Here is a 57,671-nt window from a genome sequence, read left to right as displayed (position 1 = left end):
GAGCCACTCGAGGTCGGAGTCGTCGAGGGCGGTGTGCTGGCGGACCAGTTCGTTCATGGAGGGCACGTGTGCGAGCGTACCTGGCGGTATGTGAGTGGCCTAAAAACACCCGCGGGCCGCGGCGCCTGAGAGGGACCCTCAGCCCTCTCGGCACCGCAGCCCGGAGCAATATCGGCCGCGGGGTGTGCGGTCCCGGTCGGCCGAAGGATGAGGAGCCGGAGCAGTCAGGGCAGAGAGCACCGGTTCCTCGGTCCGCCTTCCTGTGCGGGGAAGACGGAAGTTTGTGTTTTCAGTTCTCTTAACGCATTGTGGACTAGACCACTCTGTGTGTCCATGCGTTCGAGGCTGTTTGTTGTTGTCAGTTCTCCGAGGGTGTCCGAAGTGCCTCGACCCCCGCTGGAGAACTGATCGGACGCCCTAGCATCCACCACGCAGCCTAACCCGTGTGGGTTCATGTGCGGGGCCAGTTGGCCATGGCAATTTCCGCGAGCGCCACCGGTTCCTGTCGGCTCGCCCGCCTCAGCGGGTCTCCGTGACCTTCGCCAGGGCGCGTGGGGCGTCCGGGTCCTGGCCGCGGGCGATCGTGACCTCGTAGGCGAGGAGCTGCAGCGGGATGATCTCCAGGACGGGCTGGAGTTCCTCGGCGAGGCCCCGGGTGGGCAGGACGAAACCGGCCGAGGCCTGCTCTACCTGGTCGGCGGGGCCGATGACGACCAGGTCGGCGCCCCGGCCGCGCAGTCGGTCGAGGACGGGCTGGAGGGCCTGGCCGCCCTTGCCGTCGGTGACGACCGCGATGACCGGGGACACGTTGTCGACCATGGCGAGGGGGCCGTGCAGCAGGTCCGCGCCGGAGTAGGAGAGGGCGGGGATGTAGCTGGTCTCCATCAGCTTGAGGGCGGCCTCCTTGGCGGTGGGATAGCCGTAGCCGCGCGAGGTGATCACCATGCGCTCGGCGAAGCGGTAGCGGGCGGCGAGGGCGCGGACCTCGTCCTGCCGGGCGAGGAGTCGCTCGGCGAGATCCGGCAGCGACTTGGCGGGGGCGCCGTCGCCGCCGCGCAGGCCCTCGACGAAGAGGTAGAGCGCCAGGAGCGAGGCGGTGTAGGTCTTGGTCGCGGGGAGGGCCTTCTCCGGTCCGGCCATGATGTCGACGTGGTACTCGGAGACGGCGGCCAGCGGTGAGTCGGGGTTGTTGGTCACGGCGAGGGTGATCGCGCCGGCCTCGCGGGCGGCCCTGGTCGAGGCGACGAGGTCCGGGGAGCCGCCGGACTGGCTCACGGTGATCACCAGGACGTCGGTGAGGTCGGGGCGGGCGCCGTAGGCGGTGGTGGTCGACATCGAGGTCAGACCGCAGGGCAGGCCGAGGCGGATCTCCAGCAGGTACTTGGCGTAGAGCGCGGCGCTGTCGGAGGTGCCGCGGGCGGCAAGCAGGACGAACCGGGGCTTGCGGGCGGCGATCTCCTGCGCGACCTGCCGGATGCCGGGGGCGCCCTCCTCCAGGATCCGGCGCAGTACGGCCGGCTGCTCGGCCATCTCGCGGGCCATGATCCGGCCGGGGAGTTCACTCTGCGGGGCCGATGTCGTGGCGGTCATGCGGGGTCCTCCCGGGTGGGCCGTGCGTCGTGTCGTACGCCGGTGGGCTGGTCGGCTGCCTCTATTCCACTCCCCCGGGCGCGGGGGCGCCTGCGCGGGGTGCGGCCCCGCTCCTCGGCACCTCCTCCACACCCGGTCCTGGCCGTCCCGTACGGGCCGCCCGGGACGGGCCGCCTGACCTGGGCAGGGCAGGCCCGTTCTGTTAAATTGGTCTAAACCACACAGTCCACTTAGCGCACACAGCCCTTTCAGATCGGCAGGCCCAGCGTGGAAGTTGTCATCGTTCCGGACGCCAAGTCGGGCGGCGAGCTCATCGCCGAGGCCATGGCACGGCTGCTGCGGCGCAAGCCGGACGCGCTGCTCGGTGTGGCCACCGGCTCGACGCCGCTGCCGATCTACCAGGCGCTGACGGCGCAGGTGCGGGCCGGTGCGGTGGACGCCTCGCGGGCCCGGATCGCGCAGCTCGACGAGTATGTGGGGCTGCCGGCCGAGCATCCGGAGTCGTACCGGTCGGTGCTGCGGCGCGAGGTGCTGGAGCCGCTGGGCATAGGGATGGACGCGTTCATGGGGCCGGACGGTACGGCCGAGGACGTGCAGGGGGCCTGCGAGGCGTACGACGCGGCGCTGGCGGAGGCCGGGGGCGTGGACCTCCAGTTGCTGGGGATCGGGACCGACGGGCACATCGGGTTCAACGAGCCGTGTTCCTCGCTGGCCTCGCGGACGCGGATCAAGACGCTGACCGAGCAGACCCGGGTGGACAACGCGCGGTTCTTCGACGGGGACATCGCCCAGGTGCCGCATCACGTCATCACCCAGGGGATCGGGACGATCCTGGAGGCCCGGCACCTGGTGCTGCTCGCCACGGGTGAGGGCAAGGCGGACGCGGTGGCGGCGACCGTGGAGGGGCCGGTGGCCGCGGTGTGTCCCGCGTCGGCGTTGCAGTTGCATCCGCATGCGACGGTCGTCGTCGACGAGGGAGCCGCCTCGAAGCTGAAGCTGGCGGAATACTTCCGGCACACCTTCGCCAACAAGCCGGAGTGGCAGGGGATCTGAGAGCGCGGTACGCGACAGGCGCCGGTTCCCCCGGAGGGGACCGGCGCCTGTCGTGTCGTATCCGCTACTCCCCCGCGATGACCTCCGCCGCCGCCCGGCCGCAGACCCTCGCCGCGCCGTGCGTCGCGATGTGCAGGGTGCCGCGCGGTGGGGCCTGGGGGACGCCCATCTCGACCACGATCGTGTCGGGACGGCTGCGCAGGACGCTGTCCAGGGCCGCCGTCATCCAGGGGTGCCGGTGCTCGTCGCGGACCACGGCGACGATACGGCGGGGGCCCGCCGCGGCGAGGGCGGCCATGCCGGCGCCCTCCTCGACGAAGCTGCCGGTCTCCGTGCCGGGCAGGAGGCGGGACAGTTCCGCGGCCACGCCCCACGGGGTCTCGTCGCCCACCGCGAAGTTGGCGACCGGGGTGAGGGCGGCGACATAGGGCGCCTCGGTGAGCGGGGTGAAGTCGCCGGCCCCTGTCAGCCGCACCGCCCGGCGGGCCGCTCGCAGGCCCACCTCCGGGTCCGCCGCCGCCTCCGGGTCGGCCACCGCCGCGGCCGCCGTCCAGCGGGCCAGGGAGCGTACGCGGTCCGCCGCGTCCGCGAGGCGCTCCTCGGGGAGTTCGCCCGAGCGGACCGCCGAGACCAGCGCGTCGCGCAGGCGTCGTACCGTCTCGTCGTCGGCGAGGCCGCCGCCCACGCAGATCGCGTCGGCGCCGGCGGCGATCGCGAGGACGCTGCCGCGCTCGATGCCGTAGGTGCCGGCGATGGCCTGCATCTCCATGCCGTCGGTGACGATCAGGCCTTCGTAGCCGAGTTCGCCGCGCAGGAGGTCGGTCAGCACCTTGTGGGACAACGTCGCCGGGCGGTCGGGGTCCAGGGCCGGGACCAGGATGTGGGCGCTCATCACCGCGCGGGTGCCGGCGGCGATCGCGGCGCGGAACGGGGACAGTTCGCGTTCCAGGAGGACCGCGGCGTCCGCGTCGATGCGGGGCAGGGCGTGGTGGGAGTCGACGGCCGTGTCGCCGTGGCCCGGGAAGTGCTTGGTGCAGGCGGCGACCCCGGCCGACTGGAGGCCGGTGACGTAGGCCGCGGTGTGCCGGGCGACCAGGTCCGCGGAGGCGCCGAAGGAGCGGACGCCGATCACGGGGTTCGAGGGGTTGGAGTTCACGTCGGCGGACGGGGCCCAGTTGAGGTTGACCCCGCAGGCGGCGAGGCGGCGGCCCAGTTCGGAGGCGACCTCGCGCGTGAGGTCCACGTCGTCCACCGCGCCCAGCGCGTGGTTGCCCGGGAAGGAGGAGCCGGTGCGCACCTCCAGTCGGGTCACGTCACCGCCCTCCTCGTCGATGGCGACCAGGACGTCGTCGCGTTCGGCGCGCAACTGGGCCGTGAGGGCGGCCAGTTGGTCCGGGGTGGCGATGTTGCGGCCGAACAGGCCGACCGAGGCGAGCCCCTCCCCCAGGCGGCGCAGCAGCCAGTCGGGGGCGGTGGTGCCGGTGAAGCCGGGCTGGAGGACGGTCAGGGCGTCACGGGTCAGCGTGTCGGTGCTGCCGCTGGTGAAAGTCGTCATCGGGTGGCGTTATCCCTTCACCGCGCCCGCGGTCAGGCCCGCGGCCATCTTGCGCTGGACGAGCAGGAACAGGACGACGATCGGCACGGCCATCAGGGTGGAGCCGGCCATCATCGGGGCGTATTCGGTGCCGTGCTTGGTGGTGAAGTTGCCCAGCCACACGGTCGCGGTCTGGTTCTCCTGGCTGAGCAGCATGAGGGCGTAGAGGTACTCGTTCCAGGCCTGGATGAAGCCGTAGACCGAGGTGGCGACCATGCCGGGGGCGAGGAGGGGGAAGACCACGCGGATGAAGGCGGTGGTGCGGGAGCAGCCGTCCACCATCGCCGCCTCCTCCAGCTCCTTCGGGATGTTGACGATGAAGCCGCGCAGCGTCCACACCGTGAAGGGGAGGATGAAGGTCAGGTAGGTGAGGACCAGGCCGGACAGCTTGTCGTACTGGCCAAGGTCGTTGAGGAGCAGGAAGACCGGGATGATCATCGCGACCAGCGGGACCATCTGGACCGCCAGGATGCCGACGATCACGATCTTCCGGCCGCGGAAGGCGAACCGGGAGATGGCGAGCGCGGCCAGCAGACCGATGACGACGCCGATCGCCACCACCGAGAGGGACACGATCAGGCTGCGGCCGACCGGGCCCCAGAAGTCGGCGATGTTCAGCGCCCGGTCGAAGTTCGAGAACGTGATGCCGGTGGGCAGCAGGCTCGGGTCCGGGTCGATGGCGTCCTTGGCCGGCTTGAACGCCGTGTTGAGCATCCAGTAGACGGGGAAGCCGGCGGTGACGAACACCAGGAGTCCGAGGAGGTTCCAGCCGAGCTTGGACCTGCCCCGCCCCTGCGCGGTCGCCGTACTCATGGCACTCATTCGACTTCCCCGATCTTCAGCATCTGGCGCATGTAGACCGCGACCACGCCGAGCAGGAGCAGCACGGTGAGCAGGGCGATCGCCGAGCCCTGGGCGTAGTCGTTGACCACGAAGGCACGGTCGTAGGAGTACGTGGTGAGGAGCTGGAACTCGGCCTCGGGATGCCCGTTGCGCATCACGAAGACCTGCGGGAAGACGCCCATGTCCCAGATGACCGACAGGGTCGTGAGCATCACGATGATCGGCTTGAGGATGGGGAGGGTGACGAACCGGAAGACGCCCCAGGCGCCCGCGCCGTCGAGGCGGGCCGCCTCCTCCAGCTCGGCCGGGACCTGGGTGAGTCCGGCGCTGAGGGTGATGACGACGAAGGGGACGGCTCCCCAGACCACCAGGAGCATGATCACGGCCAGGCCCTGCGGTCCGCTGGCGAACCAGTTGTGGCCGACCATCTCGACCCCGGGGAGCTTGCTGAGCAGCGCGTTGAGGATGCCGTAGTCCGCGTCGAACAGCCACTTGAAGACGGTCGTGGCGACGATGATCGGCATGCCCCAGCTGGCCACCAGCGCGATGTTGACGAGGGTCTTCACCCAGCCGGAGACCCGCTGGAGCAGCAGCGCGATCAGCATGCCGGCGACCATCGTGAAGATGACGCAGCCGGCCGCGAAGACGATCGTGCGGACGACGACCGCCCAGAACTCGCTGTCGCCCAGCACCTTGGTGAAGTTGTCGAACCCGACCGACTCGGCCGGCTGGAAGCCCCACAGCTGGGACTGCCCGAACTTCTGGAAGGACAGCGTGACCAGGCGGACCAGCGGATAGCCGAGGACGAGCGCCAGGATCAGCAGGCAGGGGGCGAGCAGCAGCCAGGGCGTCCCGGCGCCCGAACCCCGGCCTCTGGATGGCTTCTTCGCCACGGCCGGCGCCGGCGGTGGCGACTGCCGCGTCGGCGGCACTTTGGCAGTGGTCGTGTCTGCGGCACTCATCCGCGCGCTCCTCAGCGGTCCCTCAGGTCGTACGAGAAGCAGGGCCCCGTCACGCTCGACGGGGCCCCGCCGGTGGTCACTTGGTGTTGATGACCTCGTCGATCGCGGCGTCCGCTTCCTTCGCGGCGTCCTCGACCGACTTCTTGCCGGTGCCGATGGACTGGAGCATGGTCTGGAGGACCTGGGCCTTCTCGACCTGGCCCCAGCCCGGCGCCATGGGCACGAACCAGTTGGACTCGGCCGCGGTGGCCGGGACCGCCGTCGCCGGGTCGTTCTTCAGGGTGGCGAGGTCGGTCTTGTTGTTGGGCAGGTTGCCCTTGGCCATCAGGCCCTTCTGGCCGGTGGAGCCGGTGAAGGCGTTGATCCACTCGGCGGCGACGGCCTGCGCGTCGGACTTGGTCGGGACGGCGAGGTCGGAGCCGCCGAGGAAGACCGGGAGGTTCTTGCCGGACGGGCCGGGCATCACGAAGTTCTCGACGTGGTTCGCGAGCTTGCCGGTCTTGTCGTTCTCCTTGGCCGCGGCGGTCGCGCCCTCCCAGGCGGGGGCGAAGATCATGCCGGACTTGCCCTGGCCGTAGACGATGTAGCGGTCGGACTCGTCCTTGGTCTTGTCGCCGTGCATGTACTTGTCGACGACGTTCTGGAACGCCTTGAGGCCCTTGATGGACTCGGGCGAGGAGAGGTTGGCCTTCCACTGGCCGCCGGACTCGACGGCGATGGAGCCGCCGGCGTCGTAGACGAAGGACATGGCCGCGTACCAGTCACGGGTGGGCTGGTACCAGGCGCTGAACTTGTCGCCCTCCTTCTTCTGGACCTTGTCCAGGGCGGAGGTGAGCTCGGCGTAGGTCTTCGGGGCGGACTTGACGCCGACCGAGGCGAAGAGGTCCTTGCGCCAGTTGGCGACGCGGCCACCGGCGTAGTAGGGGACGCCGTAGGTCTTGCCGTCGTAGGTCACCGAGGCCTTGAGGCCGTCGAGCCAGGCGCCGGAGTTGTCGAACTTGGCCGCGTCGACGGGGGCGAAGGCACCCTTGACCATGTAGCCGAGCATCTCGGTGTTGCCCATCTCGACCACGTCGGGGGCCTTGTCGGTGGCGAGGACCGCGTCGAGCTTGGCGTTCTTGTCCGGCCAGCCGTAGTACTCGTGCTTGATCTTGATGCCGGGGTGCTTCTTGGTCACCGCCGCGTCGGCGGCCTTGACCAGCTCGGGCCAGTTGTTCTGCGCGTCCACGGTGAGCCAGACGGTCAGTTCCTTGGCGTCGGCGCCGCTGTTGTCCGAGCTTCCGCTGTCACTGTCGCCACACGCCGCGATGGAGACCATCATGCCCGCGATACCGATCGCGGCTATCAGCTTGCGCTTCACGCCACCCTCCTCAGGGATGCCCACACCCCCCACCCATGGAGCTGGGATCTGGACCAATGGTGTAGACCAGTACCGGGAGCTTGGCCCAGACCACGGGACCTGTCAAGGGTGGTCGAATACGCCCTGACCAGCCGTTATGCGACCTACATATGCAGGAACCTTTAAGTAAGAAGGCAGCGAAAAGGCCGCCGCCGGAGTACTCTCGTCCGCTAGACCACTTACCTCTGTGGACTAGACCAAAAGAGGCGGCGACGGTATACAGAAGGGATCACGAGGTGACCCGCATCCGGAGCCGGGAAGGCAGACCATGAGCACCGACGTCAGCAGTGCTGAGAACGAGGGCGGGGCGGGCGTCCGTACCGCGCGCGTGCCCAAGTACTACCGTCTGAAGAAGCACCTGCTCGACATGACGGAGACCCAGTCGCCCGGCACCCCGGTACCACCCGAGCGCACGCTCGCCGCCGAGTTCGACACCTCGCGCACCACCGTCCGCCAGGCCCTCCAGGAGCTCGTCGTCGAGGGCCGCCTGGAGCGCATCCAGGGCAAGGGCACCTTCGTCGCCAAGCCGAAGGTCTCCCAGGCGCTCCAACTCACCTCGTACACCGAGGACATGCGGGCCCAGGGCCTCGAACCCACCTCGCAGCTCCTGGACATCGGCTACATCACCGCCGATGACCGCCTCGCCGAGCTCCTCGACATCACCGCCGGCGGCCGGGTGCTGCGCATCGAGCGGCTGCGCATGGCGAACGCCGAGCCGATGGCCATCGAGACGACCCACCTGAGCGCCAAGCGCTTCCCTGCCCTCCGGCGCAGTCTCGTGAAGTACACGTCCCTCTACACGGCGTTGGCCGAGGTCTACGACGTCCATCTCGCCGAGGCCGAGGAGACCATCGAGACCTCGCTGGCCACCCCGCGCGAGGCCGGCCTCCTCGGCACCGACGTGGGCCTGCCCATGCTGATGCTGTCCCGGCACTCCTTCGACAAGAAGGGCGAGCCGGTGGAGTGGGTGCGATCGGTGTACCGCGGGGACCGGTACAAGTTCGTGGCACGCCTGAAAAGGCCGGTTGACTAGGAGCGCCCGAAGGGGCGCGGGGAACTGCGCGACCAGCCACGACGAGGCCGCAGCCGCACGACGGCCCCACGGTCCCCCCAGCGGAGCGTTACCGCTCGCGGTGTAGCGCAACCGGCGCTCCTGCTCTACGGTCCTCCCGTCTCCGTATGGACGGGAGGACCGCGCTGTGCGTACCGCGAACGTCCGAACCATCGCCATCTGGACCCTTGTCGCATTGATCGGCGCCACCGGCTGGGCCGTGCTCGCGCTCTCCCGCGGTGAGGACGTCTCCGCCGCCTGGATGGTCGCGGCGGCCCTCGGCACCTACGCCATCGCGTACCGCTTCTACGCGAAGTTCATCGCGTACAAGGTCCTCAAGGTCGACGGGACCCGGGCCACCCCCGCCGAACGCCTCGACAACGGCATCGACTTCCACCCCACCGACCGCCGCGTCCTGCTCGGCCACCACTTCGCCGCGATCGCCGGCGCCGGACCGCTCGTCGGACCCGTACTGGCCGCGCAGATGGGCTATCTGCCGGGCACGATCTGGATCATCGCGGGCGTCGTCTTCGCGGGCGCCGTCCAGGACATGGTGGTGCTGTTCTTCTCGACCCGGCGCGACGGGCGCTCCCTCGGCCAGATGGCGCGCGAGGAGATCGGCCCGTTCGGCGGCGCGGCGGCGCTCATCGCCGCGTTCGCCATCATGATCATCCTGCTCGGGGTGCTGGCCCTGGTCATCGTCAACGCCCTCGCGCAGTCGCCCTGGGGCACCTTCTCCATCGCGATGACCATCCCGATCGCCCTGCTGATGGGCTTCTACCTGCGCGTCCTGCGCCCCGGCCGGGTCGCCGAGGTCTCGCTCATCGGCGTGGCGCTGCTGCTGTTCGCGCTGATCGCGGGGCGCTGGGTCGCCGAGTCCTCCTGGGCCGACACCTTCACCCTCGCGCCCTCGACACTGGTCGTCTGGCTGGTGGCGTACGGCTTCATCGCCTCGATCCTGCCGGTGTGGATGCTGCTCGCGCCGCGCGACTACCTCTCCACCTTCATGAAGATCGGCACGATCTTCCTGCTCGCGCTCGGCGTGGTCGTCGCGCTGCCGACGCTGAAGATGGACCCGGTGACGGACTTCGCCTCACGCGGCAACGGCCCGGTCTTCGCGGGCTCGCTCTTCCCCTTCGTCTTCATCACCATCGCCTGCGGCGCGCTGTCCGGCTTCCACTCGCTCATCTCGAGCGGTACGACGCCGAAGATGATCCAGAAGGAGACGCAGGTCCGCATGATCGGCTACGGCTCCATGCTGATGGAGTCGTCCGTCGCCGTGATGGCGCTGGTCGCGGCGAGCATCATCGACCCGGGCCTGTACTTCGCGATGAACGCGCCCTCCGGGGCGATCGGCACCACCGTGCAGGAGGCCTCGCGGGTGGTGACCGGGTGGGGCTACGCCATCTCCCCCGACGACCTCGCGCGGGCTGCCGAACGGGTCGAGGAGTCCTCCCTGCTGTCCAGGACCGGTGGTGCGCCGACCCTGGCCATCGGGGTCTCGGAGATCTTCTCCAAGGTCACCGGCGGGAGCCTCAGGGCCTTCTGGTATCACTTCGCGATCATGTTCGAGGCGCTGTTCATCCTGACCGCGCTCGACGCCGGCACGCGCGTGGGCCGGTTCATGCTCCAGGACATGCTGGGCAACGTCATCAAGCCCTTCAGGAACATCAGCTGGAAGCCCGGCCTGGTCATCACCAGCGCGATCGTGTGCGGACTGTGGGGGTACTTCCTCTGGGTCGGCGTCCACGAACCGCTCGGCGGGATCAACCAGCTCTTCCCGATCTTCGGCATCTCCAACCAGCTCCTCGCGGCCGTCGCCCTCGCCGTCTGCACCACCCTGCTGGTGAAGTCCGGACGCCTCAAGTGGGCCTGGATCACCGGGATCCCGCTCGCCTGGGACGCCACGGTCACCCTGACCGCGAGCTGGCAGAAGGTGTTCTCCAGCGACCCCAAGGTCGGCTTCTTCAAGCAGCGCCAGGTCTTCCAGGACGCCATCGACCGGGGCGAGGTGCTGCCGCCCGCCAAGAGCATGGACGACATGCGCACCGTGGTCACCAACTCCACCGTGGACGGCGTCCTCACCGCCGTCCTCGCCCTGCTGATCGTGGTGGTCATCGCCGACGCCCTGCGGGTCTGCGTCCGGCACGTACGCCGCCCCGCGCTCTCCTCGCTCAGCGAGTCGCCGTACGTCGAATCGAGGATCGTCGCCCCGGCCGGGCTGATCCCGACCCGGCAGGAGAAGGAGGAGGCACGCCATGAGGTCGGCACTTCGGCGGGCCCTTAGGGGCGTGCGCTGGTACGTCCGCGAGCTGACCGACGAGTCGGCGTACGACCGCTATGTCGCGCACGTCCGCCGGGACCACCCACAGGCGGACGTGCCGACCCGGCGGGCGTTCGAACGGATGCGGACGGACCGCCAGGAGGCGGACCCGCGCCAGGGGTTCCGCTGCTGCTGACACCGATGTCGGACTCGATGCCGGACCCGATGCCGGACCTTCACCGAATCGACATACCGATATGCGGACGAGGTCTTCCACTCCTGTCACACCGTGACCTAGATTGCCTGCGCGTTACACGGTGATCAGTGAGGGGATCGGAGCCGCCGTATGTCATCAGAATCGCCCGAGGCCAGACCACCGGTGGTGACACCGGTCCGGGTGGTCATCGCCCTGTGCCTCTTCGCGCCCTTCGTGGCGATGCTGTGGGTGGGCTCCTATGCGAAGGTCGACCCGACCCTCGCGGGCATCCCGTTCTTCTACTGGTACCAGATGCTCTGGGTGCTCGTCTCCACGGCACTGACGATGATCGCGTACAAGCTGTGGCAGCGTGACCAGCGCGCCCGCAAGGGGGGTGGCGCGAAGTGAAGAACGACGTGAACGGCGTGGCACTCGCCGTCTTCATCTTCTTCTTCCTGGCCGTCACGGTCATGGGCTTCCTGGCCTCGCGCTGGCGCAAGGCCGAGAACGAGCACACCCTGGACGAATGGGGCCTGGGCGGCCGCTCGTTCGGCACCTGGATCACCTGGTTCCTGCTCGGCGGCGACCTCTACACGGCGTACACCTTCGTCGCCGTCCCCGCGGCGATCTACGCGGCGGGCGCGGCCGGCTTCTTCGCGGTGCCGTACACGATCCTCGTCTACCCGCTGATCTTCACCTTCCTGCCCCGCCTCTGGTCGGTCTCGCACAAGCACGGCTATGTGACGACCTCCGACTTCGTGCGCGGCCGCTGGGGCTCCAAGGGCCTGTCGCTCGCGGTCGCCGTCACCGGCATCCTGGCGACGATGCCGTACATCGCCCTCCAACTCGTCGGCATCCAGGCGGTGCTGGACGTGATGGGCGTCGGCGGTGGCGAGAACACCAACTGGTTCGTCAAGGACCTTCCGCTGCTGATCGCGTTCGGCGTGCTGGCGGCGTACACCTACTCCTCGGGGCTGCGCGCCCCGGCGATGATCGCGTTCGTGAAGGACACGCTGATCTACATCGTCATCGCGGTGGCGATCATCTACATCCCGATCAAGCTGGGCGGCTTCGACGAGATCTTCGGCGCGGCGAACGAGAAGTACACCGCCGCCAAGGCGGGCGGCCTGGTGCCGCCCGAGGCGGGCCAGTGGACGTACGCCACGCTGGCGTTGGGCTCGGCGCTCGCGCTGTTCATGTACCCGCACTCGATCACCGCGACGCTCTCCTCCCGCAGCCGTGAGGTGATCCGCCGCAACACCACGATCCTGCCGCTGTACTCGCTGATGCTGGGCCTGCTCGCGCTGCTCGGGTTCATGGCGATCGCGGCCGGAACCACGGTCACCAACCCCCAGTTGGCGATCCCGCAGCTCTTCGAGGACATGTTCCCGGACTGGTTCGCGGGCGTGGCCTTCGCGGCGATCGGCATCGGCGCGCTGGTGCCGGCGGCCATCATGTCCATCGCGGCCGCGAACCTCTTCACCCGCAACATCTACAAGGACTTCATCAAGCCGGACGCGACGCCCCAGCAGGAGACCAAGATCTCCAAGCTGGTCTCGCTGCTGGTGAAGGTGGGCGCGCTGGTCTTCGTCCTCACCATGGACAAGACGGTCGCCATCAACTTCCAGCTCCTGGGCGGCATCTGGATCCTCCAGACCTTCCCGGCCCTGGTCGGCGGCCTGTTCACCCGCTGGTTCCACCGCTGGGCACTGCTCGGCGGCTGGGCGGTCGGCATGCTCTACGGCACGCTCGCCGCGTACGGTGTGGCCTCCCCGACCCAGAAGCACTTCGGCGGCTCGTCGAAGGAGATCCCGGGCATCGGCGAGATCGGCTACATCGGCCTGACGGCCTTCGTCCTCAACGTCGTCGTCACGGTGGTCCTCACGTTCGTCCTGCGGGCGGCCAAGGCCCCCGAGGGCGTCGACGAGACCAAGCCCGAGGACTACACGGCGGACGCGGGCGACCCGGGCGTCGAGGTGGAGCTGCCGCCGGCGACGGCGGGCACTTCGCACTGAGGGTTGCGGTGACCAACGGGCCGTCGGGAAATCCGGCGGCCCGTCGTCGTGCCGGTCGGGCACACTCGCCCTCATGGACATCGAGATCCGGGCGGCGGACCCGACCGAATACGCCACCATCGGCGAGATCACGGCCCAGGCCTACCTCCTGGACGACCTCCTCGCCTTCGGCGAGAGCGACTGGTACCTCGGCGAGTTGAGGGACGTGGCCAAGCGCGCGGCCGCGGCCGAGGTCCTCGTGGCACTCCTCGGCGGCGAGCCCGTCGGCACCGTCACCTACGTCGGCTCGGCCGGCGGTCTCATGACCAACCTCGCCCGCCCCGGCGAGGCCGAGATCCGCATGCTCGCCGTCGCCCGGGCGGCCCGCGGCAGAGGCGCCGGGGAGGCCCTCGTACGCGCCTGCCTCGACCGCGCCAGGGCCACCGAGGACTGCACCGGCGTGGTGCTGTCGACCCAGCCGGTCATGCACGCCGCCCACCGCATCTACGAGCGCCTCGGCTTCGTCCGCGCCCCCGAGCGCGACTGGCGGCCGATCGAGGGCGACGACTTCACTCTCGTCACCTATGAGTTGACGTTCTGACACGCTCCGAAGTCACCTCGACACTACATCTGGGGGTGCCACCCGAACCCGGCACAAGATGTATGCTCATGCTCGCTGTCGCCGCAGGGGAATCCGGTGCGAATCCGGAACTGTCCCGCAACGGTGTACTCATGCGCGCATAGACGTATTTGTCCGCGCACGTGAGAGTCAGTCCGAGGACCTGTCGACAGTGTGCCCAGGCCGCCGTGGCCCGGGTGCCATGACGTCCGGGCCTCGTGGAGTGGGCCGGTGGACGCGACGCCCCGTGCGCTCGTGCTGCCCCCTGCCCTCCGCAAGGCCCCGTGCCGAGCGAGGGAGAGCCCCACGTGACCATCGCGCCAGCCGACCCGGCTTCAGTGACCCAGCTGGAGACCGACGGTCCCGGAACCGCGCTGCTGCGGACCCTGACCGAGCTGACCGCCGACCTCCCCGACGCCGACCCCGGACGGGTCGCCGCCGCCGCGCTGCGCGGCCGGTCCGCACGGGCCGACGAGTCGGAGCTGCGCGAACTGGCGACCGAGGCGGCCGCCGGTCTGATCTCCGAGGACCCGGCCTACTCCCGGCTGGCCGCCAGGCTGCTGACCATCAGCATCGCCGCCGAGGCCGCCTCCCAGGGCGTCACGACGTTCACCGAGTCGGTCGCGGTCGGCCACCGCGAGGGCCTGGTCGCCGACCGCACGGCGGAGTTCGTACGCGTGCACGCGGCCCGCCTCGACGCGCTGATCGACCCGGCCGGCGACGACCGCTTCGGCTACTTCGGCCTGCGCACCCTGCACAGCCGCTATCTGCTCCGGCACCCGATCACCCGCCAGGTCATCGAGACACCCCAGCACTTCATGCTGCGCGTGGCGTCCGGCCTCGCCGAGGACGACACCAGCCGTTCGGTGGACGAAGTCGCCGCGCTCTACGGGCTCATGAGCCGCCTCGACTACCTCCCGTCCTCCCCCACCCTCTTCAACTCCGGCACCCGGCACCCCCAGATGTCGTCCTGCTACCTCCTCGACTCCCCGCTCGACGAGCTGGACTCCATCTACGACCGCTACCACCAGGTGGCACGGCTGTCGAAGCACGCCGGTGGCATCGGACTGTCGTACAGCAGGATTCGTTCTCGCGGCTCCCTCATCCGCGGCACCAACGGGCACTCCAACGGCATCGTCCCGTTCCTGAAGACCCTCGACGCCTCGGTGGCCGCCGTGAACCAGGGCGGCCGGCGCAAGGGCGCGGCCGCGGTCTACCTGGAGACCTGGCACTCCGACATCGAGGAGTTCCTGGAGCTGCGGGACAACACCGGTGAGGACGCCCGGCGTACGCACAACCTGAACCTCGCGCACTGGATCCCGGACGAGTTCATGCGCCGCGTGAACGCCGACGCCGAGTGGTCCCTCTTCTCCCCCGCCGACGTGCCCGAGCTGGTCGACCTGTGGGGCGAGGAGTTCGACGCGGCGTACCGCAAGGCGGAGGCGAACGGCCTCGCCAGGAAGACCATCCCGGCCCGTGACCTCTACGGCCGCATGATGCGCACCCTCGCGCAGACCGGCAACGGCTGGATGACCTTCAAGGACGCCGCCAACCGCACCGCCAACCAGACGGCCGAGGCGGGCCATGTCGTCCACTCGTCCAACCTGTGCACGGAGATCCTGGAGGTGACCGACGACGGGGAGACGGCGGTCTGCAACCTGGGCTCGGTGAACCTGGGCGCGTTCGTGGTCGGTCAGGAGATCGACTGGGAGCGGCTGGACGAGACCGTCCGCACGGCCGTCACCTTCCTGGACCGGGTCGTCGACATCAACTTCTACCCGACCGAGCAGGCGGGCCGTTCCAACTCCCGCTGGCGCCCGGTGGGCCTGGGCGCGATGGGCCTCCAGGACGTCTTCTTCAAGCTGCGCCTGCCCTTCGACTCGCCCGAGGCCAAGGCCCTCTCCACGCGGATCGCCGAGCGCATCATGCTCGCCGCGTACGAGGCCTCCGCCGACCTCGCCGAGCGCAACGGTCCGCTGCCGGCCTGGGAGAAGACCCGCACCGCGCGGGGCGTCCTGCACCCCGACCACTACGGCGTCGAACTGACCTGGCCGGAGCGCTGGGCGGCACTGCGCGAGCGGATCGCGACGGTCGGCATGCGCAACAGCCTCCTCCTCGCCATCGCCCCCACCGCGACCATCGCCTCGATCGCCGGCGTCTACGAGTGCATCGAGCCGCAGGTCTCGAACCTCTTCAAGCGCGAGACGCTGTCCGGCGAGTTCCTCCAGGTCAACTCCTACCTGGTGGCCGAGCTGAAGAAGCTCGGCGTCTGGGACGCGCAGACCCGGGAGGCGCTGCGCGAGTCCAACGGCTCGGTGCAGGGCTTCACCTGGGTCCCGCAGGACGTCCGCGACCTGTACCGCACGGCGTGGGAGATCCCGCAGCGCGGCCTGATCGACATGGCGGCGGACCGGACCCCGTTCCTCGACCAGTCGCAGTCCCTGAACCTGTTCCTGGAGACGCCGACCATCGGCAAGCTCTCCTCGATGTACGCGTACGCCTGGAAGCAGGGCCTGAAGACGACGTACTACCTGCGCTCGCGCCCGGCGACGAGGATCGCCCGCGCGGCCCAAGCCACTGTCCCCGTACAGCAGGCCGCCGACCCCGAGGCCGTCGCCTGCTCCCTGGAAAACCCCGAGTCCTGCGAGGCCTGCCAGTAATGCCCAACCAGAACCTGCTCGACCCCGGCTTCGAGCTGACTCTGCGCCCCATGCGCTACCCGGACTTCTACGAGCGCTACCGGGACGCCATCAAGAACACCTGGACCGTCGAGGAGGTCGACCTCCACTCGGACGTCGCCGACCTGGCGAAGCTGTCCGAGGGCGAGCAGCACATGATCGGCCGGCTGGTCGCGTTCTTCGCGACGGGCGACTCGATCGTGGCGAACAACCTGGTGCTGACCCTCTACAAGCACATCAACTCCCCCGAGGCACGGCTCTACTTGAGCCGCCAGCTCTTCGAGGAGGCCGTGCACGTCCAGTTCTATCTGACCCTCCTGGACACCTACCTCCCCGACCCGGAGGACCGCGCGGCCGCGTTCGCGGCGGTGGAGAACATCCCCTCCATCCGCGAGAAGGCCGAGTTCTGCTTCAAGTGGATGGACTCGGTCGAGAAGCTGGACCGCCTGGAGACCAAGGCCGACCGCCGCCGCTTCCTCCTCAACCTCATCTGCTTCGCGGCCTGCATCGAGGGCCTGTTCTTCTACGGCGCCTTCGCGTACGTCTACTGGTTCCGCAGCCGGGGCCTGCTGCACGGCCTGGCGACCGGCACCAACTGGGTGTTCCGGGACGAGACCATGCACATGTCCTTCGCGTTCGAGGTGGTCGACACCGTCCGCAAGGAGGAGCCGGAGCTCTTCGACGACGAGCTGCGCCAGCAGGTCACCGACATGCTGAAGGAGGCCGTCGAGGCCGAGCTCCAGTTCGGACGCGACCTGTGCGGCGACGGCCTGCCGGGCATGAACACCGAGTCCATGCGGCAGTACCTCGAGTGCGTCGCCGACCAGCGCCTCGCCCGCCTCGGCTTCGCCCCGATCTACGGCTCCGAGAACCCCTTCTCCTTCATGGAGCTCCAGGGCGTCCAGGAACTGACCAACTTCTTCGAGCGCCGCCCGTCCGCGTACCAGGTCGCCGTGGAGGGCACGGTCGACCTGGACGAGGACTTCTGACCGTAGGTCGTGGATCCCTCCTCGCCGCTGTTACGTCAGAGCGGTGAGGAGGGATTCGTCATGCGCCGTACCACGACTCTCGTCGTCGCAGCCCTGCTGCTGGCCGGGTGCGGAACCCAGGCCGGCGGCGACAGCGACGCCGTGGCACCGTCCGACACCGTGTCGCCGTCGTCTTCCGGCTGTACGTCCGTATCGGAGCTGCACGCCTCCGACAGCGGCCGCACGGTGTGTCTGGCGGTGGGCGACACGGTCCGGGTCGCCCTGGACGGGGTGAAGAACAGGCCCTGGAAACCGGTCACCGCCGAGGGTCACGGGCTGGAGGCCGGCAACAGCGGCATCGTGCTGCTGCCGGGGGACGCGAACGCCGCGTTCGAGGCGGTGTCCAAGGGCACCGTCCGGCTCGCTTCGTCCCGCCCGCTGTGCGCCACGGAGCCCGGCCGGGTCGCGTGCCAGGGGATTCAGGAGTGGTGGGTCACCGTGGAGGTGAAGTAGCGCCGCTGCCGCTGCGTGTTGCGGATCTCGCGGTCGATCCGCCGGTCGCGGAGGATGCCGACCACTGCGGGGGCGACGAGCAGAACCAGGATTCCGAGAACGGTGAGCATTCCGATCAGTCCTTGTGTCTGTGCGGTAGTCATGACACCACTCTCGCGCCGGACGCTCCTTACAAACAGTGGCAGGACTGCCGCACACCCTCGATTTACTGCCATGTCCGAGGCACACTGGAAACATGCTGAAGAACGTGGTGGCTGTCCTGCTCGACGGTGTGCACCCCTTTGAACTGGGGGTGGTCTGCGAGGTGTTCGGCATCGATCGCAGTGACGAGGGACTGCCGACGTACGACTTCGCGGTGGCCTCCGCCGAGGGGCCCTCGCTCAGCACCCACGTCGGTGGCCTCACCGTGGGCACGCCGTACGGGCTGGAGCGGCTGGAGGAGGCCGATCTGATCGCCGTGCCGGCGGGGGCGGACTACGTCGTGCGCGACTATCCGCCCGAGCTGCTGGACGCGCTCACCAGGGCCGTGGACCGCGGTGCCCGGGTGCTCAGCGTCTGCTCCGGGGTCTTCGTGCTCGGCGCCGCGGGGCTGCTCGACGGGCGGCGGTGCAGTGTGCACTGGCGGCAGGCGGACGAGCTCGCCGTACGCAATCCGCGGGCGCTCATCGAGCCCGACGTGCTCTACGTCGACGAGGACCCGGTGATCACCTCCGCCGGTACCGCGGCCGGGATCGACGCCTGTCTGCACATCGTGCGCAAGGAGCAGGGACCCGAGGTCGCCAACAAGATCGCCCGGCGGATGGTCGTACCGCCGCACCGGGACGGCGGTCAGGCGCAGTACATCGAGCGGCCGCTGCCCAGCTCCCCGTGCGACACCGTCGGCGAGGTGCTGGTGTGGATGGAGCAGCACCTCGACGAGGAGGTCACCGTCGAGCAGCTCGCCGCCCGCGCCCTCATGTCCCCGCGCACCTTCGCCCGCCGCTTCCAGCAGGAGACCGGCACCACGCCGTACCGCTGGATCCTGCGCCAGCGCGTGCTGCTGGCCCAGCACCTGCTGGAGGCCACGGACGAGACGGTCGACGCGGTCGCGGGTCGAACGGGGTTCGGCACCGCGGCCGCACTGCGTCACCAGTTCGTACGGGCGCTGGGGACCACCCCGAACGCCTATCGGCGGGCGTTCAGGGGACCCGAGGCGGCCTGAGCCTCACCTCGCGATCGGCCGCAGCAGCAGTTTGTGCGGGCGCAGCGTGATGCCCACCCGGGTTCCGTCGTCGGAGCCCTTCACCTGCTCGAAGCGGTACCTGGTCGCGATGGCGGCCGTGATCAGCGACAGCTGCGCCATGGAGAAGTGGTCGCTCGGGCACTTGCGGTTGCCGACGCTGAAGGGGCTCATGGCGTATTTCGGCACCTCCTTGACCCGGTCCGGAAGCCAGCGGTCGGGGTCGAACTCCAGGTTGCCCTTGTACGACTTGGCGTCGCGCTGGATCGCGTACGGGCTGTAGACGATGTCGGCACCGGCCGGAATGCGGTACCCACCGAGTTCCGTGTCGGTGACCGCCCGGCGCGTCAATATCCACACGGCGGGGCGCAAACGCATGGCCTCGACGACGACATTGTTCGTGTGGGTGAGCGCCCGGACATCCTCGAATGCGACAGGACGGCCGCCCGTTACGGATTGCACCTCTTCGCACACCCTGTCCGCGTGTTCCGGGTGTTCCGCGAGCACTTGGAGCAGCCACATGATCGTGGAGGCCACCGTTTCACTGCCGGGGGTGAGTATGGCGACGACCTGGTCGTGGATCTCCTGTTCCCCGATGGGGTCGCCATTGTCGTCCTTCGCCTCCAGCAATGCCGTCAGCAAATCGTCCGGCTTTTGACCAGACGCACGGCGCTCGGCGACGATCTCGTCGACGAGGAGATGCAAATCGGCCAAGGCCGCGTTGAATTTGCGGTTGGGCGGCAGCGGCAGCTTGTACAGCGGTCCGAGGGGGACGACCATCCGTCGGTACATACCGCGGAAGACGGTGGCGAGCGCGACGCACAGCCGCTCGGCGCGCTCGTCCATGAAGTCGCCGCGCAGCAGACAGCGGGCCGCGATGCGCACGGCCACCCGGAAGGACTCCGAGGTGCAGTCGATGGTCTCGCCGGGCTGCCAGCGCTCGGTGAGTGCGTGCGCCTCCTCCTCCATGATCGGCCCGTACCCGGGGATCGCGTCCAGCCGGAACGCGGGCTGGATGGTGCGCCGCTGGCGCCGGTGCCGTGGGCCGTTGGCGGTGGCCACGCCCTCCTTGCCGAGCAGGCCCTCCAGGGACTGCCAGAGCGGGCCGTCGATGACGTAGTCGGGGTTGAGCGCCATGGCCCCGGTGAGGGCCGGCGTGGTGACGGCGTACACCGTCTTGGGGCCGAGCTTGAGGCGTACGACGTCGCCGTGGTCGCGGAGTGCGGACATGAAGGCCAGCGGGTCACGCAGCAGCCTCAGGCCGTGGCCGAGCAGGGGGACTCCCCCGCCCGCGAGCACCGGCTCACGCAGCCCGGAGGCCGGGGTCACCGGGGTCTCGGGCTTCACAGACTCGACGGTCATTTCTCACCTGCCGCTTCGTTGTTGACGTACGGGGGCGTGGACCGGTCGTCCCAGCTGTCGACCATGTAGCGGCCGGACTCGTGGTGGAACCAGTAGACGGTGCTGAACCAGTTGCGCATATTGCCGACACAGGCCCGCACGGCGGCGCTCAGGTCTTTTCCGCGCACCGTTCCGTCGTCGAGTGTTTCGGCCAACCGCAGGGCGGACTTCTCGGCGACGAGGAATTCGTCGACGCATTCCTCGACCCGTCGCCTGACTTCCACGACCGCCTGCTCGAGCGTCAGCCCCTCGTGTTTGATGAGGCTGATTCCGAGATTGTGGACCTCGTCGCCCGCTATTTCCTTCGGCAGCGAACAGAGGTCGTTGTACCAGGCGGCGAATTCCTGGCTCAGCAGTGCCGCCCGCCGATATGCCGGGTGTTTCCGCACCCGGTCCGGGAGTTCCCGGCCCGCGCTCGGCTCCAGCAGATCGGTCCAGATCCAGTGCGCGAAAGTGAGGCGGCGCAGTGCGAGGTATTCCTCGACGGTCGGCACGACGCCTTCGGTGCGATTGTGGAATTCCCGGTCGTACGCCTCGATCACCGTGTGGAAGTGCCGGGCGAACCGCGCGTTCCAGGTGCCGGGCAGGAACGCGTACAGCCGCACCATGGAGTCGGCGAACGCGGCGACCAGCGGGTCCTCGTGGTGCAGGTGCTCCTCGGGGGAGTCGAGTGCCGCGTGCAGCCGGTACCTGAGCCGGCGCCAGGCGGCGGGGCGGTGGTGGACGATGTCGCGGTCGTGCCGGTCGTCCCAGACGAAGAACCACGCGCTGTAGTCCGCTATCGCCTGGAGGACCTCGTCGGGGGCGCCCAGGTAGTAGCCCGCCATGAGGTCGGTGTAGCAAAGACCGTCGGCATATTCCTCCACCTTGTCCGCCGGCATGAGCCGCTTTTCCAGCAGCCAGGTGCGTGTCTTCTCCTGGAGCTGGGGCCAATACGAGTGGAGTTGCCGGGGAAACGCCGCCTCGATCACCGGGAGATGGAGCGACGGTGGGACCGCGATCGCTGTCGGTGTCGATGTGGTGCCGTGTGAGAAAGCATGCACGAACTAACCCCTCTCAGCCGCCAGTTGCGCACACCCCTCCCGCTGTGCCGGGCGTGCGCCGTTGCGTATCCCCGCACTTCCCATTCAGCACCACAACTGACCGATCTGGGAACGGATTTGCACCATTCACTACCCCACAGTGCCGAGAATCTCCCCTTGTGTGACTGATTCTGGATCACTAAGGGAGCACATCCGATCGAACGTGCGACGGACAGGCGAACGGCGCCTGGTCAGCGAGGGGAACCTGAACAGACGCCGTGCGTAAGGGACTTGTGGGGCCCTGTGCGATCTCAGTCGTTGGCGACCACGGGGTAGCGGGGCTCGTTCTCGGCCATCTGCCGCAGCGCGTCCTTGCGTTCACGCTTGGAGAGCCGGTCGATGTAGAGGTAGCCGTAGAGGTGATCGGTCTCGTGCTGCAAACACCGAGCGAAGTACCCGCCACCGCGGACCTTGATCGGGTTGCCCTTCTCGTCCTGCCCGGTCACCTCGGCGTAGTCGGGCCGGGCGAGCGGCGCGTACGCGGTCGGCACGGACAGACAGCCCTCGTTGCTGTCGTCCAGCCGGCGCTTCTCCGCGGGCAGCTCGACGATCTTGGGGTTGCAGACCACACCGACGTGCCGCTTGCCCTCGTCGTCCATGCAGTCGTAGACGAAGACCTTCAGGTCGACACCGATCTGGTTGGCGGCCAGGCCCACACCCTCGGCGGTGCGCTGCGAGGCGAACATGTCCGCGACCAGCTGGTCCAGCTCCGCGCCGAACTCGGTGACGTCCTTGCACTCCTTGTGCAGCACCGGGTTGCCGACGACGGTGATGGGCCGCGAGGTACCCCGCTCCCGCCAGCCGTTCTCCCGCTCCTCGGTCTCCTCGGTGTCGATGACGAAGCCCTCGTCGTCCACGGGAAGCACGCCCACGTGCTGCTGATCGGTGTCCTGCTGCGCCATGACCGACGATGCCTTCCTCAAACCAAAACAGGGGGTAGATGCTGATACAGGGTAAGGGGGGCGCGCCCTGAAGGGGCGCGGGGCTGTGTCTGATATGCGGCTTCCGCCGCGTGGGCGCGACCAGCCACAACGGACCGGCACCCGAAAGACGACCTAGCAGACCTCTTCCAAATCCCGCCAGTCACGAGAATCCGGGCTGTCCGCAACCCACCCGTCCAGCAACCCCCGAACCAGCGCAGCCGGCGCAGCCACCCCGCACTCCCGCTCCGGCACCCACAACTGCCCGTCCGTCCGATGCCCCAGCGGCCCAGGATGCCCCGGCTCACTGTGATCGTGCGGATCGAGATGCTCCCCGTCACCTTCGTCGGACGGCATCCGCGACTCGGAACACATCCGACAGAGCAGCCGGACCGAGGAGGACCAGTCCTCCGCAGCGAACCCCGCGTCGGAGGCGAGCTGCTCCAACGCATCCCGGTCAGCCTCGGTGGCAGCCTCCAGCAGCACCACCCACGTAGGCACCGGCGACGGCGCCCACAGCTCGATCTCGTCGAACACGGGATACGAGTGCCCGGCAGCGGTGGTCCGCTCGCCGTGCGGCACCCCATCGTGGAGGACGACCTCGCCCCACCGCCGCCCGGAGGACGGCAACGGAATCGACAGCACCTCGATGCGAGCGGGGTCGAGACGGCGCCCCCAGACCACCTCGGCCTCCCCCTCCGGCGACAGCCGCACCGCGGCGCTGCCGAGGTCCATGCCGACCGGCTCACCGGAGTCCGCGGCGCCGCCCGGCACCCGCAGCCCGTACGCCTGCCAGGCCCGCCGGGCCAGCGGCCAGTCCTGGAGGGCGGTGGCCGCGATGCCGACGTTCCACCAGTCGGGTGCGCCCGTCTCCCGGTCGAGCAGGGCGACGGCCCGGAGCCCGGCCGCGCGGGCCTGCTCCCAGTCGTGCCGGAACTTGTGCAGCAGGGCGAGGTTGAACCAGGACTCGGACAGCCAGGGCTCCAGGTCGGCGGCCCGCGTCAGCAGCGCGCCCGCGTCCTCGTACCGACCGTCGCCGATCAGCGTGAACGCGCGGTCTGTGGCCTGCCGCCAGGAGGCGGAGGGCCGGTGCCGTCCCTTGCCGAAGATCCTCACGATTCCCGCCTGCCAGTTCCGTTCAGTGGGCTGGCTGCCCCCGGACACCCTCTTCTTCGCATCCAACCATGCGCGGCTGGAAGGGCGCTCATTACCCATGGGTTACCCAGCCGAGGGGAGGGTCAGACAGTCTCTCGCCAGCACCCGGGCCAGCGCCTCGACGACCTCGGGCGCGTGCTCCCCCGCGGTGGCGAGCCGCAGCTCCTCCAGTGCGGTGAGGGGCCCACCGGGCCCGGCGTCCCGTGCCTTCTCCTCGTAGGCGTTGACCGTCCGCACGATCCGCGCGGCGACCGGTTGCTGCCGAAAGGGGTCGGCCTGCCGCTCCACGACCACCGCGACCGCGCCGGCCACCCCCGTCTGCCGTACGACGGCCCCGCCGAGCAGCGCGATCCGCCGCTGCTCCTCGGCGGGCAGCCCCGCGGTGGCCCCGGCGGGCACCGGGTCGACCAGGCTGAGCTGCCCGATGTCGTGCATCAGGGCCGCGTACTCCAGGACGGTGAGATCGGGCCCGGAAAGGCCCAGGTCCCGCCCGACGGCCTTGCTGAGCTCGGCGACCCGGCGGGCGTGCCCTGCGGGGGTGTACCCGGCTATCTCGGTGGCCCGGGCGAGGGAGGCGATGGTCTGCCGGTAGGTGGTCCGTACCGCCGCGTACCGCCGGAAGGCCAGCTGGGTGAGGAGCAGCGGCAGCGAGAAGACGGGCAGCGCCCACAGGCCGACGACGGCGACCGCGAGGGCCATCACCGCGCCGGTCGCGCAGACCGCGGATCCGATGCCGAGCAGGGCGCGCAGCTCGTGCCGCAGCAGCGGGGCGAACGGCCAGCGGGTGCGGGAGTGGGCGAGCGCGGCGGCGAGCACGGCGTCGCACAGCGCGGTGAGGGCGAGGAGCGCGAGCAGCACCAGCGCGTACGCCGGTCCGCCCCACGCGTCGAAGACGCCCCGGTTGTAGAGGGGCTGGAAGCAGACGGCGGCGAAGGCGGTGCTGAGCAGGCGCCGGGCGAGGTGGTCGACCATCGGGCCCTGTCCGCGCGCGATGTGCGGCACGCTGCCGAGGAGCGCGGCGGCGAGCACGACGGTGACCACCTGGAGGACGCCGTGGTGGGTGGGCCGCCCGGCGTCGGCACCGAGCAGCGCGTACGCCAGTGCCCCGGCGGCCCCGAGCGGCGCGGCCTCCCGGACCCGGGCGCCGGTCCAGCGGGCGAGCTCCCCGACGGCTATCAGGACCCCGAAGGCGAGCGCGGCGCCGCGCTCCTCCAGGCCGGTCCAGAGGATGACGGCGAGCGAGACGAGGGCGAGGAGGGCGGCCGAGCCGTGCACGAGCAGGCGGGGCCATCTCATCGGCGTGCTCCGGGCCGGCTGGAGACCGGCAGCCGGGGGCGGGGAGGGCTCTCCTCGTCGGCGGTCACGGCGGGGTGCCAGCCGTGTCTGCCGAGCGCTCGGACGAGAGCGGTCACCATCCGCGGGTCGAACTGCGATCCCGCGCACCGCTCCAGTTCCTCCAGCGCGGCGGGAACGGGCCGGGCCCGCCGGTAGGACCGGGTCGAGGTCATGGCGTCGAAGGCGTCGGCGACCGCCACCACCCGCGCCGACTCCGGGATCTGACTCCCCATCAGCCCATACGGGTAGCCGCTGCCGTCCAGCCGCTCGTGGTGGTGCAGTACGGCCGCCCGCGCCTCCCCGAGGAAGGAGATGCCGCGGACCATCTCGTGTCCGTACTCGGGATGCAGTTCGATGACGCGCCGCTCCTCGGGCGTGAGCGGGCCGTCCTTGCGCAGCAGCCGGGTCGGTACGCCCAGCTTGCCGACGTCGTGCAGGATCCCGGCGAAGCGGAGCACCTCGGTGCGGCCCTCGTCCATGCCGAGTTCGCGCGCGATCATCATGGAGGCCTGTCCGACGCGTTCGCTGTGCCCGCGGGTGTACTCGTCCTTGATGTCGACGGCCTGCACGAGGGCGCGGATGGTGGCCTGATGGGCGGCCTGTTCCCGGTGGTACTGGGCGAACGCCCACCAGGACACGCACATCGGCAGCAGCACCAGCAGCGCGGCGACGGGGCCGTAGGGACTGCGCCACAGCACGGCCATCATGAGCCCGGCGAGCCCGTGCACGGCGATCGGCGCGAGGGAGCGTCCGAACAGGCCCCGCCAGGCCAGTCGTGGCGGCACCCGCTCGGCGAGCGCCAGGATGCCCCCGTCCAGCGCGGTCAGCACCAGGCAGAAGACGAGGACGGCGGCCCCGGCCGGGACGAGCGCGTACGGGAAGTCGGAGGCCACGACGGCGTCCCGGCCGCCCAGCGCCCAGTGCACGCGGGACGCCGCCCAGACGGTGACGGCGAGTTGGGCGGCCCGCCAGATCCGCCGGATCGTGCGCGGCCCCTGGTCGACCGGGGCCAGCAGCGCTCCCGGCACCGCGACGAGCGCGGCGGCGGGGGGCGGCAGCAGGAAGGCCCCGGCGAGGAGCACGGGATGGAAGGTGCCGGAGAACCGCTCGCCCCCGGCGTAGAGGGCGGCGAGCAGGGCCACCGCCCACCAGGGGCTGGTCACGGACGGCAGTGCGTGTACGCAGTACACGGCACCGAGGACGACACAGACCACGTACACGCGCGCCTGTGCCGGTATCCCCTCCATGACGCCCCTTTAGATCTTCCGAGCCAGCTCAGCTCCGGAGCCTAGGGGGGCGTAAGGGGGTCCCGTGGGTCGATTACCCGCGGATTAGCACGTTCGAGTGACGACCGTGCGTTCAGGATTCCTGCGGGGTCACCGTGATGTCGTGCTCGGGCACGGCCTGCCCGGAGCGGATCAGGTCGAGCCGCCCGAGGACCTTGGAGCGCAGGTCGGTCGGTACGTCGTCCTGTCCGCAGCACCGCTTGACCAGCTTCTTCACGGCCTCTTCCAGGCCGTACTTCTCCAGGCACGGCGAGCACTCCGTGAAGTGCTGCTTGAACTTGTCGCGGTCGACGTCCGGCATCTCACTGTCGAGGAACTCGTAGAGATGATCGAGTACCTCACTGCAGTCCGTCTCGTGCGGCTCTCCGCAGCTCATGAGCCCGAACCTTTCACTTCGTTCGACTCCCCGGCGCCGGCCGGGACCAGCCCGCGCTCACGGGCGTAGTCCTCGAGCATGCCGCGCAGTTGGCGACGGCCCCGGTGCAGCCGGGACATCACCGTACCGATGGGTGTCCCCATGATGTCCGCGATCTCCTTGTAGGCAAAGCCCTCGACGTCCGCCAGATAGACGGCGATACGGAATTCCTCGGGGATCGCCTGCAGTGCTTCCTTCACGTCCGAGTCGGGCAGGTGGTCGAGCGCCTGCGACTCGGCTGAGCGCAGACCGGTCGACATGTGCGACTCGGCGCGCGCGAGCTGCCAGTCCTCGATCTCCTCGGCCGCGGAGCGCTGGGGTTCACGCTGCTTCTTGCGGTACGAGTTGATGAAGGTGTTGGTCAGGATCCGGTACAGCCACGCCTTCAGGTTGGTGCCCTCGCGGAACTGGTGGAAGGACGCGTACGCCTTGGCGTACGTCTCCTGCACCAGGTCCTCGGCGTCGGCCGGGTTGCGCGTCATGCGCAGGGCGGCCGAGTACATCTGGTCGAGGAATTCGAGCGCGTCCCGCTCGAAGCGCGCGCTGCGCTCCGCGGTGGTCTCCGCGCTGACGCCCTGGCCCTCGGGCTGCTCCGCCTGGCCGTGTTCGGTCCCTGCGTCGGTACCGGGAACCGGACCCACCTCCTCAAGATTCCGGGCAGCACCGAAGCCGGTACCACCAGAATCGGAGGATAGACGACTACCCGTTCCCGCCGCCCCTCGAATAGGTGCGGCCTTTGTCGCGTGCAGCACCGTCCAGTCCAGGTCAGCGCGGCTGCTGCGGCTCGGGCAGATGGTCGAACCCATGCGGCGGACTTCCTCTCTACGACGGTCGGTGCCGGTTCTTCAGCACTTCTGTCCGCCACAACAGAGCTCCGCGGCTCAACATTCCCGAGCCTTTACCCGAGTGACCCGGCCCACTTCACGACCGCGTCGGTGATGAGTGTCACGGCCTGCTCCTGATCGATCGGGGCCTTCTTCGGCACCGCGAATCCATGATCGCCGTACGGCACCTCGACCAGTTCGTGAGTGCCGCCCTCCGGGAACTCCGCCGGCTTCCCGAAGGGGTCGTTGCCGCCCTGTACGACGAGCGTGGGCACCCCGGATCCGAGCAGTTCGGCGGCGCGGGACTTCTCAGGGCTGCCGGGCGGGTGCAGCGGGAAGCTGAGCGCGAGGACGGCGTGGGCCCCGAGCTCGACGGCGGTACGGCAGGCCACGCGCGCTCCGGCGCTGCGCCCACCGGAGACGACGGGCAGTCCCGGCCGGGCCACGGCGGGCCAGATCCCCCGCCACCCGATGTCCAGGGTCTTGGGCGCGGGCGCCAGCTTCTTCCCGGCCACCCGCCAGGGCTGTTCGACGAGGGCGACGCTCACGCCGTGTCCGGGCAGGACCTGGGCGAGGGCCCGCAGGTCCCGCGCCTCGATGCCGCCTCCGGCCCCGTGGCTGACCGCCAGCACGAGCCGCGCCCGCTTCGCCCGGTGCCAGGTGACGCGGGCGTCCCCGGCGTCCGTGCCGATGATCTCGATGCTTTCCGTGCTCTCTTCCGTCACGTCAGAAGAGTGTGCCCTCTTCGGGCCCCTCCAGCTCGGTCAGCAGCTCCGGTCCGTTGTTGCGGACGTTGCTGACGGCCGTGGAGACCGGGTAGGCCCGCATGAGCCCCTCGGGCGGGGGCACGAGCAGCGAGCGCAGGTCCTCCACGTCCGTGCGGGAGGGGTCGAGCCAGGAGTCCCAGCGGTCGGGGGTGAGCATGAGGGGCATGCGGGGGTGGATGTCGGCGAGGGCATACGGGCCGTCCTCCGGCGCCACGGCCAGCGGAGTCGTCTCGGCCTCGGTGGTGATGACCGAGCAGGTGACCCACCAGGCCTGCGGGTGGTCGTCGGGGAGGGTCTTGTCCCGCCAGAACTCGTAGAGCCCGGCCATCGCGAACACCGATCCGTCGGCGGGGAGCACGAAGTACGGCTGCTTGCGCGGCCGCTTCTTCTTGCCCTCGACCTCCAGATCCCGCTCGGCCTTGGCGGTGACCCACTCGTAGTAGCCGTCGGCGGGGATGATGCAGCGCCGGCTGGAGAAGGCCCGCTTGTACGACGGCTTCTCGTGGACGGTCTCGGCGCGGGCGTTGATCATCCGGGCGCCGCCCTCGGGCGTCTTCGACCAGCTCGGCACCAGTCCCCACTTGAGCCTGCGCAGCTGCCGAACCGGGCGGGGGTCGTCGGTGTCCTTGAGGGGACGGTCGAGGACGGCGTAGACCTCTTTGGTCGGGGCCACGTTGTAGTCGGGGGCGAGAGTCTCCTCGGGCTCCCACTTCTCGATCTCGAATATCCCTGCGAGATCCTCGGGCCGACGACTCGCCGCATACCGTCCGCACACCTGAACCACCCCTCCGACCTGCGAAAACGCATCCACCACCCCACTTCCAGTGGTGGCACCAACCGTAACGGACCAGGTCTCAGTGCGGGTGCGGGCATCGCCCTCTGCCCCGGGCGCGGGCCTGGTCGTCGAGATGGAAGTTGGGGCGCAGCTCGGCTTCGTCGTAGTAGCGGTGGAAGACCGGGGTGATGCCGCCGGAGACCGGGGGGACGATCCAGCTCCAGTCCGCGGGCACCGTGCGGCCATTGCGTTCTTCCCTGGCCAGGTGGGTGAGGAAGTGGCGCGATTCGGTGTGATGGTCGCTGATCTTGACGCCGGCGGCGTGGAAGGAGTGCAGGACGGCGACGTTGAGCTCGACCAACGCACGGTCGCGCCACAGGCCGGCTTCGTTGCCGGTGTCCAGGCCCAGGCACCCCGCGATGACGGGGAGCAGGTTGTAGCGGTCCACGTCGACCAGGTTGCGGGCGCCGATCTCGGTGCCCATGTACCACCCGTTGAACGGGGCGAGGGGGTAGTCGATTCCTCCGATGCGCAGGCGCATGTTGGAGATCGCCGGAACGGCGTGCCAGCGCAACGCCAGGTCGGCGATCTGCGGGTGGTCGGGGTGGGTGATGGGGACTTCGAGGACCAGGTCGCGGGGAAGCTCGAAGAGCTGCGGTTTGTCGTCGGCGGTTTCGATGATCAGCGGTAGGACGTCGAAGGGGCCTTCGGGGGCGTGCCAGCCCAGGTCGCGGGCGAAATCGGTGAAGTCGGTGTGAGCCGGGTCACCGAGTACGGTGCCGTCGTCCCGGCGATAGCCGGCGTAGCGAATGAGCTGGTCGTTCCAGACTCTGGGGGCGGGCTGTTCCGGTGTGTCGGGAGCGAAGACGGAGATGACGGGGCGAATACGCCCGAGGTTGGTCGCCTGACGCAGGTGCTCGCACAGGTGCCGGTGGATTTCCTCGGGGGCCTTGGCGTCGCGGCGGTCCAGAACACGAAGGCTGTTCCAGTACAACCGCCCTATGCAGCGGCTGGAGTTGCGCCAAGCCACCCGGGCACCGAAGGCGAGTTCATCAGAGGTCTGGTCATAGGTGCCGGTGGTGTCGATGCCGGCGTGAATCTGTTCGAGACGCTCGACGAGCGGGGTGGCCTGGTCAGGCTGCTCGGTGTAGTACTGGCGGAGGAATTCTTCTGCTTCGTCCCGGTCGGCGGCGCGGCCGGATTCTGGTCCGGAACGTGCCAGGAGCGCTTCGGTTTCCATGGAACTCCTCGCGGGTAGCGTGCTTTTCTGCGTCAGCCGAGGCTCAGCGGCAGAGATCGCAGGGAGCGGAATTCAAGGTTCGAGTTCCATTCGGGATCGCCCGCCGGCCGGATCATCGGAAAGCGCGCGAACAGCGCGACGAAGAACCACTTGATTTCGAGGCTGGCTATCTGCCGCCCAAGGCATGCGTGCGGCCCGAATCCGAACGAGAGGTGCTTGCCGCTGTTCGGCCGGTCGAGGTCGAACTTGTCAGGCTGGTCGAACACGTTCGGGTCCCGGTTCGCGGCCCCCAGGAACAGGGCGACCCGCTGCCCTTCCAGGATCCGGACATCACCCATGTCGATGTCTGCGGCGGCGACGCGCCATGTGAACTGGTTCGACGCGTTGTACCGGACCACCTCGTTGGCGGTGTTGTCGACGCACGCGGGGCTGTCCAGGAAGCGGGTGATCTGGTCGGGGTTCTTCGCGAAGGCGAGCATGCCACTGCCGACGGACCCCGGTGTGGTGGGTGCGAACAACGCGATGAGCAGGAGCACCAGTTGATGCACGGTCTGTTCCAGCGTGACCTCGGTCTGCTCCTCCTGGCCGGCGGCGAGGCGCGCGATGACCGTGTCCGGGAGGACCGTGCCCCGCTTGCCCTGGACGAGTTCGAGTGCGTAGGTGTGCAGGTCCGTGAGGTGCTTGAGCAGATGGTCGAGCTCCAGCGGCTGGTCCTGGGGCCCTGACCAGTAGGTCATCACCGCGTCCACACTCGGCACGACGTCACCCAGGTCCTCCTCCGGGACCCCGAATGCGTGGACCGCGGCGTTCACGGGGAGTTTCGCCGCCAGCGCCGAGACGGCGTCGATCTCCTGCACGCCTTCCGGAAGGGTGGCGACCAGATCGTGGGCGACGCGCTGGATGACGTCGCTGTAGAACTCGTGGGCCTCGCGGGTGAAACCCCCGTGCGTGGATTTCCGCAACGCGGTGTGGCGAGGAGCGTCCGTGTACATCATGACGTTCTTGGTGAACCGGTGATAGATGTTGTCCGCGGGCAGTGACTGGCCGTCGAATTTACCGCTCAGAACCTCTTCCATGCGTTCGGCTTTGAAGCGCGGATCCTTCAGCATGCTCACGCAGTCCGCGTGCCTCATCACGGCCCAGGCGTTGAGTCCTTCGTCCCAGTAGACCGGCTCGCGCTGTGCGAGATCCGCGTAGACGGGATAGGGGTTGGAGACGATTTCGGGGTCCGAAAGCGGTGACAGATTACGCATGAGAAGCTCCTTTTACTGTTCGCTGAACAGATGCGCTGAGAGATGCGAGGAAAGGACCGGCCAAAGTGCGCGGAGTGCGTTTTTGGGCGCGAGGATCCTATGAATCCGTCGAAAACGAAGGGAATGGACTGCGCCGTGGAATGACCACTCGATCGAAGAGTTCGGCAGTCCTGTCAGACAATCAGGAGGTTACCCGCGAATGCACGCTTGAATGAATGGTTTACCTATGAAGTTATCGTTTCGTGATGCCTTGAATTAGTCGGTCGGCGGGTCCCGGAAAACCGGGTTGTCCGGACGGTAGGGCACCTCCAGCGCCACCGATACGACACAGAGGTGTTCGGGCGCCGTATCGACGAAGCGCAGGACGTACTCCACCGAACTGTCCCGCGGAGGGCGGCACCGTCCCCGGGCCACGGCCTGCCGTTGCGCGGCGAGTCGAGCCGGGCTGCGGGCGCGCAACCGTGCTTCGCGGCCGGGTCCGTCGGCCATGCCGAGCCCGAGCCCGACGGGGAAGCGACAGATCGCGTACACGATGAGATCGCCTCGCCCGACAGCGGCGAAGTGCAGTCGGCGGCCGGCCGGGGAGCTCGCGGCGAGGTCATGGGGCCGACCGCAGTGCGGACACGGGCCGTCGTGGAGGACGACAGCCCGTGGGTCGGCGTCCAGCGTCTGCCCGAGGAACAGCCGCAGCCCCGCACGGACCATGAGGAGGCTCTCTCCTTCAGGGCCCGCCGTCTGCGCTGCGAGGCGGGCGCGTTCCTCGGGAGCGAGCCTTTCAAGCAGTGTTCGACGGTCTTCGGGCGACAGCGCCGCCACCACCAACGTGCGCAGTGCGAGGGGGTCGGGTCCCCCGTCGCACTGCGCGGGGTCGAGGCCGAGCGGGGGCGCGGGCAGCGGAGTCCGCCGCGCACCCCAGCCGCCGTCGGGGTTGGTCGCAGGCACGATGGGAAATGACGCGGACAGGGCGGTGTGATCCGGCTCCACGGGTTCCATCGGCTCTGTCACTCCCTCCGTCGGCTCTGTGTCCAGGCTAGTCGGGCCGGGCCTCGCCGATCTCCTCCATCAACACGAAGAACTGCCGCATGTTGGGGTCGTCGAAGCGCGGGGACGCCATGAACTTGGCCCCGTCGTTGATGCTGTTGAGGCCGCCGATGAAGCCGGCGCCGGTTTCCTGGTTGAAGTTCAGGAGCCAGGGCCCTCCGCTCGATCCCGGTTTCATGTTGGGGCACTCCACCTCCCACATGTTCCTGGGCGGAGCGGAGGGTTCCACCAACTCCTGGCAGAACTCCTGGTGTTTGCCGTCGTAGGGGGGCCCGGAGTATCCGATGAGGGAGGCCTGGTTGCCGGCCCGCATGTCGTTCGCGATCTGGTAGCCGCCCGCCTTGTCGAAGACGGTGTCGCCTTTGGCGTCGTCGTTGACCACGACGATGCCGTAGTCGTGCTCGTAGTCGGCCGTGCTGCCGCTGCTCCACAACGACGAGGTTCCGATGGTCCACGCCGTGAAGCCGCCGTAGGGACCGCTCCCGTCGTGGTACGCCGGGAAGAAGACCTGGTTCTTGGTCCAGGTCCCGCCCGGGCCCTCGTGCAGACAGTGCGCCGCTGTCAGGACCAGCACTTCGGACTCGCTGTTGACGACGGTGCCGGTGCAGGCGTCCGGAGTCCCGTTGGCGTGGTCGAAGAAGAGTTTGCCGACGGCGGTGGAGTACGGGCCGCCCGCCGCTTCGTCGGCCGTGGACTTCAGGGACTGGACACTCCCTGACCGGGCCCCCTGCTCCTTGCCCAGAGCTTCGGCCATCCGCTCGGGGCTCCAGTGGGCCAGCAGGGCTCGCTGTGCGGCCGGCCCCGTCCCGCCCGAGGTGCCGGGTACGTCGACGACGGCTCGATGCTGGACCGCGGCCGGCTCGTCCGCGGTGGCCGTGCCCGCGGTCGAGCCGACGGTGGCGAGCGCGGTCAGGGCCAGGGCCATCAGGGACGCTCGCAGGCGTCTGCGGCCGACGGGCACCGCTGAGGATAGGGAAGACAAGCGTTCACTCCGATCGTTCCGGGGATCACAGGTGTGGATCACTGGTTCGGTGGGGCTTGTTGGGTGAGGTGTGGCGCGCGGGTGCGTCAGGCCGGCGCGGGCTGCAGTTCGTCCAGCCTCTCCAGCTCGACGGTCAGGCCGCGGTAGCCCTGCACGAGGTTGGAGCGCATCCACTGCGGCTCGCCCACGACGGCGACGGACCGCGCCTCCTCGGCCAACACCTCCAGCAGACCTTCCAGTTCGGCCCGGGCCAGGGCGGCGCCGAGGCAGTGGTGGGGACCGTGTCCGAAGCCGAGATGGCGGTTGGGGGTGCGATCCGGGACGAACACGTCAGGGCGGTCGAAGACCCGCTCGTCCCGGTTGGCCGCGGGGAGCCAGGCCACCACCGCCTCACCGCGGCCGACCGGTTGGCCGGCGACGGTGGTGTCGGCGGTGGCGATCCGCAGGACGTGCATCGCCGGGGAGGTCCACCGGATCATCTCCTCCACCACGGTGGGCAGCAGACCGGGGTCCCGGCGCAGCGCGTCGAGGGTGTCCGGGGCGGTGGCGAGCGCGTGCAAGCAGCCGGTGAGCGCGTGCCGGGTCGTCTCGTTGCCGCCGACCAGGACGTTGTCGCAGTTGACCAGCACGTCCTTGACGGACAAGTCCTCCTCCGCGAGGAGAACGCTCACCAGGTCGCCGCCGGGCCGCCGACGCCGCTCGGCGATCAGCTCCCAGAAGTACATGAGGATCTCCGAGTGCGCTTCGGAGGGCGTCATCGCGTCGAAGGCGCTGTCCTCACCGCCGAAGGCGTGGTTGGTCAGCTCGATCAGGCGGCCGCGGTCGACGGCGGGCACGCCGAGCACCTCGCAGACGACCGCGGCCGGCAGCCGCGGCCCGATCGCCACCGCCGCGTCCACCGCGCCGCCGGTCCGCAGCGGGCGGGAGAGGAGGCTGCGGACCTCCTGTCGGATGAAGTCCCGCAACGTGGACGCCATCGCGCGTGACAGGAAGGGGGCCACGACCTTCCGCAGCCGGCTGTGGTGGTGGCCGTCGGTGACCACCAGCATCCGGCCGCCGGAGCGGTCGCGGTGGTCGGCGTCGAAGCCGATCATCATGCCGTACTCGGAGGTGAACGGCGCGGTCGGCGCGAGCACCTCACGACAGGCGCCGTGGGAGAAGACCGACCAGAAACCGCTGGGAGAGGAACCCGGACCACTGTGGACGGCACGGTCGGTGAGCGCATGCTCCCGCCACATCGCGTACCGGTCGGGCGTGGTGTACAGGTCCGCGTCGCCGAGATCGCGGCCCATCAACTGCTCGCCGCGGCCGCGTCCATGGCTTCGGCGAGGCTGCGGGGCCGCATGTCGGTCCAGGTGGCCTCGATGTGGTCCAGGCAGGCCTGCCGACTCTCCTCGCCGAAGGAGGCCGACCAGCCCGCCGGGACCTCGATGGAGGCCGGCCAGAGCGAGTGCTGGCCCTCGTCGTTGACCAGCACCAGGTAGCGGGCCTCGTCGTTCTCGAAGGGGTTCGTGGTGGTCATCGGTGGGCTCCCATCATCGTGTGGTTCGACTGCGAGTCGGCTGCGGTGGCCTGCGGGATCCGCTCGGCCAGCAGGGGCCCGAACTCCGCGACGGCTGCGGGATCGAGCATGGTCTCGTGACGGCACGGCACCTCGTGGACGTCGACGGTGCCCTTGAGGTACGGCCGCCAGGCCTCCGGCGTCGCCCAGCTCTGGGCGGGTCGTGCGTTGGCGGTCAGCAGCAGGGCGGGGCCCTCGAACGGAACGGGTTCGTACAGGGCGGCGAGGCGGCCCGTGTTGACCATCACGTCGAGGACGGCGGAGCGCCCGCGCTCGTCGAAGTGGCGCAGTTCGCTGGTGCTCCGGCCCATGTAGGCCAGGACGGACCGGCGCAGCGCGGCCCGGTCGGGGGGCGTGGCGGGTGCGTCGCCGTAGGCGTCGCGGTAGCCGGCGTGGATCTCGGCCAGGACCTGGTCGGCACCGCGAGGTCCGCGGTGGGCGGGGTCCACGGGGTAGGAGTCGAGCAGTGCGAGCAGTCCCACCTCCTGGCCCTGCCGCTGGAGGGTGGTGGCGAGCGCCTGGGCCAGATTGCCGCCCAGTGACCAGCCGAGGAGGTGGTACGGGCCGACCGGCTGTACCCGACGGATCCGCTCGGCGTACTCGGCCACCATCTCCTCGATGGAGGAGGGCGGTTCACCGCCGCCGCGGTCCGGGTCCAGGCCCCGGGCCTGCACCCCGTACACGGGATGGTCGGTGCCGAGGGCGCGCAGCAGGCCGGTGTAGCGCCAGGCGGTTCCGCCCACGGGATGGAAGCAGAACAGCGGGAAGCGCTCACCGCCGGTCCGCAGGGGCAGCAGGACGTCCCACGCCCGCGCGGCCTCGGCGGCGGGGTCGCCGGAGGAGAGGGCCGCCAGGAGGGCAGCCGGGGTCGGGGCCCCGAAGAGGCCGGCCACCGGCAGCCTGGCACCGAGGACGGCGCGGATCCGGCCGACGAGCTGGGCGGCGAGCATGGAATGCCCGCCGTGTTCGAAGAAGTTGTCGTCGGGGCCGACGGGCTCACCGAGCACCTCGCCGAAGAGGTCGCACAGCAACTCCTCGCGCGGCGAACGCGGCGAACGGCCACCGGATGGCCGGTGCGTCGCCGGCTCGGGGGCGGGCAGCGCGGCGCGGTCGAGCTTCCCGTGGGGCGTCAACGGCAGCGCGTCGAGCGGGACGAACGCGCTCGGCACCATGTGGTCGGGCAGCGTGGCGGCGATCCGGGACCGCAGCGCGGCCGGGTCCAGCGGTTCCGGCGGCTCGGCAGTGCCGCGGGCGGGGACCACGTAGGCGACGAGCCGCCGGTCTCCGGGGCGGTCCTCGCGTACGACGACAGCGGCGTCCGCGACGTCCGGCTGCTGCCGCAGCACGGCCCGGATCTCCCCCGGTTCGACGCGGAAGCCGCGCACCTTCACCTGGTCGTCGACCCGGCCGAGGAAGACGAGCCGGCCGTCGGGGCACCATCGCGCGAGGTCGCCGGTCCGGTACATGCGGGTGCCGGCCGGGCCGAACGGATCGGCCACGAATCGCTGGGCGGTGGTGCCGGGATCGTTCCGGTAGCCGCGTGCCACACCGGGACCGGCCAGGTACAGCTCGCCCGCCACTCCCGGTGGCACGGGACACAGTGCCGCATCGAGCACATAGCTGCGCGCCCCGGGGACGGGGCGGCCGATGGACGGCGGTCCGGCGGCCGACTCGTCGTCGCCGGTCGGGGACAGCACGTCGAAAGTGGCGTCGACGGTGGCCTCCGTCGGACCGTAGGCGTTGACCATCAGCCGCCCGGCGGACCAGAAGTCCGTCACATCGCGCGGGCAGACCTCCGCACCGGTGATCACGGTCCGCAGCTCGGGCAGGTCGACGCGGGGCAAGGTGGCGAGCACCGTGGGCGGCAGGCAGACGTGGGTGATGCGCTGGTCGGCCAGCAGGGCGGCGAGGTCGGTGCCCACCACGGGGCGTTCCGGGACGACGAGGCAGCCGCCGGAGAGCAGGGCCATGCACAGTTCCGCGACGGCGACGTCGAAGCCCGGCGAGACGAACTGAAGCACCCTGCTGTGCCGGTCCACGCCGTAGGCGGCTCTCTGGTGCGCGGCCAGTTCGGCCAGTCCGGCGTGCGTGACGGCGACGCCGCGCGGTCGTCCGGTGGAGCCGGAGGTGAAGACGACGTACGCCACGCCCTCCGTGCCGGTGCGGCCCCGGATCGCGGCCCGGGGGCGCGGGCGGCGCTCGGCATCGGCCCGCGCGGGCGCGTCGAGGACGAGGAGCGGCACGTCGGTGCTCGGCAGGGAAGGGGCGATGTCCGTCAGGGTCACCACCAGCGACGGTGCGGCGTCGTCCAGCATCCCGGCGATCCGGCGCGCGGGGTGCGCGATGTCCAGCGGCATCGAGGCGGCCTGGGCCTTGGCCACGGCGAGGCCGGCGACGACCAGCTCGACGGAGCGCGGCAGCGCCAGGGCGACGACGTCGTCGAAACCGACGCCGAGTCCCGTCAGGGTCCCGGCCAGCCGCTCGGCCCGGGCGTCGAGCTCCGCGTAGGTGACCGTCGTGCCGGGCCGGCCGGGTCGGCCGGGGGTCTCGACGGCGATCGCGTCGGGCGTGCGCCGCACCTGTGCGCTGAACAGTTCGGCCCAGGTCTGTCGCGGAACCGTGGCGGCGGGGCCGTTCCACTCCGTCAGCAGCGTCCCCCGCTCGCCGGGCAGCAGCACTTCCAGTGCGCTCAGAGAGGTGCCGGGTGCTTCGGCGACGGCGGTGAGCAGGGCGACCAAACGGTCGGCGAGGCGTGTGGCACCGCCGTGGTCGAGGCGGACGGTGGCGTACTCCAGCAGGCCTTCGATGCCCCCGGAGGGCGCGCCGGCGGGGCCGCGCTCGCGCAGGCTGAAGGCGAGGTCGAGGCGCGCGACCCCGCCGGGTTGCCCCTCGGCCGTCACCTTGAGGCCCGGCATGTCGGCCGCCGCGCCCGCCGTGTCCTGGAAGGCGAGCATGACCTGGAACAGGGGCTGGGCGGCCGTCGCCGGGCGCTGCGGGTTCAGGTCCGCCACCAAGTGCTGGAACGGCAGGTCCTGATGGGCGTAGGCGCTCAGGTCGGCTTCGCGGACCCGGGTCAGGAGTTCGCCGAAGGTGGGATCACCGGAGGTGTCGGTGCGCAGCACGAGCGCGTTGACGAAGCATCCGACCAGCTCGTCCAGGGCCTCGTCGTCGCGGCCGGCGACCACGGTTCCGATGGGGACGTCGGTGCCGGCGCCGAGGCGGGTGAGCAGGGCGGCGAGGGCGGACTGGACGACCATGAAGAGTGTCGCTCCGTGCCGGGCTGCCACCTGGGCGAGGCGGGCGTGGACCTCGGTGGCCAGCTCGAACCGGACGGCGCCGCCGGCGGGGGCGGCGCCCGGACCGGGTGCGCGGTCGAGGGGCAGCTCCAGACGTTCCGGCAGTCCCTCCAGCGCTGTGCTCCAGTACGCGGACTGCAGGGCCAGCGGGCTGTCCGGGTCCTGCCTGCTCCCCAGCACCTCGCGCTGCCATCGGGCGTGGTCGGCGTACGTGACCGGCAGCGGTGCCCAGGCCGGGGGGCGGCCGGCGAGGCGGGCGGTGTACGCGGCGGACAGGTCGCGTATCAACGGTGCGGTGGACCAGCCGTCGATGGCGATGTGGTGGACGAGCAGGAGCAGCACGTGTTCACGGGAGCCCAGCGCGAAGAGCCGCACCCGCAGCGGGAGTTCCGACGTGAGGTCGAAGCCGCGCCGAGCAGCCGCGCGCACCTCCCGGTCGAGCGTGTTCTCGTCGGCTTCGGTCACCGGCAGGGTGGTCTCGGCCTCCTCGGCCGAGCGGATCCGCTGGTAAGGCTCTCCGCCCTCGGTGATCCCGACGACGGTTCGCAGCGGCTCGTGCCGTGCCACGACGTCGTGGATCGCCGCCTCCAGGGCGGCGCGATCGAGGTCGCCGGCCAGCCGCAGCATCACGGGCACGTTGTACGAGGCGTCGGCGGCACCGGAGTCGACGAACCAGAGCCGCTGCTGGGCGAAGGAGAGCGGAGCCGGGCCCTCGGTGGCCGGACGCGGTCCGAGGGGCGCGCGGGACGGGCTCGCACCGCCGAGCCGGCTCGCCAGGCCGCGCGGCGTGGGCGTCTCGAAGACGGCGCGGATCGGCAGCTCCACTCCGAGCGTCGAGCGGATCTGGCCGAGGAGCCGGACCGCGGAGAGCGACTGACCGCCGAGTGCGAAGAAGTCCTCGTCGGGACCGACCTGGTCGCGGCCGAGCACGGTGGCGAAAAGTCCGCGCAGGATCTCCTGCTGAGGTCCGTCCGGGCCTCGTCCGGGTCCGCGCGAGGCCGGACGGGAGGACGGTGACGACGCGGTCCGCGCGGAGTCCCGCAACGGCACGGTGCCGTCGGCGGCCGGCGGCACGAGCTCCCCGACGGGACGGTCCGGTTCCGTGACGACGGCCCGCAGGACGTCGGCCACCAGTCCCGCGAGGCGCTCCGCGGTGGCCTGGTCGAACAGGTCCTCGCGGTACTCCAGCTCCATCACCAGTCGGTCACCGCTCTCCAGGCCGGCGACGAGCCGCAGCGGGTAGTGGGCGGCGTCGTGGCCGGAGACCCGCTCCAGCCGCAGGCCGGCGGAGGCCAGCGCGCTGCCGTCGTCGCCGGGGTAGTTCTCGAAGACGACGAAGGTGTCGAAGAGGTCGCCGTGGCCGACGCCGCGCTGGATCCGGCCGAGTCGGACATGGTGATGGGGGGTGAGCCGCGCCTGCTCGTCCTGGAGGGCCGCCAGACAGGACAGGACCGATGTCCGACGGTCGAGCCGTACGCGGACCGGGACGGTGTTGAGGAACATGCCGACCATCCGCTCGACGTGCCCCAGCTCCGGCGGCCGGCCGGAGACGAGGGTGCCGAACACGACGTCGTCGCGGCCGGTGAGGTGGGCCAGCAGCATGGCCCAGGCGCCTTGGACGAACGTGTTGGCGGTCAGTCCGGACGCGAGCGACGCCTGCCGCACGACGGGACCGAGGTCGTCGGGCAGCGGCACGGTCACCCGCGCGGGGCGCGCCATGGGCCGGCCGGGATCGGGTGGGGCGAGCAGGGTCGGTCCGGACAGCCCGTCCAGTGCCCGCTGCCAGGCGGTCTCGGCGGCGGGCACGTCCTGGCGGGCCAGCCATGTCAGGTACGTGCGGAGCGGTGCGACGGGGGGCAGTACCGCGGCGGTGCCGCCCGCGTAGTGGGTGAAGAGCTCCCCGACGAGCACGGCGACCGACCAGCCGTCGAGCAGGACGTGGTGGTTGGACAGGACGAGGCAGTGCAGGTCGTGAGCGAGGCGGACCAGGGTCAGACGCAGCAGCGGCGGGCGGGTCAGGTCGAACGGTGCGGCACGGTCGGCGGCGAGGAAGCGCTCCAGCTCGGGCTCGCGCTCGGTCGCCGCGTGCCCGGACAGGTCCAGGTCCCGCCAGGGCAGGGCGACATCGCGGTGGATGACCTGGATGGCCTCCCCGGACCGGCGCTGGCGAAAGCTCGCGCGGAGGGCGGCGTGCCGTGCCAGGAGGGCGCTCGCCGCTTCGCGCAGGGCGGCCGCGTCGAGCGGGCCGGCCAGACGCAGCACGAGCTGAGCCTGGTAGACATCGGCTTCCGGGGAGTCGGTGAGGGTGTGGGACAGGGAGTGGAAGAACAAGCCTTCCTGGAGCGGCGAGAGCGGCAGGACGTCGTCGAGGCCGGAGGCGCCCGCGCCTGTCGTCGCGCCGCTCATGGTGGTGCTACCGCTCATCGTGGGCTCCTCAGTTCGTTCTCCAGGTCGTCGATCTCGTCCTGGTCGAGGGCGAGAAGGAGATCGGACGGGGTGTGGCCGCCGGCCGCCGTACCGGCCGCGTGGCGGGCGAGTCCGTCAAGCGCCTCGAACCACAACGCGGCCAGGCGGGCGACGTCCGCCTCGGCGAGGACGCCGTCCGGCCAGCACCAGGTGACCGACAGCCGCGGCCCGTCGGGGTGGTCCCTGGTCACCGCGTTGATCTCCAGGGAGTGCGGCAGCGGCATGTCGGAGTCACGCGGCGCGGGCCCCGCGACGTCGGTGCAGATGGTCCACTCCCCCGGCTCCCGGGCCTCGGCGTCCCCACCGGTGCCGGCGAACCGGCCGAGGTAGTTGAAGCCGATCTGGGGCACCGGGGCTTGCCGCAGTGCGGCGGCCGTCCGCGGGTTGAGGTAGCGCAGCAGCCCGAAGCCGGCGCCGTTGTCGGGGAGAGCGCGCAGTTGCTCCTTGACGCGTTTGAGCGCGACGCCCAGCGCGGGACCGCCGGCTCGCACCTCGGCCCAGGCCGGGTCGCCGGGGTCGAGCCGCACGGGGAAGAGGCTGGTGAACCAGCCGACCGTCCGCGACGGGTCGAGTCCGGTGAGGGCCTCCTCCCGGCCGTGTCCCTCCAGGTCCAGGAGGACTCCCGGGGTGTGCGGCGCGCCGCCGCGACGGCGCCACTCGGCGAAGGCCAGTGCGAGCGCGGTGAGCAGCACGTCGTTGACCCCGGCGTGGTACATACCGGGAACTCGGGTGAGCAGTGGCCGGGTGCGGTCCGGCGGCAGCGTCCGGGACAGCAGGCGCGCGGTGTCGGCGCGGTCGCGTCCCGGGTCGAGGGGGCGTACGCCGAGGGGCGGTTCGGGGTCGCCGGCCAGCATCCCGGTCCAGAACTCCAGCTCGGCCTGCCGTCCGGGCGCGGACGCGGCCTCGACGAGCCGCCGCGACCAGGCGGCGTGCGAGGTGGTCACCGGGTCGAGGGCCGGTGTGGCACCCTTCGCCGCCGCACGCCAGGCGGCGGCCAGGTCGGGCAGCAGAATCCGCCAGGAGACGCCGTCCACGGCCAGGTGGTGCAGCACCAGCAGCAGCCGTCCCGACCGCCCCAAACCGGCGTCGAACCACACCAGGCGCACCAGCGCACCCGTGTCGGGGGCGAGGGCGCGGCGGGCGGCCTCGCCCTCCCGCGCCACCACGGCGGCCCACGAGTCCCGGTCCAGGCCGGCCACCTCGACGCGGGTGACGCACTCGGCGGCCGTCACCTTCCCCGGGGCAAGAACCTCCAACCGCCACTCCTCGCCGGTCCGGTCCAGGCGCAGCCGTAGCGCGTCGTGGTGGTCGAGCCACGCCTGTACGGCGTCGACGAGTTGTTGCTCGTCCAGGCCGGCGGGTACGGCGACGGCCATCGACTGGTTCAGTCCGTCGATGGGGCCGCCCAGCTCGCGCTGCCAGTGGACGATCGGGGTCAGCGGTGTCGGCCCGATGTCCGCCACGTGTTCCGTCGCCGCGTCACGGGTCTCGCGTGCCACGCCGGCCAGCGCTGCCACCGTCCGGTGCTCGAAGACCTCGCGCACGGCAAGTTCCAGGTTCTCCCGGCGGGCCGCCGCGATGAGCTGGATGGAGCTGATGCTGTCGCCGCCGAGTTCGAAGAAACTGTCGTCCACACCGACCGAGGCGTGCCCCAGTACCTCGGCGAAGAGGCCGGCGAGCACCTCTTCACGCCGCGAGGACGGTTTCCTGCCAGTGCTGGTGGCACCGAAGTCCGGCTGGGCCAGCGCTTTGCGGTCCACCTTGCCGTTGGGCGTCAGCGGCAGCGCGTCCAACAGCACGAAGGCGGCCGGAACGAGGTACTCGGGCAGGGTGGCCGCCAGTCGCTCCCGCAGCTCGGCCGGATCGGGGCGCTTCCCGTCGTCCGGCACGACGTAGCCGACGAGTCGCCGGGTGCCGCGTTCGTCGTCGATGACGGCGGCCGATGCGTGGGCCACGCCGGGGTGGGAGGAGAGTGCCGCCTCGATCTCACCGAGCTCGATACGGAATCCCCGCACCTTCACCTGGTCGTCGACACGGCCCGTGTACTCGAGTTGGCCCTGGCTGTTCCACCGCGCCAGATCCCCGGTCCGGTACATCCGCCCACCCGGCGCACCCGACGGATCCGCCACGAAACGTTCGGCCGTCAGCCCCGGCAACCCCAGATACCCGCGTGCGAGGCCGTCGCCCGCGACGTACAACTCCCCCATCACGCCTCGGGGAACAGGCCGCAGCCCGGCGTCCAGCACGGCCACCCGGGTCCCGGCCACGGGCCGGCCCACCGGCGGCACCACCTCACCCGCGAGCGGTTCACTGATCGTGGCGCACACGGTCGTCTCGGTGGGGCCGTAGGCGTTGAACATCGCCCGTCCGGCCGACCACCGGCCAACCAGCGCCGGCGGGCACGCCTCACCGGCGACCACCAACGTCGTGTCCTCGGGCAGCCCGTCGGCGGGCAGTACGGCGAGTGCGGTCGGCGGCAACGTCACATGCGTGACCCCATGACGACGAGCGGTCTGCGCCAGTGCCTCCCCCGGCAGCAGCCGATCCGCCGGAGCCAGGACGAGACACGCGCCCGTCAACAGCCCCATGCACACCTCCCAGGCCGCCGCGTCGAAACTCAACGAGGCGAACTGAAGAACCCGGCTCCCGGGCCCCACCCCGAACACCGCCGTCTGGGTCGCCACCAGAGGGGCGACCCCCGCATGGGAGACCACCACGCCCTTCGGCCGCCCCGTCGACCCCGACGTGTAGATGACATACGCCGGACTGGCCGCATCGAGCGGAGCGCACCGGTCCGCGTCGGTGAGGGGGGCGGGCGGGGCGGTCCGCACGGACTCCTGGACGAACGGGTCGTCGAGCAGCAGCTGGACCGTGTCCGCCGCCTCGGGGAGGCGTTCGCCGATGGCACGGTCGGTGAGGACGAAGGCCGGCCGGGCGTCGTCGAGCATGTAGGCGATGCGGTCCGCCGGGTAGTCGGGGTCGATCGGCAGATAGGCGGCGCCCGCCTTGGCCACGGCGGTGAGCGCGGTGACCAGTTCGAGCGAGCGAGGCAGCGCGACGGCGACGAAGCTCTCGGGTCCGACGCCTCGTTGGCGAAGGTACCGAGCCAGCCGGTTGGCGCCCCGGTCGAGCTCGGCGTAGGTGAGGGTCTCGTCCTCGAAACGGACGGCGGGGGCCTCCGGCTGCCGCCCGGCCCACGTCTCGAACTGCTCCGGCCAGGTGGCCTGCGACTGTGGCCCACGCGGACCTTTCCCGTCGGCGAGCAGCTGGTCGCGCTCTGCGGCGCCGGTGATGTCGAGGGCGCTGACCGGCAGCGCCGGATCGTCGGCCGCCGAGCGCAGCAGCCGAGCGAGCCGGGTGGCCAGCGCCTCGACCGTCGCACGATCGAAGAGTTCGGTCGCGTAGTCGACGACGCCCCCGATGCCGGCCGGACGGCCGTCGGCGTCGTGGGACTCCCGTAGTCCGAAGGACAGATCGAGCTTGGCCACACCTGTGTGCACGAGGGCCGGGGAAACCCGCAGGCCGGGGAGGTCGGGCAGCCGTTCGGCCTGGTTGGCGAAGGTGAGCGTCACCTGGACCAGGGGGTGCCGGGCGAGCGAGCGCACCGGGTTGAGCAGCTCGACGAGGCGGTCGAAGGGCACGTCCTGGTGGGCGTAGGCAGCGAGGTTCGACCGGCGCACCCTGTCGAGCAGTTCGGCGAAGGTGGGGTCGCCCGAGATGTCGTTCCGCAGCACGAGGGTGTTGACGAAGCAGCCGACCATGTCGTCCAGGACCGCGTCGGCGCGGCTCGCGATCGGGCTGCCGATCGGTACGTCGTCGCCCGCTCCGAGCCTGCTCAGCAGTGCCGCCAGGCCCGCCTGCACGACCATGAACAGGGTGCTCCCGCTCCGGCCGGCCAGTGTCCTCAAATCGCGGTGCAGCTCCGCGCCGAGGGCGAAGGGCACCGTGTCGCCGAGGTGCCCGGCAACGGCGGGGCGGGGCCGGTCCGTCGGCAGCCGGAGCTGCTCGGGCAGGCCGGCCAGCGCCCGTTGCCAGTAGGCGACTTGTGAGGCGATGGCGCTCTCGGGGTCGTTCTCACCGCCGAGCACCCGCTGCTGCCACAGGGCGTAGTCGGCGTACTGAACCGGTAGCGGGTCCCCATCGGGCGCCCGGCCGGCCAGGCGGGCTGTGTACGCGGTGGCCAGATCGGCGCCGAGCGGTCCGACCGACAACCCGTCGGCCGCGATGTGGTGCAGGAGCAGCAGGAGGACGTGTTCCGTGTCGGCGTGTTCCGTGTCGTCCGCCGTGATCAGCCAGGTCCGGACCGGGGGCTGGCCGGTCAGGTCGAAGGCGTGCCGGGCGGCGCCGGCCACGGTCTCGTCGAGGTCCGCGGACGCGACGCGCAGTTCGGTCAGCGGGACCGGTGCATCGCTCGGATCCAGGATCACCTGGAAGGCGATGTCGTCGGCGTCCGGTGCGTCGGACTCCGGGAAGACGGTCCGCAGACTCTCGTGGCGGGCCATCACGTCGGCGAGGGCGGCCCGCAGCGCCGTGCGGTCCAGGGTGCCCGTCAGTCGCCAGGCCAGCGGCACGTTGTACGTGTGGCTCGGCCCCTCCATGCGGTTGACGAACCACAACCGGCGCTGGGCGTACGACAGCGGGATCCGGGCGGGACGGGTGGCGCGTGCCAGTGCCGGGCGGGGCTGCTCGGCAAGCTCCAGCCGGGCGACGAGTTCGGCCGCGGTCGGCGACTCGAACACCGCCCGCATGGGCAGTTCCCGACCGAACACCGTGTGGATGCGGTTGATCACCCTCATGACCAGCAGTGAGTGGCCGCCGAGCGCGAAGAAGTTGTCGTCGGCTCCGGCCGCGGGCAGACCGAGTACCTCGGCGAAGACCTGGCACATCAGCTCCTCGCGCGGTGTGCGCGGGGACCGGCCGCCGACGGCTGGGGCCTGCCCCGGCGCGGGGGCGGGCAACTGCTTGCGGTCCACCTTGCCGTTGGGCGTCAGCGGCAGCGCGTCCAACAGCACGAAGGCGGCCGGAACCAGATGGGCCGGCAGCACGGTTGCCAGGTGTGCGCGCAGACCGGACGGGTCGGGCTTCCGGATGTCGGCGGTCGGCACGGCGTAGGCGACGAGCCGCTTGTCGCCCGCCTGGTCCTCGCGCACCGTCACGGCGGCCTGGGCGATGTCGGGGTGGGTGGTGAGTGCCGCCTCGATCTCACCGAGCTCGATACGGAACCCGCGCACCTTCACCTGGTCGTCGACCCGGCCCACGTACTCCAACTGACCCTGGCCGTTCCACCGCGCCAGATCCCCCGTGCGATACATCCGCCCGCCCGGCACACCGAACGGATCAGCCACAAAACGCTCAGCCGTCAGCCCCGGCAGCCCCAGATAACCGCGAGCCAGGCCCTCACCCGCGACATACAGCTCCCCCACCACACCCCGCGGCACCGGCCGCAGGCCCCCGTCCAGCACAGCCACCCGAGCACCGGCCACCGGCCGCCCCACCGGCGGCACCACCTCACCCGCGAGCGGCTCACTGATCGTGGCGCACACCGTCGTCTCGGTAGGACCGTAGGCGTTGAACATCGCCCGCCCCACCGACCACCGGCCCACCAACGCCGGCGAACACGCCTCGCCCGCCACCACCAACGTCGCACCCTCGGGCAACCCGTCGACAGGCAGCACGGCCAACGCCGTCGGCGGCAGCGTCACATGCGTGACCCCATGACGACGAGCCGTCTCCGCCAGCGCCACCCCCGGCAACAAACCATCCGCCGGAGCCACCACCAGACACGCACCCGTCAGCAACCCCATGCACAGCTCCCACGCCGCCGCATCGAAACTGAGCGACGCGAACTGAAGAACCCGGCTCCCCGGCCCCACCCCCAACACCGCCACCTGAGTCGCCACCAGGGCGGCGACACCCGCGTGAGAAACCACCACCCCCTTCGGGCGCCCCGTCGAACCCGACGTGTAAATGACGTACGCCGGACTGGCCACACCGAGCGGAGCACGCCGATCCGCGTCGACCGGGTCGTGGTGGGGACGGGCGGCCACCTCGTCGAGGGTGCCGGGGGCGTCGAGAAGGAGCCGGGCCACCTCGATGTCCGATGAGTCGGGCAGGGCGGCCTCGGTGGCGGCTGTGGTGACCAGCAGCGCGGGCCGGCTGTCCGACAGCATGTGCGCGATCCGCTGTGCGGGATAGTCGGGGTCGATCGGCAGGTAGGCGGCGCCCGCCTTGTGGACGGCGAGCAGCGCCACGGGCAGGTCCAGCGAACGTGGCACGGCCACCGCCACCAGTTGTTCGGGGCCGGCTCCTGCCGCGATGAGCTGATGGGCCAGCCGGTTGGCGCGCGCGTTCAACTCGGCGTAGCTGAGGCTCTCGTCGCCGAGGACGACGGCCGGGGCTCCTGGCGTACGGGAGACCTGGGCGGCGAAGAGCGCCGGGAGTGTGGCCGGGGCCGGCGCGGCGGCTCCGGCCGCGACGTCGTCCCCGCCCGTGGCGGCCGCGTGGCGCTCCTCCCGGGACTCGAGGCGGCTCAGCGGGGTGTCGGGGCCGGCGACGGCGGCGCGCAGCAGCCGAGCGAGCCGGGTGGCCAGCGCCTCGACGGTGGCCTCGTCGAAGAGCGCGGCCGCGTACTGGACCTCTCCGACGAGGCCGGCCGGGGCGCCGGCCTCGTCGCGGGTCTCCTGCAGAAAGAACGTCAGGTCGACCTTGGCCACGCCGGTGGGCACCTCGGCGGTCGTGACCCGCAGGCCGGGCATGGTGTAGCCCCCGGTGTCGTTGCCCTGCAGCGTCAGGATCACCTGGAAGAGCGGGTGGTGGGAGAGCGATCTGACCGGGTTGACCGCCTCGACGAGCTGCTCGAACGGCAGGTCCTGGTGGGCGAAGGCGTCCAGGTCGGCCTCGCGCACACGGGCCAGCAACTCGGTGAAGCTCGGGTCGCCCGAGGTGTCCGTGCGAAGCACCAGAGTGTTGACGAAGAAGCCGATCAGGTCGGTGAGGGCCTCGTCGGAGCGCCCGGCCACGGCGGTGCCGATCGGGATGTCGGTGCCGGCGCCGTGTCGGCTCAGCAGCGCGGCGACGGCGGCCTGGAGCACCATGAAGACGCTGGTCCCGCTCCGCGCGGCCAGCGTGGCGATGTCCCGGTGGAGCGCGGCGTCGAGTCGCATCTCGACCTGTCGGCCCTCGCCGTCCGCGGTCGCGGGGCGGGGCCGGTCGAGCGGCAGGTCCAGCAGCTCGGGGGCACCGGCCAGCTCCTGCCGCCAGAACACGAGTTGCCGGGCGGCCTGACTTCCGGGGTCGGCCGGGTCGCCGAGCAGCTCGCGCTGCCATTGCGCGTAGTCGGCGTACTGCACGGGCAGCGGCGCGAAGTCGGGCGCCGTGCCGGCGCAGCGGGCGGTGTACGCCTGCGAGAGGTCCTGGGCCAGCGGGCGCAGTGACCAGCCGTCGGCGGCGATGTGGTGGAGGAGGAGCAGCAGTACGTGCTCGCGCGGGCCGACGGTGAAGAGAGTGGCGCGCAGGGGCGGTTCGGCCGCCAGGTCGAAGGGATACCGGGCGGCGTCGGCGAGGGCGGCGGCCAGGTCCCCGGGCCGGACCTCGACGGTGTGCAGCAGCGGAGGCTCGCCGATGATCACCTGGTGCGGCGTGCCCTCGGTCTCGGCGATCCGGGTCCGCAGCACCTCGTGCCGCGCGACCACGTCACCGAGCGCCCGCTCCATCCGGGCGCGGTCCAGGTCGCCGGTGAGCGTCAGCGCGAGCGGCACGTTGTACGTGGCGTTCGGCCCTTCCAGCCGGTGGATGAACCACAGCCGCGCTTGCGCGAACGACAACGGGATCACTACTGCCTCCTCAAGAGGGCGTGGACGTGTGCTGCCGCCGGAGCAACGCGGGCCGGGCAGGTGCGGCGCTGTCGAGCCGGGAGTCCAGCTCGGCCACGGTGGGCTGCTCGAACACGTCGCGGACCGACACCTCCACGCCGCAGGCCGAGCGGATCCTGCTGACCAGTCGCATGGCCAGCAGCGAATGGCCGCCGGTGTCGAAGAAGTTGTCGTCGATGCCGATGGCCGGCGCACCGAGCAGCTCGGCGAAGATCTCGCGGAGGGTCTCCTGCCGGGGGGAGAGGGGGGCCCGGCGGGCGGGGGCGGCGGGGTCATCGGCGCCGGTCTGCGGCACCGGCAGCCGGCTTCGGTCCAGCTTCCCGCTGCTGTTGAGCGGCAGCGCGTCCAGCAGGACGAAGGCCGCGGGCAGCATGTACCGGGGCAGGACGGACGCCAGGTACTCCCGCAGTTCGGCGGCCGTGGGCCGGGCGGCCCCGTCGGCGGGCACGGCGTAGGCGACGATCCGTCTGCCGCCGGGCCGGTCCTCGCGGACGACGACGGTGACCTGTGCGAGGCCGGGGTGGTTGCCCAGGGCCGCCTCGATCTCGCCCGGCTCGATCCGGAAGCCGCGCAGCTTGAACTGGTGGTCCGCCCGGCCGAGGTACTCGATCCGGCCGTCGCGGTCGAAGCGGACGAGGTCCCCGGTGCGGTACATGCGGCTGCCGTCGGCGGCGAACGGGTCGGCGACGAACCGCTCGGCCGTGCCGGCGCGTCGGCCGAGGTAGCCCCGGGCGAGGCCGGCACCGCCGAGGTAGAGCTCGCCCGCGACACCGTCCGCCACGGGACGCAGTCCGTTGTCGAGGACATAGGCCCGCACCCCGTCCATGGGGTCTCCGATGGGGACGGTGCCGTTGACCGGGTGCGGATGGCGAAGCGGCACGCAGGTCGCGAACGCGGTGGTCTCCGTGGGCCCGTACACATGGACGACATCCGTTTCGGGGCAGGCGGCCAGGACCCTGCCGAAGGCCTCGGCCGAGACCTGCTCCCCGCCGGTCCACACCTCGCGCAGCGGGGCGAAGCAGTCCGGCTGTTCCTCGGCGACGAGGTTGAAGAGCGCGGTGGTGAGAAAGACCGCGGTCGGCTCGCCTTCGCGAATGAGCCGATCGAGCGCCGGCACGTCGAGGTCCCCGGCGGGGGCGACGAGGACGGTGCCGCCGTTGAGCAGGGGCACCCACATCTCGTACGTCGAGGCGTCGAAGGCGTACGAGGAGTGCATCAGGACCCTGGCATGGGCGCTCTCGCCGAGCCGGCCCCACCGGTGGTCCGCGGCGAGGGCGACCACGTCCCGCTGGGTGACGGCGACGCCCTTGGGAGTACCGGTCGAACCCGAGGTGTACATGACGTACGCGAGATGGGCGGGCGCGACGCGCACGCCGGGATCGCGCTCGTCGCCCGGCTCGGCCTCGACAAGGGCGTCCACGGGGAGCGCGGTCACCCGCAGGCCGGGCAGCTCCGGGGCGGGGCGGTCGGTGATGAGCACCTCCGCACCGGTCTCGGCGAGCATCCGCTGTGTCCGCGCCGGCGGGTGGCCGGGGTGGAGCGGCACGTAGTATCCGCCCGCCTTCGCCACGGCGAGGAAGGCGACGACCGCCTCGGCGGAGCGTTCCAGCAGGACGGCGACGGCCGTCTCGGGACCCACGCCCTCGCGGATCAGCCGGTGTGCGAGCCGGTTGGCGCGCTCGTCGAGGCGGGCGTAGCTGAGCACGGCCCGGCCCGCGACGACGGCCGGGGCGTCCGGGGTGGAGGCCGCCCGCGCCGCGAACCGGGCCGCGATGCCGCCGTCGGACGACGGGATCGCGACCGTGCCGTTCGCCGACAGCCGACGGTGCTCCTCGGGCGAGAGGATGTCTATCCGGCTGAGGGACCGGCCCGGCTCGGCGGCGGCACCGGTCAGCAGCTTCTCCAGGCGGTCCGCGAGCCGCTCCACGGTGACACGGTCGAAGAGATCCACCGCGTACTCCACCTCGCCGGTCATACCGCCGGCCCCGTCCCGGTCCTCCCGCAGCGACACGCTCAGGTCGAACTTGGCGACGCCGGTGTCCACCTCCACCGGTTCGGCTGCGAGGTCCGGCAGGTCGAGCGTGCCGTCCCCGGCGTTCTGGAAGGCCAGCATCACCTGGAAGAGGGGATGGTGGGTGAGCGAGCGGGCCGGGTTGACCGCCTCGACGACCTGGTCGAACGGGACGTCCTGGTGGGCGTAGGCGGCCAGGTCGGTCTCCCGGACACGAGCCAGCAACTCACCGAAGGTGGGGTCGCCCGAGGTGTCGGTGCGCAGCACCAGTGTGTTGATGAACGGTCCGATGACGGATTCGAGCTCGGCCTGGCCGCGGCCCGCGACCGGGGTCCCCAGCGGGATGTCCGTGCCCGCTCCGAGGCGGGTCAGCAGTGCCGCCAGGGCGGCCTGCACGATCATGAACACGGTCACGCCCTCGGCGCGGGCGAGCGCGCCGAGCTCGCGGCAGAGCTCGGCCCGGAGAGCGAACGGGACGCTGCCGCCACGGAAGCTGGGGGCCGCCGGGCGCGGCCGGTCGGCCGGGAGTGCCAGCAGCTCCGGCAGCTCGGTCAGGGCCCTGCACCAGTAGGCACGCTGGCGGCCCATTGCGTCCCCTGCGGCGCCCGCGGTGAGGCGCTGCTGCCAGAGCGCGTAGTCCGCGTACTGCAGCGGCAGCGGCGGGAAGGCCGGGGTGCGCCCGGCGCGCCGGGCTGCGTAGGCCACGGACAGGTCGCGGGCCAGCGGTGGCTGGGAGCCGCCGTCCATCGCGATGTGGTGCACGACCAGCAGCAGGACGTGGCTGGTGGCGTCCAGCCGCACCAGGGTGGCGCGGAGCGGGGGTTCGCCGACAAGGTCGAAGCGGTGTCGCGACGCCTCGTCGAGCAGCGCGGGCAGTCCGGCCTCGCTCGCGGTGACCCGGTGGAGTCGCGGCCGCGCCCGGCCGGGGGCGTGGACACGGAGGTAGGGCTCACCGGCGGCGTCGGGGAACGTGGTGCGCAGCGCCTCGTGGCGGTCGACCACGTCGCCGAGGGCCGCCTCCAGCGCGTCCGCGTCGAGCTGCCCTGTGAGCCGAACCGCGAACGGCACGTTGTAGGTGGCGCTCGGACCCTCGAGACCGTGGAGAAACCACAGCCGCCGCTGCACGTACGAGAGAGGCGGCCGCGCGGGACGGCTCGCACCGGAGTCGGCGCGTGCCACCTCCGGCAGTGCGGTGGGCCCGGCCTCCGCTCCCTCCAGCCAGGTGGCCAGCGCGGCCGCGGTCGGCGTCTCGAAGACGACACGCAGCGGCAGTTCCGCGGCCGTCGCCGCGCGGATGCGGCTGACGAGGCGGGTCGCCAGGAGCGAGTGGCCGCCCAGGGCGAAGAAGTCGTCCTCGGGTCCTACGGCAGCGAGGCCCAGCACCTCCGCGAAGAGGCCGCAGAGGATCTCCTCCCGGGCGGTGCGCGGGGCCCGGCCGCCCGGGGCGACGGGGGCGTCGGGAGCCGGCAGCCGGGTGCGGTCGAGCTTCCCGTTCGCGGTGAGGGGCAGTTCGGGCAGGAGTACGACGGCCGAGGGCACCATGTACTCGGGCAGCAGCGCGGCCACGTGGTCGGTCAGGTCGCGAGTGGTCAGGCCCGCCGGGCCGGGTACCACGTACGCCACCAGGGCACGTTCGCCCCGGGAGTCCTCGCGCACCACGACGGCGGTGTGGCGGACGTCCGGATGTCCGTCGAGGACGGCCTCGATCTCGGCGGGCTCGATCCGGTGGCCGCGCAGCTTGACCTGGCCGTCGGCGCGGCCCGCGAACTCCATCTGGCCGTCGGCGCGCCACCGTGCCAGGTCGCCCGAGCGGTACATGCGGCCCCCGGGCGGGCCGAACGGGTCGGCGACGAAGCGCCCCGCCGTCAGCCCCGGCCGACCGTGGTAGCCGCGCGTCACCAGCGCGCCGGCGATGTAGATCTCGCCGGTCACACCGACCGCGACGGGGCGCAGCGCGGCGTCGAGGATGTACATCCGGGTGTTCCAGACGGGCCGGCCGATCGCGACGACGCCGGACGGGACCGCGTCGCCGGGCGCGATCCGGTATTCCATGCAGCCCACCGTGGTCTCGGTCGGCCCGTACTCGTTGATGACCGTCACGTCCGGATGGCGTGCCCGCCACACGTCGAGCACCTCACCGAGGAGCGACTCACCGCCGAGGACGAGCTGCCGGGAGGGGGAGAAGGCGGAGGGGAGCTCGTTCAGCAGGTGGAGGTGGCTGGGGGTGGCCTTGACGAAGGTGGGGCGCGGTGCCCCCGACCGGCTGTCCGCGGTCCTGCCGCCGTCCAGCTCCACGAGGTCGACGCATCCGCCGGAGGTCAGGGTGGCGAAGATGCCGGTGACGGTCAGGTCGAACGCGACGGGCGAATGGACGAGCGAGCGGTCGGCGGCAGCGCCGTAGGCGTGGTGACACCACGCCAGATACGCGGCGAGGGAGCGGTGTTCGACGACCACGCCCTTGGGCCGGCCCGTGGAGCCGGAGGTGAAGATGGTGAAGGCCGGGTGCGCGGGGGTGAGCGGGGCCCGGCGGTCGGCGTCGGTCAGCGGGCCGCTGTCCGCCGCGGCAAGGGCCGCCCGGGTCCCGGGCGCGTCGAGCAGCACGCGGGCACCGGTGCCAATGCCCGCGAAGACGTCGGCGAGGCCGGTGCGGGTGACGACCAGGTCCGGCCGCACCTCCTCGCACATGGTGCGGATGCGGCCGGCCGGGTAGCCGGGCTCGACCGGCAGATAGGCGGCGCCGGCCTTCACCACGGCGAGCAGTGCCACGACCAGGTCCACCGACTTGGGCAGGGCGACGGCGACGAACCGCTCGGGTCCGGCCCCTTCGGCCACCAGCAGGCGGGCCAGCCGATTGGCGCGCTGCTCCAGCTCGGCGTAGTCGAGCCGCGCCTCGCCACAGATCACCGCCGTGGACCCGGGACAACGGGCGGCGGCCTTCTCGAACAGCTGGGGCAGGGTCGCCTCGGGCACCGGGTGGGACGCGCCGTTCCACTCCTCCAGGACGGCGTGGCGCTCCTCGGGCAACAGGATGTCGATGTCCCCGATGGACCGGTCCGGGTCGGCGGTGACCGCGTCCAGCAGCCGGACGAGCCGGAGCGCGATCCGCTCGGCGGTGACCCGGTCGAAGAGGTCGACGGCGTACTCCAGGCTGCCCTCGATGCCGGCCGGTCGGCCATCGGCCTGCCGCCGCTCCCACACGTCGTACGCCAGGTCGAACTTGGCGATGCCGACGCCGGCCGGGTCGGCGCCGAGCAGCCGGCTGGTCAGACCGGGGAGCGCGAACGACCCTTCGTCGTCCTCCCGGAACGTCAGCATCACTTGGTAGAGCGGGTGATGGGCGGGCGAACGTTCGGGGTTCACGGCCTCGACGAGACGCTCGAACGGCACGTCCTGGTGGGCGTAGGCGGCGACGTCGGTGCGGCGTACCCGCTTCAGCAGCTCGGCGAAGCTCGGTTCACCCGAGGTGTCGGTCCGCAGCACCAGGGTGTTGACGAAGAAGCCGACCAAGTCGGCCAGGGCCGCGTCGCCGCGTCCGGCCACCGCGGTGCCGACCGGGATGTCGGTGCCGGCCCCGAGCCGGGTCAGTTCGGCGGCGATGGCGGCGTGCATCACCATGAAGACGGTCGTCCCGGTGCGCCTGGCCAGCGCGGCGACGCGGCCGTGCAGATCCGCGTCGAGCGTGAAGGGGACGGTGTCACCGCGGTTGCTCGCCACGGCGGGCCGAGGCCTGTCGAGCGGCAACGCGACCGTGGTCGGCAGCCCGGCCAGCACCGTGCGCCAGTGGGTCAGTTGCCGGGAGACCGTGGACGCGGGATCGCTCTCGGCGCCGAGCGCGTCGCGCTGCCAGAGCGCGTAGTCGGCGTACTGGAGCGGCAGCGGCTCGAAGGCGGGCGCGCGCCGGGCCAGACGCGCCGTGTAGGCGGCCGACAGGTCGCGGGCGAGCGGGCCGACGGAGCCGCCGTCCATGGCGAGGTGATGGCTGACGAGCAGCATGACGTGTGTGTCGGGTCCGGTGGTCGCGATCGTCACCCGCAGCGGCAGCTCACGGCTGAGGTCGAAGGCGTGCCGGGCTCGGGTGGCCAGCAGTGCGGGAAGCGCCTCTCGTGTGGTGTCGACGAAGGCGACGGGGACCGCCGCGGATGCCTCCGCCGGGTCGAGCACCCGCTGGTGGGGCACACCGTCGGTCTCGGTCATGAGGCTGCGCAGGCTCTCGTGGCGGGCCACGAGGTCGCCGAAGGCGGCGCGCAGCGCGGCGCGGTCGAGCCGCCCGGTCAGGTGGACGACCCGGGACATGGTGTAGAGCGCGGCGTCCGGCTGGAGCCGGTGCAGGAACCACAGCCTGGCCTGGGAGGGGGACAGCGGCAGCCGTTCGGGGCGGGACCGTGGCGGCCGCGGGGCCACCGGCGGCCGGGCCGCGGTGTCCAGGCGGTCGGCCAGCAGGGCGGCGGTCGGCTCCTCGAAGACGGCGCGCAGCGGCAGCTCCGCGCCGAGTTCCGACCGTATTCGGCTGACGAGGCGGACGGCGAGCAGCGAGTGGCCGCCGCAGGTGAAGAAGTCGTCGTCGACGCCGACCTGCGGCACGCCGAGGACGTCGGCGAAGAGCGCGCACAGCTCCCGCTCGCGCGGCGTGGCGGGCGCCCTGCGCATCCGGCCGCCGTCGCCGTGGGCCCCGGGGGCGGGGAGGGCGGCGCGGTCGAGCTTGCCGTTCGGGGTGAGCGGCAGCGCCTCCAGCACGACGAAGGCCGAGGGCACCATGTACGCGGGCAGTTCCGCGGCGGCGTGTTCTCGCAGCCCGGTCGACTCGTCGGGGCCGGTCGCGGATGTGCTCTCACGCGGCACCAGGTAGGCGACGAGCCGCTGGTCGCCGGGCCGGTCCTCGCGTACGGCCGCGACGGCTCGCGCGACCCGGGGGTGGGCGGCCAGCACGGCCTCGATCTCGCCGAGTTCGACGCGCTGCCCGCGGATCTTGACCTGGTGGTCCACTCGGCCGGCGAACTCCAGGAGCCCGTCGGGAGTTCGCCGGGCCAGGTCCCCGGTCCGGTACATCCGGCCGCCGTCCTCGTCGAACGGGTCGGCGACGAAGCGCCCCGCCGTCAGCCCCGGTCGGCCGAGGTAGCCGCGGGCCAGCCCCGGACAGGCGACGTACAGCTCGCCGACGGTGCCGGGCGGCACGGGACGCAGCTCTGCGTCGAGCACATAGAGCCGGGTGTCGTGCATGGGCAGGCCCAGCGGTACGACGCCGGAGGGCGTCGGATCGCCGGGACGCAGCACGTGCTCGGCGCAGTTGACGGTCACTTCGGTGGGACCGTAGACGTTGATGACCGTCACGTCGGGGTGCCGGTCGCGCCAGCGCCGCAGCGTCTCGCCGAGGAGGGCCTCGCCGCCGAGCATCAGTTCACCGGTGGGCGAGTACGCCTCGGGCAGCTCATCCAGCAGTGGCAGATGGCTCGGCGTGGCCTTGAGGAAGGTGCAGCCCGCCGAGGGGGCCGCGACGTCGTCGGCGCCCTGCTCGGCGGGGGCGAGCGAGGCGATCTCGACCCGGGCGCCGCTCACCAGCGCCGACCAGAGCGAGGTCACGGTCATGTCGAACGACACCGAGGAGTGCCAGAGCGAGACTCCCCCCAGGCTGTCGTAGGTCCGCCGGCACCAGGCCAGGTAGTCGGCGAGCGCGCGGTGCTCGATCACCACGGCCTTGGGGGTGCCGGTCGAACCGGAGGTGTAGATGGAGTAGGCCGCGTGGGCGGGGGCGAGGGGAGCGACCCGCTCCTTGTCGCGGAGCGGGTCGGCGGGCTGGTGGGACAGTTCGGCCACGACCTCGGGGGCGTCCAGGACGAGCACGGGTCCGGCCGTGTCGCCGAGGCGGGCGGCCGAGGCCCGGTCCGTGAGCACCAGCGCGGGCTCCGCGTCACGGAGCATGAACCGGATCCGCTCCACGGGGTAGGCCAGGTCGACCGGAAGGTAGGCCGCTCCGGCCGTCGCCACGCCGAGCAGCGCGACGACCACCTCGGTGGAGCGCGGCAGCGCCACGGCCACGCGTTGCTCGGGGCCGATACCGCGGCCGGCGAGCAGGCGGGCCAGCCGGTTGGCGCGCTCGTGCACCTCTCGATAGGTCAGCTCGGTGCCACGACAGGTCAGCGCGGGTGCGTCGGGAGTGCTCCGCACCTGTGCCTCAAACATTTCCACGAGCGTGACTGAGCCGGACATTGCTGTCATCACCTTGCCGCCCACGTAAGAAAGTACGGGAAAGTAAACCGATGTCACCGCAGAGCGGAATTCAATGAACTGACGGTATCGACATGATCTTTTGCTTCGTTATCAAGTTCATTTCCGCTGGTATCGGCGAGCGGTTCGGCGCGCATCTCCCAGCCGTCGCCGTACTGTTCGCGCAGCCACGAGTCGTTGTAGATGGTGTCGAGATATCGCTCGCCCAGGTCGGGTGAGATGGCCACGGCGCCGACCTCGCCGTCCGGCCGGTGGTCCCTCAGCCAGCTCAGCGCCCCGGCGACGACGGTCCCCGTGGACCCGCCGAACAGGAAGCCGCGGCGGGCCAGCCGGTGACAGGCATCGATGGTCTCCGGCTCCGTGATGTGGACGACGTCGTCCACGTACGCCTCGTCCAGCAGCTGAGGGCGGACGCCGGTACCGACGCCGGGGATACGGCGTGGCAGCGAGGGGCCGCCGAAGGCCACGGACCCGACCGCGTCCACCGCGACGACCTTGACGTCGGGGCGGTTGGCGCGGAAGTAGCGGGCGCAGCCCATCAGCGTGCCGGTCGTGCCCGCGCCGACGAACAGCACGTCCAAATCGGAGAAGTGGCGGTCGATCGCGGGTGCCGTGGTGCGGTAGTGCGCCTGCCAGTTGCTCGGATTGGCGTACTGGTTCAGCCACACATACCGGTCGTCGGCCGCGCAGAGGCGGCGCACGTGCTCGATGCGCGCGCCGAGGAGGCCGCCCTCACGGTCCGGCTCGGTCACGATGTGCACCTGGGCGCCCAACGCCTCCATCATGCGGCGGGTGGCGAGGTTGCACCGGATGTCGGTCACGCAGA

At 71.0% G+C, this 57,671-nt stretch carries 38 protein-coding genes and 1 riboswitch (2 of these 39 cut by a window edge); of the genes, 11 read left to right on the top strand and 27 right to left on the bottom strand.

The features are described from left to right. Positions 1-57, bottom strand: the start of a protein-coding gene (locus tag ABKA17_RS03390; RefSeq protein WP_353690763.1) for a sensor histidine kinase. 1,410 nt of this gene lie to the left of the window's left edge; only the first 57 of its 1,467 coding nucleotides appear in the window; its start codon is at positions 55-57; its stop codon lies beyond the left edge, outside the window. Positions 58-519: 462 nt separating this feature from the next. After that, complete coding sequence (locus ABKA17_RS03385) at positions 520-1,590, bottom strand: SIS domain-containing protein (RefSeq protein ID WP_353690292.1); 1,071 nt, start codon at positions 1,588-1,590, stop codon at positions 520-522. A gap of 267 nt (positions 1,591-1,857) precedes the next feature. On the opposite strand from ABKA17_RS03385, the gene nagB reads away from it, so the two are divergent. Continuing rightward, positions 1,858-2,643 (top strand): glucosamine-6-phosphate deaminase, encoded by a 786-nt coding sequence (gene nagB / locus ABKA17_RS03380; protein ID WP_353690291.1) that lies wholly within the window; start codon positions 1,858-1,860, stop codon positions 2,641-2,643. A gap of 64 nt (positions 2,644-2,707) precedes the next feature. Here nagB and ABKA17_RS03375 read toward each other — a convergent pair whose 3' ends face one another. The 4 genes from ABKA17_RS03375 to ABKA17_RS03360 form a co-directional block, all read right to left on the bottom strand. After that, positions 2,708-4,198 carry a glycoside hydrolase family 3 protein gene (locus ABKA17_RS03375; protein WP_353690290.1) on the bottom strand — a complete coding sequence of 497 codons (1,491 nt, stop codon included), beginning with the start codon at positions 4,196-4,198 and terminating at the stop codon, positions 2,708-2,710. A 9-nt stretch (positions 4,199-4,207) separates the two neighbouring features. Further along, entirely contained in the window at positions 4,208-5,050 is an 843-nt protein-coding gene (locus tag ABKA17_RS03370) for a carbohydrate ABC transporter permease (protein WP_502994113.1), read from the bottom strand. A 5-nt stretch (positions 5,051-5,055) separates the two neighbouring features. After that, positions 5,056-6,042 (bottom strand): carbohydrate ABC transporter permease, encoded by a 987-nt coding sequence (locus ABKA17_RS03365; protein ID WP_353690288.1) that lies wholly within the window; start codon positions 6,040-6,042, stop codon positions 5,056-5,058. A gap of 76 nt (positions 6,043-6,118) precedes the next feature. Continuing rightward, positions 6,119-7,402: an extracellular solute-binding protein gene (locus ABKA17_RS03360; protein ID WP_353690287.1), complete on the bottom strand. Its 1,284-nt coding sequence runs from the start codon at positions 7,400-7,402 to the stop codon at positions 6,119-6,121. Between the two features lie 307 nt (positions 7,403-7,709). On the opposite strand from ABKA17_RS03360, the gene ABKA17_RS03355 reads away from it, so the two are divergent. The 9 genes from ABKA17_RS03355 (at position 7,710) to ABKA17_RS03315 (ending at position 17,723) form a co-directional block, all read left to right on the top strand. Beyond that, positions 7,710-8,474: a GntR family transcriptional regulator gene (locus ABKA17_RS03355; RefSeq protein ID WP_353690286.1), complete on the top strand. Its 765-nt coding sequence runs from the start codon at positions 7,710-7,712 to the stop codon at positions 8,472-8,474. Between the two features lie 166 nt (positions 8,475-8,640). After that, positions 8,641-10,779: a carbon starvation CstA family protein gene (locus ABKA17_RS03350; protein WP_353690285.1), complete on the top strand. Its 2,139-nt coding sequence runs from the start codon at positions 8,641-8,643 to the stop codon at positions 10,777-10,779. After that, entirely contained in the window at positions 10,751-10,951 is a 201-nt protein-coding gene (locus ABKA17_RS03345) for a CstA-like transporter-associated (seleno)protein (protein ID WP_046260443.1), read from the top strand. The genes ABKA17_RS03350 and ABKA17_RS03345 overlap by 29 nt, the downstream gene beginning before the upstream one ends. Before the next feature lie 150 nt (positions 10,952-11,101). Further along, entirely contained in the window at positions 11,102-11,359 is a 258-nt protein-coding gene (locus ABKA17_RS03340) for a DUF3311 domain-containing protein (RefSeq protein WP_353690284.1), read from the top strand. Continuing rightward, positions 11,356-12,966 carry a monocarboxylate uptake permease MctP gene (gene mctP / locus ABKA17_RS03335; RefSeq protein WP_353690283.1) on the top strand — a complete coding sequence of 537 codons (1,611 nt, stop codon included), beginning with the start codon at positions 11,356-11,358 and terminating at the stop codon, positions 12,964-12,966. The genes ABKA17_RS03340 and mctP overlap by 4 nt, the downstream gene beginning before the upstream one ends. Before the next feature lie 73 nt (positions 12,967-13,039). After that, on the top strand, positions 13,040-13,546 hold the full coding sequence (locus tag ABKA17_RS03330; RefSeq protein ID WP_353690282.1) for a GNAT family N-acetyltransferase: 507 nt from the start codon (positions 13,040-13,042) through the stop codon (positions 13,544-13,546). A gap of 62 nt (positions 13,547-13,608) precedes the next feature. Next, positions 13,609-13,749, top strand: a riboswitch (cobalamin riboswitch). Positions 13,750-13,872: 123 nt separating this feature from the next. Next, positions 13,873-16,224, top strand: coding sequence for a ribonucleoside-diphosphate reductase subunit alpha (locus ABKA17_RS03325; RefSeq protein WP_353690281.1), 2,352 nt, complete (start codon positions 13,873-13,875; stop codon positions 16,222-16,224). Beyond that, on the top strand, positions 16,224-17,231 hold the full coding sequence (locus tag ABKA17_RS03320) for a ribonucleotide-diphosphate reductase subunit beta (RefSeq protein ID WP_353690280.1): 1,008 nt from the start codon (positions 16,224-16,226) through the stop codon (positions 17,229-17,231). Before ABKA17_RS03325 ends, ABKA17_RS03320 begins: the two co-directional genes overlap by 1 nt. A gap of 60 nt (positions 17,232-17,291) precedes the next feature. Next, entirely contained in the window at positions 17,292-17,723 is a 432-nt protein-coding gene (locus ABKA17_RS03315) for a hypothetical protein (RefSeq protein ID WP_353690279.1), read from the top strand. Here ABKA17_RS03315 and ABKA17_RS03310 read toward each other — a convergent pair. Next, positions 17,690-17,866, bottom strand: coding sequence for a hypothetical protein (locus tag ABKA17_RS03310; protein WP_353690278.1), 177 nt, complete (start codon positions 17,864-17,866; stop codon positions 17,690-17,692). The genes ABKA17_RS03315 and ABKA17_RS03310 overlap by 34 nt on opposite strands. Before the next feature lie 92 nt (positions 17,867-17,958). Here ABKA17_RS03310 and ABKA17_RS03305 point away from each other — a divergent pair, with 92 nt between their 5' ends. Continuing rightward, the gene (locus ABKA17_RS03305; RefSeq protein ID WP_353690277.1) at positions 17,959-18,924 is read left to right on the top strand and encodes a helix-turn-helix domain-containing protein; all 966 of its coding nucleotides are present in this window, start codon (positions 17,959-17,961) and stop codon (positions 18,922-18,924) included. A gap of 3 nt (positions 18,925-18,927) precedes the next feature. Here ABKA17_RS03305 and ABKA17_RS03300 read toward each other — a convergent pair whose 3' ends face one another. The 20 genes from ABKA17_RS03300 to sbnA form a co-directional block, all read right to left on the bottom strand. After that, positions 18,928-20,304 (bottom strand): bifunctional albaflavenone monooxygenase/terpene synthase, encoded by a 1,377-nt coding sequence (locus ABKA17_RS03300; protein WP_353690276.1) that lies wholly within the window; start codon positions 20,302-20,304, stop codon positions 18,928-18,930. Next, a complete protein-coding gene (gene cyc1 / locus ABKA17_RS03295) occupies positions 20,301-21,386 on the bottom strand; it encodes an epi-isozizaene synthase (RefSeq protein ID WP_353690275.1) in 1,086 nt (361 codons plus the stop codon). The genes ABKA17_RS03300 and cyc1 overlap by 4 nt, the downstream gene beginning before the upstream one ends. Before the next feature lie 290 nt (positions 21,387-21,676). After that, positions 21,677-22,327, bottom strand: a complete 651-nt coding sequence (def, locus tag ABKA17_RS03290) for a peptide deformylase (RefSeq protein ID WP_353690274.1) — start codon at positions 22,325-22,327, stop codon at positions 21,677-21,679. Between the two features lie 153 nt (positions 22,328-22,480). Further along, entirely contained in the window at positions 22,481-23,461 is a 981-nt protein-coding gene (locus tag ABKA17_RS03285; RefSeq protein ID WP_353690273.1) for a tetratricopeptide repeat protein, read from the bottom strand. Between the two features lie 102 nt (positions 23,462-23,563). Then, positions 23,564-24,796, bottom strand: coding sequence for an HD-GYP domain-containing protein (locus tag ABKA17_RS03280; protein WP_353690272.1), 1,233 nt, complete (start codon positions 24,794-24,796; stop codon positions 23,564-23,566). Then, positions 24,793-26,082, bottom strand: coding sequence for an HD-GYP domain-containing protein (locus ABKA17_RS03275; RefSeq protein ID WP_353690271.1), 1,290 nt, complete (start codon positions 26,080-26,082; stop codon positions 24,793-24,795). The genes ABKA17_RS03280 and ABKA17_RS03275 overlap by 4 nt, the downstream gene beginning before the upstream one ends. A gap of 112 nt (positions 26,083-26,194) precedes the next feature. Next, positions 26,195-26,497 carry a mycothiol system anti-sigma-R factor gene (gene rsrA / locus ABKA17_RS03270; RefSeq protein WP_353690270.1) on the bottom strand — a complete coding sequence of 101 codons (303 nt, stop codon included), beginning with the start codon at positions 26,495-26,497 and terminating at the stop codon, positions 26,195-26,197. Continuing rightward, entirely contained in the window at positions 26,494-27,177 is a 684-nt protein-coding gene (gene sigR / locus ABKA17_RS03265) for an RNA polymerase sigma factor SigR (protein ID WP_353690269.1), read from the bottom strand. Before sigR ends, rsrA begins: the two co-directional genes overlap by 4 nt. A 257-nt stretch (positions 27,178-27,434) precedes the next feature. Further along, positions 27,435-28,085, bottom strand: a complete 651-nt coding sequence (locus tag ABKA17_RS03260) for an alpha/beta hydrolase family protein (RefSeq protein WP_353690268.1) — start codon at positions 28,083-28,085, stop codon at positions 27,435-27,437. A gap of 1 nt (position 28,086) precedes the next feature. Further along, positions 28,087-28,902 carry an SOS response-associated peptidase gene (locus ABKA17_RS03255; RefSeq protein WP_353690267.1) on the bottom strand — a complete coding sequence of 272 codons (816 nt, stop codon included), beginning with the start codon at positions 28,900-28,902 and terminating at the stop codon, positions 28,087-28,089. Between the two features lie 79 nt (positions 28,903-28,981). After that, entirely contained in the window at positions 28,982-30,142 is a 1,161-nt protein-coding gene (locus tag ABKA17_RS03250) for a nitric oxide synthase oxygenase (protein ID WP_353690266.1), read from the bottom strand. A gap of 32 nt (positions 30,143-30,174) precedes the next feature. Next, entirely contained in the window at positions 30,175-31,395 is a 1,221-nt protein-coding gene (txtE, locus tag ABKA17_RS03245; RefSeq protein ID WP_353690265.1) for a 4-nitrotryptophan synthase, read from the bottom strand. A 255-nt stretch (positions 31,396-31,650) separates the two neighbouring features. Then, on the bottom strand, positions 31,651-32,337 hold the full coding sequence (locus ABKA17_RS03240; protein WP_353690264.1) for a hypothetical protein: 687 nt from the start codon (positions 32,335-32,337) through the stop codon (positions 31,651-31,653). A gap of 88 nt (positions 32,338-32,425) precedes the next feature. After that, positions 32,426-33,418 carry a trypsin-like serine peptidase gene (locus ABKA17_RS03235; RefSeq protein WP_353690263.1) on the bottom strand — a complete coding sequence of 331 codons (993 nt, stop codon included), beginning with the start codon at positions 33,416-33,418 and terminating at the stop codon, positions 32,426-32,428. Between the two features lie 86 nt (positions 33,419-33,504). Beyond that, entirely contained in the window at positions 33,505-34,710 is a 1,206-nt protein-coding gene (locus ABKA17_RS03230; RefSeq protein ID WP_353690262.1) for a cytochrome P450, read from the bottom strand. After that, complete coding sequence (locus tag ABKA17_RS03225; RefSeq protein ID WP_353690261.1) at positions 34,710-34,940, bottom strand: MbtH family protein; 231 nt, start codon at positions 34,938-34,940, stop codon at positions 34,710-34,712. Before ABKA17_RS03225 ends, ABKA17_RS03230 begins: the two co-directional genes overlap by 1 nt. Then, the gene (locus ABKA17_RS03220) at positions 34,937-40,699 is read right to left on the bottom strand and encodes a non-ribosomal peptide synthetase (protein ID WP_353690260.1); all 5,763 of its coding nucleotides are present in this window, start codon (positions 40,697-40,699) and stop codon (positions 34,937-34,939) included. Before ABKA17_RS03220 ends, ABKA17_RS03225 begins: the two co-directional genes overlap by 4 nt. Beyond that, entirely contained in the window at positions 40,696-48,573 is a 7,878-nt protein-coding gene (locus tag ABKA17_RS03215; RefSeq protein WP_353690259.1) for a non-ribosomal peptide synthetase, read from the bottom strand. The genes ABKA17_RS03220 and ABKA17_RS03215 overlap by 4 nt, the downstream gene beginning before the upstream one ends. 10 nt (positions 48,574-48,583) lie before the next feature. Further along, entirely contained in the window at positions 48,584-56,806 is an 8,223-nt protein-coding gene (locus tag ABKA17_RS03210; protein ID WP_502994111.1) for a non-ribosomal peptide synthetase, read from the bottom strand. A gap of 74 nt (positions 56,807-56,880) precedes the next feature. Next, positions 56,881-57,671, bottom strand: the 3' portion of a protein-coding gene (sbnA, locus tag ABKA17_RS03205; protein ID WP_353690257.1) for a 2,3-diaminopropionate biosynthesis protein SbnA. The gene runs 262 nt beyond the window's last position; only the last 791 of its 1,053 coding nucleotides appear in the window; its start codon lies off the right edge, out of view; the stop codon is at positions 56,881-56,883.

Source organism: Streptomyces sp. RG80, assembly GCF_040446465.1.
GTDB lineage: Bacteria > Actinomycetota > Actinomycetes > Streptomycetales > Streptomycetaceae > Streptomyces.
The sequence above is the reverse complement of the archived record's forward strand: the minus strand, read 5'-3'. Positions and strand labels throughout refer to the sequence as shown.

What these genes read in the sequence shown, in the direction of transcription:
- ABKA17_RS03385 (WP_353690292.1), bottom strand. Translation starts at nt 1,590, where the DNA reads ATGACCGCCACGACATCGGCCCCGCAGAGTGAACTCCCCGGCCGGATC.
- ABKA17_RS03375 (WP_353690290.1), bottom strand. Translation starts at nt 4,198, where the DNA reads ATGACGACTTTCACCAGCGGCAGCACCGACACGCTGACCCGTGACGCC.
- ABKA17_RS03370 (WP_502994113.1), bottom strand. Translation starts at nt 5,050, where the DNA reads ATGAGTACGGCGACCGCGCAGGGGCGGGGCAGGTCCAAGCTCGGCTGG.
- ABKA17_RS03365 (WP_353690288.1), bottom strand. Translation starts at nt 6,042, where the DNA reads ATGAGTGCCGCAGACACGACCACTGCCAAAGTGCCGCCGACGCGGCAG.
- ABKA17_RS03355 (WP_353690286.1), top strand. Translation starts at nt 7,710, where the DNA reads ATGAGCACCGACGTCAGCAGTGCTGAGAACGAGGGCGGGGCGGGCGTC.
- ABKA17_RS03345 (WP_046260443.1), top strand. Translation starts at nt 10,751, where the DNA reads ATGAGGTCGGCACTTCGGCGGGCCCTTAGGGGCGTGCGCTGGTACGTC.
- ABKA17_RS03340 (WP_353690284.1), top strand. Translation starts at nt 11,102, where the DNA reads ATGTCATCAGAATCGCCCGAGGCCAGACCACCGGTGGTGACACCGGTC.
- ABKA17_RS03330 (WP_353690282.1), top strand. Translation starts at nt 13,040, where the DNA reads ATGGACATCGAGATCCGGGCGGCGGACCCGACCGAATACGCCACCATC.
- ABKA17_RS03320 (WP_353690280.1), top strand. Translation starts at nt 16,224, where the DNA reads ATGCCCAACCAGAACCTGCTCGACCCCGGCTTCGAGCTGACTCTGCGC.
- ABKA17_RS03315 (WP_353690279.1), top strand. Translation starts at nt 17,292, where the DNA reads ATGCGCCGTACCACGACTCTCGTCGTCGCAGCCCTGCTGCTGGCCGGG.
- ABKA17_RS03310 (WP_353690278.1), bottom strand. Translation starts at nt 17,866, where the DNA reads ATGACTACCGCACAGACACAAGGACTGATCGGAATGCTCACCGTTCTC.
- ABKA17_RS03305 (WP_353690277.1), top strand. Translation starts at nt 17,959, where the DNA reads ATGCTGAAGAACGTGGTGGCTGTCCTGCTCGACGGTGTGCACCCCTTT.
- ABKA17_RS03300 (WP_353690276.1), bottom strand. Translation starts at nt 20,304, where the DNA reads ATGACCGTCGAGTCTGTGAAGCCCGAGACCCCGGTGACCCCGGCCTCC.
- def (WP_353690274.1), bottom strand. Translation starts at nt 22,327, where the DNA reads ATGGCGCAGCAGGACACCGATCAGCAGCACGTGGGCGTGCTTCCCGTG.
- ABKA17_RS03280 (WP_353690272.1), bottom strand. Translation starts at nt 24,796, where the DNA reads ATGAGATGGCCCCGCCTGCTCGTGCACGGCTCGGCCGCCCTCCTCGCC.
- ABKA17_RS03275 (WP_353690271.1), bottom strand. Translation starts at nt 26,082, where the DNA reads ATGGAGGGGATACCGGCACAGGCGCGCGTGTACGTGGTCTGTGTCGTC.
- rsrA (WP_353690270.1), bottom strand. Translation starts at nt 26,497, where the DNA reads ATGAGCTGCGGAGAGCCGCACGAGACGGACTGCAGTGAGGTACTCGAT.
- ABKA17_RS03250 (WP_353690266.1), bottom strand. Translation starts at nt 30,142, where the DNA reads ATGGAAACCGAAGCGCTCCTGGCACGTTCCGGACCAGAATCCGGCCGC.
- txtE (WP_353690265.1), bottom strand. Translation starts at nt 31,395, where the DNA reads ATGCGTAATCTGTCACCGCTTTCGGACCCCGAAATCGTCTCCAACCCC.
- ABKA17_RS03230 (WP_353690262.1), bottom strand. Translation starts at nt 34,710, where the DNA reads ATGGGCCGCGATCTCGGCGACGCGGACCTGTACACCACGCCCGACCGG.
- ABKA17_RS03225 (WP_353690261.1), bottom strand. Translation starts at nt 34,940, where the DNA reads ATGACCACCACGAACCCCTTCGAGAACGACGAGGCCCGCTACCTGGTG.
- ABKA17_RS03220 (WP_353690260.1), bottom strand. Translation starts at nt 40,699, where the DNA reads ATGAGCGGTAGCACCACCATGAGCGGCGCGACGACAGGCGCGGGCGCC.